The organism is Crocosphaera sp. UHCC 0190, from assembly GCF_034932065.1.
Taxonomy (GTDB): domain Bacteria; phylum Cyanobacteriota; class Cyanobacteriia; order Cyanobacteriales; family Microcystaceae; genus UHCC-0190.
Genome location: NZ_JAYGHP010000002.1, coordinates 346,030 through 403,700, shown reverse-complemented (window position 1 = coordinate 403,700; position 57,671 = coordinate 346,030). Strand labels below are relative to the sequence as shown.

General features: G+C 39.7%; 56 protein-coding genes and 1 pseudogene (2 of these 57 only partly in view). 22 read left to right on the top strand and 35 right to left on the bottom strand.

Annotated elements, in window-relative coordinates:
- On the top strand, positions 1 to 1,570 hold the 3' portion of the coding sequence (locus VB715_RS05035) for a flavin-dependent dehydrogenase (protein ID WP_323300096.1). The gene continues 341 nt to the left of window position 1, outside the view; 1,570 of the gene's 1,911 nt are visible here — the last part of the coding sequence; the start codon falls outside the window, past its left edge; its stop codon occupies positions 1,568 to 1,570.
- 5 nt (positions 1,571 to 1,575) lie between these two features.
- Here the strand turns inward: VB715_RS05035 and VB715_RS05030 are convergent, their stop codons facing one another.
- Entirely contained in the window at positions 1,576 to 1,794 is a 219-nt protein-coding gene (locus tag VB715_RS05030) for a hypothetical protein (RefSeq protein WP_323300095.1), read from the bottom strand.
- 116 nt (positions 1,795 to 1,910) lie between these two features.
- Between VB715_RS05030 and VB715_RS05025 the strand changes: the two genes are divergently transcribed.
- On the top strand, positions 1,911 to 2,885 hold the full coding sequence (locus VB715_RS05025) for a cysteine synthase A (RefSeq protein ID WP_323300094.1): 975 nt from the start codon (positions 1,911 to 1,913) through the stop codon (positions 2,883 to 2,885).
- Positions 2,886 to 2,947: 62 nt separating this feature from the next.
- Here the strand turns inward: VB715_RS05025 and VB715_RS05020 are convergent, their stop codons facing one another.
- From VB715_RS05020 to VB715_RS04975, 10 genes are all read right to left on the bottom strand, one after another.
- Positions 2,948 to 4,267: a TAXI family TRAP transporter solute-binding subunit gene (locus tag VB715_RS05020; protein WP_323300093.1), complete on the bottom strand. Its 1,320-nt coding sequence runs from the start codon at positions 4,265 to 4,267 to the stop codon at positions 2,948 to 2,950.
- A gap of 377 nt (positions 4,268 to 4,644) precedes the next feature.
- Positions 4,645 to 5,514, bottom strand: coding sequence for a Tab2/Atab2 family RNA-binding protein (locus tag VB715_RS05015; RefSeq protein WP_323300092.1), 870 nt, complete (start codon positions 5,512 to 5,514; stop codon positions 4,645 to 4,647).
- A gap of 2 nt (positions 5,515 to 5,516) precedes the next feature.
- The gene (locus tag VB715_RS05010) at positions 5,517 to 6,521 is read right to left on the bottom strand and encodes a glycosyltransferase family 2 protein (protein ID WP_323300091.1); all 1,005 of its coding nucleotides are present in this window, start codon (positions 6,519 to 6,521) and stop codon (positions 5,517 to 5,519) included.
- A 74-nt stretch (positions 6,522 to 6,595) separates the two neighbouring features.
- The gene (locus VB715_RS05005; protein WP_323300090.1) at positions 6,596 to 7,585 is read right to left on the bottom strand and encodes a glycosyltransferase family 2 protein; all 990 of its coding nucleotides are present in this window, start codon (positions 7,583 to 7,585) and stop codon (positions 6,596 to 6,598) included.
- 17 nt (positions 7,586 to 7,602) lie between these two features.
- A complete protein-coding gene (locus VB715_RS05000; protein WP_323300089.1) occupies positions 7,603 to 8,835 on the bottom strand; it encodes a hypothetical protein in 1,233 nt (410 codons plus the stop codon).
- A gap of 18 nt (positions 8,836 to 8,853) precedes the next feature.
- Positions 8,854 to 10,365 (bottom strand): MBOAT family O-acyltransferase, encoded by a 1,512-nt coding sequence (locus tag VB715_RS04995; RefSeq protein ID WP_323300088.1) that lies wholly within the window; start codon positions 10,363 to 10,365, stop codon positions 8,854 to 8,856.
- Between the two features lie 127 nt (positions 10,366 to 10,492).
- The gene (locus VB715_RS04990) at positions 10,493 to 11,194 is read right to left on the bottom strand and encodes a phosphate ABC transporter permease (RefSeq protein WP_323300087.1); all 702 of its coding nucleotides are present in this window, start codon (positions 11,192 to 11,194) and stop codon (positions 10,493 to 10,495) included.
- A 101-nt stretch (positions 11,195 to 11,295) separates the two neighbouring features.
- Positions 11,296 to 12,021: a RadC family protein gene (radC, locus tag VB715_RS04985; protein WP_323300086.1), complete on the bottom strand. Its 726-nt coding sequence runs from the start codon at positions 12,019 to 12,021 to the stop codon at positions 11,296 to 11,298.
- A gap of 119 nt (positions 12,022 to 12,140) precedes the next feature.
- The gene (gene bioU / locus VB715_RS04980; RefSeq protein WP_323300085.1) at positions 12,141 to 13,133 is read right to left on the bottom strand and encodes a (S)-8-amino-7-oxononanoate synthase BioU; all 993 of its coding nucleotides are present in this window, start codon (positions 13,131 to 13,133) and stop codon (positions 12,141 to 12,143) included.
- A gap of 150 nt (positions 13,134 to 13,283) precedes the next feature.
- Positions 13,284 to 15,179: an NAD(P)H-quinone oxidoreductase subunit F gene (locus VB715_RS04975; protein ID WP_323300084.1), complete on the bottom strand. Its 1,896-nt coding sequence runs from the start codon at positions 15,177 to 15,179 to the stop codon at positions 13,284 to 13,286.
- 878 nt (positions 15,180 to 16,057) lie between these two features.
- Between VB715_RS04975 and VB715_RS04970 the strand changes: the two genes are divergently transcribed.
- From VB715_RS04970 to VB715_RS04915, 12 genes are all read left to right on the top strand, one after another.
- Positions 16,058 to 16,369, top strand: a complete 312-nt coding sequence (locus tag VB715_RS04970) for a carbon dioxide-concentrating mechanism protein CcmK (protein WP_323293061.1) — start codon at positions 16,058 to 16,060, stop codon at positions 16,367 to 16,369.
- A gap of 60 nt (positions 16,370 to 16,429) precedes the next feature.
- On the top strand, positions 16,430 to 16,765 hold the full coding sequence (locus VB715_RS04965; protein ID WP_323300083.1) for a BMC domain-containing protein: 336 nt from the start codon (positions 16,430 to 16,432) through the stop codon (positions 16,763 to 16,765).
- Between the two features lie 19 nt (positions 16,766 to 16,784).
- Complete coding sequence (locus VB715_RS04960; protein WP_323300082.1) at positions 16,785 to 17,084, top strand: EutN/CcmL family microcompartment protein; 300 nt, start codon at positions 16,785 to 16,787, stop codon at positions 17,082 to 17,084.
- A 105-nt stretch (positions 17,085 to 17,189) separates the two neighbouring features.
- Complete coding sequence (locus VB715_RS04955; RefSeq protein WP_323300081.1) at positions 17,190 to 19,172, top strand: ribulose bisphosphate carboxylase small subunit; 1,983 nt, start codon at positions 17,190 to 17,192, stop codon at positions 19,170 to 19,172.
- 55 nt (positions 19,173 to 19,227) lie between these two features.
- A complete protein-coding gene (locus VB715_RS04950; protein ID WP_323300080.1) occupies positions 19,228 to 19,941 on the top strand; it encodes a transferase in 714 nt (237 codons plus the stop codon).
- Positions 19,942 to 20,120: 179 nt separating this feature from the next.
- Entirely contained in the window at positions 20,121 to 20,375 is a 255-nt protein-coding gene (locus VB715_RS04945) for a Uma2 family endonuclease (protein WP_323300079.1), read from the top strand.
- A 398-nt stretch (positions 20,376 to 20,773) separates the two neighbouring features.
- The gene (locus VB715_RS04940; RefSeq protein WP_323293070.1) at positions 20,774 to 22,192 is read left to right on the top strand and encodes a form I ribulose bisphosphate carboxylase large subunit; all 1,419 of its coding nucleotides are present in this window, start codon (positions 20,774 to 20,776) and stop codon (positions 22,190 to 22,192) included.
- A gap of 82 nt (positions 22,193 to 22,274) precedes the next feature.
- On the top strand, positions 22,275 to 22,670 hold the full coding sequence (locus VB715_RS04935; RefSeq protein WP_323300078.1) for a chaperonin family protein RbcX: 396 nt from the start codon (positions 22,275 to 22,277) through the stop codon (positions 22,668 to 22,670).
- Between the two features lie 32 nt (positions 22,671 to 22,702).
- Positions 22,703 to 23,038 (top strand): ribulose bisphosphate carboxylase small subunit, encoded by a 336-nt coding sequence (locus VB715_RS04930; RefSeq protein WP_323300077.1) that lies wholly within the window; start codon positions 22,703 to 22,705, stop codon positions 23,036 to 23,038.
- Positions 23,039 to 23,209: 171 nt separating this feature from the next.
- Complete coding sequence (locus VB715_RS04925; protein WP_323300076.1) at positions 23,210 to 23,503, top strand: 2Fe-2S iron-sulfur cluster-binding protein; 294 nt, start codon at positions 23,210 to 23,212, stop codon at positions 23,501 to 23,503.
- Positions 23,504 to 23,574: 71 nt separating this feature from the next.
- Positions 23,575 to 23,682, top strand: coding sequence for a photosystem II reaction center protein PsbM (psbM, locus tag VB715_RS04920; RefSeq protein WP_323300075.1), 108 nt, complete (start codon positions 23,575 to 23,577; stop codon positions 23,680 to 23,682).
- A gap of 206 nt (positions 23,683 to 23,888) precedes the next feature.
- Positions 23,889 to 25,382 carry a UDP-N-acetylmuramoyl-L-alanyl-D-glutamate--2,6-diaminopimelate ligase gene (locus tag VB715_RS04915; RefSeq protein WP_323300074.1) on the top strand — a complete coding sequence of 498 codons (1,494 nt, stop codon included), beginning with the start codon at positions 23,889 to 23,891 and terminating at the stop codon, positions 25,380 to 25,382.
- A 150-nt stretch (positions 25,383 to 25,532) separates the two neighbouring features.
- Here VB715_RS04915 and VB715_RS04910 read toward each other — a convergent pair whose 3' ends face one another.
- On the bottom strand, positions 25,533 to 26,453 hold the full coding sequence (locus tag VB715_RS04910; protein ID WP_323300073.1) for a c-type heme family protein: 921 nt from the start codon (positions 26,451 to 26,453) through the stop codon (positions 25,533 to 25,535).
- Between the two features lie 317 nt (positions 26,454 to 26,770).
- Between VB715_RS04910 and VB715_RS04905 the strand changes: the two genes are divergently transcribed.
- The gene (locus VB715_RS04905; RefSeq protein WP_323300072.1) at positions 26,771 to 27,616 is read left to right on the top strand and encodes a phosphate/phosphite/phosphonate ABC transporter substrate-binding protein; all 846 of its coding nucleotides are present in this window, start codon (positions 26,771 to 26,773) and stop codon (positions 27,614 to 27,616) included.
- Positions 27,617 to 27,656: 40 nt separating this feature from the next.
- Here VB715_RS04905 and hisD read toward each other — a convergent pair whose 3' ends face one another.
- Positions 27,657 to 28,955: a histidinol dehydrogenase gene (gene hisD, locus VB715_RS04900; protein ID WP_323300071.1), complete on the bottom strand. Its 1,299-nt coding sequence runs from the start codon at positions 28,953 to 28,955 to the stop codon at positions 27,657 to 27,659.
- Between the two features lie 212 nt (positions 28,956 to 29,167).
- Here hisD and VB715_RS04895 point away from each other — a divergent pair, with 212 nt between their 5' ends.
- Positions 29,168 to 30,208: a hypothetical protein gene (locus tag VB715_RS04895; protein WP_323300070.1), complete on the top strand. Its 1,041-nt coding sequence runs from the start codon at positions 29,168 to 29,170 to the stop codon at positions 30,206 to 30,208.
- On the opposite strand, the gene rnc is transcribed toward VB715_RS04895, so the two are convergent.
- From rnc to VB715_RS04870, 5 genes and pseudogenes are all read right to left on the bottom strand, one after another.
- Positions 30,209 to 30,919 (bottom strand): ribonuclease III, encoded by a 711-nt coding sequence (gene rnc / locus VB715_RS04890; RefSeq protein WP_323300069.1) that lies wholly within the window; start codon positions 30,917 to 30,919, stop codon positions 30,209 to 30,211. It lies immediately after the preceding gene.
- Positions 30,920 to 30,978: 59 nt separating this feature from the next.
- Positions 30,979 to 32,248, bottom strand: a pseudogene (gene dcm, locus VB715_RS04885) (DNA (cytosine-5-)-methyltransferase).
- 62 nt (positions 32,249 to 32,310) lie between these two features.
- The gene (locus VB715_RS04880; protein ID WP_323300068.1) at positions 32,311 to 32,556 is read right to left on the bottom strand and encodes a hypothetical protein; all 246 of its coding nucleotides are present in this window, start codon (positions 32,554 to 32,556) and stop codon (positions 32,311 to 32,313) included.
- A 188-nt stretch (positions 32,557 to 32,744) separates the two neighbouring features.
- A complete protein-coding gene (locus tag VB715_RS04875; RefSeq protein ID WP_323300067.1) occupies positions 32,745 to 33,221 on the bottom strand; it encodes a DUF29 domain-containing protein in 477 nt (158 codons plus the stop codon).
- 68 nt (positions 33,222 to 33,289) lie between these two features.
- Positions 33,290 to 34,759, bottom strand: coding sequence for a TldD/PmbA family protein (locus VB715_RS04870; RefSeq protein WP_323300066.1), 1,470 nt, complete (start codon positions 34,757 to 34,759; stop codon positions 33,290 to 33,292).
- 278 nt (positions 34,760 to 35,037) lie between these two features.
- Here VB715_RS04870 and VB715_RS04865 point away from each other — a divergent pair, with 278 nt between their 5' ends.
- Positions 35,038 to 35,640, top strand: a complete 603-nt coding sequence (locus tag VB715_RS04865) for a Uma2 family endonuclease (RefSeq protein ID WP_323300065.1) — start codon at positions 35,038 to 35,040, stop codon at positions 35,638 to 35,640.
- Between the two features lie 131 nt (positions 35,641 to 35,771).
- Here VB715_RS04865 and VB715_RS04860 read toward each other — a convergent pair whose 3' ends face one another.
- From VB715_RS04860 to VB715_RS04845, 4 genes are all read right to left on the bottom strand, one after another.
- Entirely contained in the window at positions 35,772 to 37,178 is a 1,407-nt protein-coding gene (locus VB715_RS04860) for a serine/threonine-protein kinase (RefSeq protein WP_323300064.1), read from the bottom strand.
- A 119-nt stretch (positions 37,179 to 37,297) separates the two neighbouring features.
- Entirely contained in the window at positions 37,298 to 37,555 is a 258-nt protein-coding gene (locus tag VB715_RS04855) for a Txe/YoeB family addiction module toxin (protein ID WP_323300063.1), read from the bottom strand.
- Positions 37,552 to 37,791 carry a hypothetical protein gene (locus tag VB715_RS04850; protein WP_323300062.1) on the bottom strand — a complete coding sequence of 80 codons (240 nt, stop codon included), beginning with the start codon at positions 37,789 to 37,791 and terminating at the stop codon, positions 37,552 to 37,554. Before VB715_RS04850 ends, VB715_RS04855 begins: the two co-directional genes overlap by 4 nt.
- Before the next feature lie 99 nt (positions 37,792 to 37,890).
- On the bottom strand, positions 37,891 to 39,237 hold the full coding sequence (locus tag VB715_RS04845) for a protein kinase domain-containing protein (RefSeq protein WP_323300061.1): 1,347 nt from the start codon (positions 39,235 to 39,237) through the stop codon (positions 37,891 to 37,893).
- A gap of 174 nt (positions 39,238 to 39,411) precedes the next feature.
- On the opposite strand from VB715_RS04845, the gene VB715_RS04840 reads away from it, so the two are divergent.
- Positions 39,412 to 39,720: a BMC domain-containing protein gene (locus VB715_RS04840; RefSeq protein ID WP_323300060.1), complete on the top strand. Its 309-nt coding sequence runs from the start codon at positions 39,412 to 39,414 to the stop codon at positions 39,718 to 39,720.
- A 79-nt stretch (positions 39,721 to 39,799) separates the two neighbouring features.
- The gene (locus VB715_RS04835) at positions 39,800 to 40,156 is read left to right on the top strand and encodes a BMC domain-containing protein (RefSeq protein ID WP_323300059.1); all 357 of its coding nucleotides are present in this window, start codon (positions 39,800 to 39,802) and stop codon (positions 40,154 to 40,156) included.
- An 18-nt stretch (positions 40,157 to 40,174) separates the two neighbouring features.
- Here the strand turns inward: VB715_RS04835 and VB715_RS04830 are convergent, their stop codons facing one another.
- Positions 40,175 to 41,353, bottom strand: coding sequence for a CIA30 family protein (locus VB715_RS04830; RefSeq protein WP_323300058.1), 1,179 nt, complete (start codon positions 41,351 to 41,353; stop codon positions 40,175 to 40,177).
- Between the two features lie 147 nt (positions 41,354 to 41,500).
- Between VB715_RS04830 and VB715_RS04825 the strand changes: the two genes are divergently transcribed.
- On the top strand, positions 41,501 to 43,402 hold the full coding sequence (locus tag VB715_RS04825) for a diguanylate cyclase (protein ID WP_323300057.1): 1,902 nt from the start codon (positions 41,501 to 41,503) through the stop codon (positions 43,400 to 43,402).
- 20 nt (positions 43,403 to 43,422) lie between these two features.
- On the opposite strand, the gene VB715_RS04820 is transcribed toward VB715_RS04825, so the two are convergent.
- Together VB715_RS04820 and VB715_RS04815 are read right to left on the bottom strand one after the other, a co-directional pair.
- Positions 43,423 to 43,761, bottom strand: coding sequence for a thioredoxin family protein (locus VB715_RS04820; protein WP_323300056.1), 339 nt, complete (start codon positions 43,759 to 43,761; stop codon positions 43,423 to 43,425).
- 156 nt (positions 43,762 to 43,917) lie between these two features.
- Positions 43,918 to 44,634, bottom strand: a complete 717-nt coding sequence (locus tag VB715_RS04815; protein ID WP_323300055.1) for an NnrU family protein — start codon at positions 44,632 to 44,634, stop codon at positions 43,918 to 43,920.
- Between the two features lie 280 nt (positions 44,635 to 44,914).
- Between VB715_RS04815 and VB715_RS04810 the strand changes: the two genes are divergently transcribed.
- On the top strand, positions 44,915 to 45,916 hold the full coding sequence (locus tag VB715_RS04810) for a LysR family transcriptional regulator (protein WP_323300054.1): 1,002 nt from the start codon (positions 44,915 to 44,917) through the stop codon (positions 45,914 to 45,916).
- A gap of 35 nt (positions 45,917 to 45,951) precedes the next feature.
- Here the strand turns inward: VB715_RS04810 and VB715_RS04805 are convergent, their stop codons facing one another.
- The 6 genes from VB715_RS04805 to gap form a co-directional block, all read right to left on the bottom strand.
- Entirely contained in the window at positions 45,952 to 47,169 is a 1,218-nt protein-coding gene (locus tag VB715_RS04805) for an ATP phosphoribosyltransferase regulatory subunit (RefSeq protein ID WP_323300053.1), read from the bottom strand.
- 89 nt (positions 47,170 to 47,258) lie between these two features.
- A complete protein-coding gene (locus tag VB715_RS04800; RefSeq protein WP_323300052.1) occupies positions 47,259 to 48,041 on the bottom strand; it encodes a biotin--[acetyl-CoA-carboxylase] ligase in 783 nt (260 codons plus the stop codon).
- A gap of 5 nt (positions 48,042 to 48,046) precedes the next feature.
- Positions 48,047 to 48,949 (bottom strand): hypothetical protein, encoded by a 903-nt coding sequence (locus tag VB715_RS04795; RefSeq protein WP_323300051.1) that lies wholly within the window; start codon positions 48,947 to 48,949, stop codon positions 48,047 to 48,049.
- Between the two features lie 146 nt (positions 48,950 to 49,095).
- Positions 49,096 to 50,364 carry a lipid-A-disaccharide synthase gene (locus VB715_RS04790; protein WP_323300050.1) on the bottom strand — a complete coding sequence of 423 codons (1,269 nt, stop codon included), beginning with the start codon at positions 50,362 to 50,364 and terminating at the stop codon, positions 49,096 to 49,098.
- 11 nt (positions 50,365 to 50,375) lie between these two features.
- Positions 50,376 to 50,861: a Bdr protein gene (locus VB715_RS04785; protein WP_323300049.1), complete on the bottom strand. Its 486-nt coding sequence runs from the start codon at positions 50,859 to 50,861 to the stop codon at positions 50,376 to 50,378.
- Positions 50,862 to 50,953: 92 nt separating this feature from the next.
- Positions 50,954 to 51,991 (bottom strand): type I glyceraldehyde-3-phosphate dehydrogenase, encoded by a 1,038-nt coding sequence (gap, locus tag VB715_RS04780; RefSeq protein ID WP_323300048.1) that lies wholly within the window; start codon positions 51,989 to 51,991, stop codon positions 50,954 to 50,956.
- 309 nt (positions 51,992 to 52,300) lie between these two features.
- Here gap and VB715_RS04775 point away from each other — a divergent pair, with 309 nt between their 5' ends.
- Positions 52,301 to 52,921, top strand: a complete 621-nt coding sequence (locus VB715_RS04775; protein ID WP_323300188.1) for a Uma2 family endonuclease — start codon at positions 52,301 to 52,303, stop codon at positions 52,919 to 52,921.
- 72 nt (positions 52,922 to 52,993) lie between these two features.
- Here VB715_RS04775 and VB715_RS04770 read toward each other — a convergent pair whose 3' ends face one another.
- The 4 genes from VB715_RS04770 to VB715_RS04755 form a co-directional block, all read right to left on the bottom strand.
- Entirely contained in the window at positions 52,994 to 53,524 is a 531-nt protein-coding gene (locus VB715_RS04770) for a tetratricopeptide repeat protein (RefSeq protein ID WP_323300047.1), read from the bottom strand.
- Positions 53,525 to 53,665: 141 nt separating this feature from the next.
- A complete protein-coding gene (locus VB715_RS04765) occupies positions 53,666 to 54,436 on the bottom strand; it encodes a transporter substrate-binding domain-containing protein (protein WP_323300046.1) in 771 nt (256 codons plus the stop codon).
- Entirely contained in the window at positions 54,433 to 55,422 is a 990-nt protein-coding gene (locus tag VB715_RS04760) for a diguanylate cyclase (protein ID WP_323300045.1), read from the bottom strand. Before VB715_RS04760 ends, VB715_RS04765 begins: the two co-directional genes overlap by 4 nt.
- Positions 55,423 to 55,496: 74 nt before the next feature.
- Positions 55,497 to 57,671: the 3' portion of an ATP-binding protein gene (locus tag VB715_RS04755; RefSeq protein ID WP_323300044.1), read on the bottom strand. The gene runs 1,419 nt beyond the window's last position; only the last 2,175 of its 3,594 coding nucleotides appear in the window; its start codon lies beyond the right edge, outside the window; it ends in the stop codon at positions 55,497 to 55,499.

Below are 57,671 nucleotides of genomic sequence, written 5' to 3'. Positions count from 1 at the left end.
AACATCAATTTTTGCAGCCTTAACCCCTTATTATCCTAAAACGGTGCATTTTTTCCGTAAAATGCCCCAAGGGGAGACAGACTTACAGCGAGTTTACTGGTGGGAAAAACGGTGGCGAGAAAATGTTAAGAACCCACAACAACCCAAACAGGTCATTTTTCAGCAAAAGAGCCTCGATGAAACAACTTTGACCAACTATGACCTAATTTATCTTGGGGGGGCATTGGGGGCGATTCATGCAGCCGTCATGGCACAATTGGGCTATCGGGTGTTATTGGTGGAACGGTTAGTCTTTGGACGCATGAACCGAGAATGGAATATTTCTCGGTCAGAATTTCAGAGTTTAATTGAGTTAGGTTTATTCACAAAAGATGAATTTGAATCGATTATTGCGCGAGAATATATCGATGGATTTAGTAAATTTTTTGATGGCAATAATCCTTCTCATCTGAAAGCCAATATTTTGCATACACCGACAGTTTTAAATATCGCCATTGATTCGACTAAATTTTTGGGATTATGTGGGGATAAATTAAGAAAAGCGGGAGGAGATATTTGGGAGAGAACAGAATTTATTAAAGCGAATATTGATCCTGATGGGGTAACAGTTAACTTAGTTGATTTGGAAACAACAGAAACCAAAAAAGTTAGATGCAGATTATTGATGGATGCGATGGGTACGACTTCACCTATTGCTTGGCAACTTAATGGTAAACGGACATTTGATAGTGTTTGTCCTACCGTTGGAGCAGTAATTGAAGGATTATCTGAGGAAGTTTGGGACGCAAGATATGGGGATGTATTAAATTCTCATGGGGATATTTCTCGCGGAAGACAGTTGATTTGGGAATTGTTTCCAGGGGAGGATAAAGAGTTAACCTTTTATCTATTTCATTATCATCAAGTTCATCCTGATAACCCTGGTTCGTTGTTGGAAATGTATGAAGATTTTTTCCATATTTTACCAGAATATCGTCGTTGTAACTTAGAAGAATTAACCTGGAAAAAACCCACTTTTGGCTATATTCCCGGTCATTTTACTGTTGGGAAAAGTGATCGCAAAGTAGCCTTTGATCGATTATTAGCCATTGGGGATTCTGCTTCCTTACAATCTCCCTTAATTTTTACAGGATTTGGTTCTTTAGTTCGCAACTTAGGCAGGTTAACTCGTCTATTAGAAAAGGCGTTAAAAAATGATAATTTAACCGCTAAAAATTTAAACCAAATTCGCGCTTATCAAAGTAATGTGGCGGTAACTTGGTTATTTTCTAAAGGGATGATGGTTCCCACCGGAAAAACCTTGCCTCCACAGCAAATTAATTCCATGTTAAATACCTTTTTTGGGTTATTAGCAGACTCTCCTTCTGATGTTTCTGAAACCTTTATTAAGGACAAAACGACTTGGTTAATGTTTACCCGACTCGCTTTAAAAGCAGCTAGAACGAATCCCACTTTATTACTTTGGATTTGGGAAATGGCAGGAACCCAAGATATATTAAGGTGGTTAGGATCTTATTTTGACTTTACGTTAGATGCTTTAAAGAATGTAGGAAAAAAAAATAGTGTTTAACGGGTTTAACTGATTCTTTTTACTTCTAAAAAACGAAAAGGAAGAGGATTTAACTTCTCTTCCTTGTCTCTAATTTGTTTCTTCCTATCTGAGTCAGATTTCAGCCTTTTGCGTAACATTTGTTGCTGTTTTCTGAGTTGTCGCTGTCTTGCGCTTCCTCCGCGTCCCTTATCATTACGTCCTTGACGACGGGGGGATTCCCATCGCTTTAATCGTTTTGCCATAAATTAACCGATTGATGATCATAGACTCTAATTGTAGCAAAAATTTCTGGGGTTGGTGTTGCCGTAAGCATCTGATACTATTGATCAATAGGGATTGTCGGACAATACAGAGGATTATGGATATTAAAGACGGCTTTATTGGTACAGTTGGCAATACACCCCTAATTCGACTCAACAGTTTTAGTGAAGAAACCGGATGCGAAATTTTAGGCAAAGCAGAATTTCTTAATCCTGGGGGTTCCGTTAAAGATAGGGCTGCCTTATATATTATTCAAGATGCAGAAAAAAAAGGCCTCCTCAAACCTGGGGGAACCGTCGTCGAAGGTACCGCAGGGAATACGGGTATCGGGTTAGCCCATATTTGTAATGCCAAAGGTTATAAATGCCTAATTATTATTCCAGATACCCAATCTCAAGAGAAAATTGACCTTTTGAGAACATTGGGGGCCGAAGTACGGACAGTTCCTGCTGTTCCCTACAAAGACCCGAATAATTATGTCAAAGTTTCGGGTAGAGTTGCCCAAGAATTAGATAACGCGATTTGGGCTAACCAATTTGATAATTTAGCCAACCGATTGGCCCATTATGAAACCACAGGCCCCGAAATTTGGCAGCAAACCGATGGGAAAGTTGATGCTTGGGTATCAGCGACCGGAACCGGGGGAACCTACGCAGGGGGGGCATTATTTTTTAAGGAGAAGAACTCTGAGATCAAATGTATTGTTGCTGATCCCATGGGCAGCGGACTCTACAGTTATGTGAAAACAGGGGAAATTAATCCTCAAGGCAGTTCTATTACTGAGGGTATTGGTAACAGTCGCATTACCGCTAATATGCAAGGGGTTCCTATTGATGATGCCATTCAAATTGATGACCATGAAGCTTTGAGAGTCATCTATCAGTTAATGTACCAAGAAGGCTTATTTATGGGCGGCTCTGTGGGGATTAATGTGGGGGCGGCGATCGCTTTAGCCAAAGCAATGGGGCCAGGCCATACCATCGTAACTGTGTTATGTGATGGTGGGGCCCGTTATCAGTCTCGGATTTATAACAAAGATTGGTTAGCTTCTAAAGGGTTATCGGTTCAATAGGGATACCCATGAAAACGATTTAAACTAGAAGATGTTTATTTGCTGTTTACCCCTAATCGGTTTTAATTTTCATCGACAATAATCATTTTTTGCTGTTGTTTTCTAATTAATAAAGTTTCCCTCTGATGGATACTGGATAAAGCCACCTGCCAAGGAAAGGTAAAGGATTGAAAAGACTCAGAACAAATAAGATCTTTATCTAAATCAATAATCACTTTCTCTAACATCTCTAATAATTGATATCGTATGGCGTTTAATTGGTTTACATCTTCAATAGTCTGAATTTTTGCAATAATTCCGAGTAATTGTAAATTATAAAGGTCAGCCCGATTTTTTTGCTTTCCTTTTAACCATAAACGTAATTGCCAAATTCCTGAAATAAACAAAACCGATACAGATACAAATAACCCAATCGGTTCAGCATATTCCACAATAAAACTGGGTTGACCTTGATTATAATAATCTAACGCCCCTGGATGAAACGAAAATCCTAAATTACGATAATTATTCGGTTCATTGATCATGGCTGCTTGGGGAAATTCCTTAACTAAATCATTTCTCGCTTCATATAAAATTCGGGTAATTTCAAAAATAATTTCCTGCTTAATTTCCTTACGAGTCACTAAAACTGCCCGCACTCCAACCCCTGGTAAATTTTGCTGTGGAATAGGAACAGAACCATTATAAGCCCCTTTGGGAATTGAAATTTCTTCTAAAGCTGGTAAATTTAATTTCAGGGCGGCACCTTGATCAATTGGAATTAATTCTAATTGGGGATTTTGTAATAATTCAATTACCGCAGGATTCCCCAAGGCAACTAAACGAAATAAAGCATCAACTTTTCCTTGATTTAATGCCTCATGTGCTTCTAATGGCATCATTGAATTTGTTTGCAGTCGGGTTTTATCTAATTGGTAATGCTCACTTAATACCCAAAACATGGTATAAGAACCACTCCCTTGCGGCATCAAAGCAATTCCCTTTCCTTCTAAGTCCTTGATTTCTTTAATTCCAGAATCTTTACGGGCAATCAGATGAAACATTTCCGGGAAAAGAAAGCTCACTGCCTTGGTTGAAGGACTGACATTGGTATCACTTTGAACAAAGGCTAATTGAACTTTATTGTCTTGGAGTAATTGAACGTTTTCGACTGCACCACTACTTTCTATTACTTTAATTTTCAGATGAGGGTTATGTCTGCTAACAACCTTTGATAAGGCTTGTCCAAAGGCATAATATTGACCACTCTTACTGCCTGTTGCTAGGGTTAAAGTATAAACATCATTTTGATCTCTAAACCAGGCTATGCCAAAAATAATGACCATAATAATACTGCCGATAGCAACGGGAATGGCAGATTTTCTAAAAATAGATTCTTGCATAATTTTTTGATTTTTATTGATAAATAAAACATTTTACCGAATAAATACCATCTAAACGATACCCTGTGATTGTTATTCGTTCAATTGAAATTTTATAATAAGCCTAACGTTACAAAAAATATGTAATACATTTGTATTTTTGATATATATTCTTCACCTCAAAACCGTATTCCTTGATACCAAATGCTCTTAAAATAGTTTACAGTGAACAATTATTTTAAGAATCTTTCTCATTAAATAACGAAAGAAAGGGGTTGACAAACCATACTACTTTTTTGTATACTATCGAATGATAGTAACGGTAGGATTGGGAATCTGTGTGCGCCTGTAAACTCCTTGTTTCCCGTCAAGATGTGCATTCAGGAAACAGGCAACGCCTATTCTTCTTTTAACAACCAAAACCCGGCAAAAGATTCTACATCAGGACTAGACTGAATAGCGAGAAAATGAACCCCTTGGGCCTTCTCCTTGGTAGCTTCAAACCCTTGACCTTCAGCGAAACTAGGGTCATCCGTCAAATTCACCAAAATCCAGCTATCACTTAAGCCCGTTTCCAAACGAATGAGGGGTCGGGGTAGTGCTTGCAACTTAAGGGAGACTAATTCCAGTCCTGACATCCAACCCGCCAGAGGGAGAGCGCGTTGTGAGAAGATAATTAGGCCAGGAATAGGGGTATCAGAAGATAATCCTGCCAAGGAAATGGGAAATCCTTCCCCAAAGCCAATATTCCACTCATTCATATCTTCGAGGGCAGCCGCTTCCAGGGTAACAAACGCCCACTTATCCATCTTATCTCCCCGCACGGCATCCGGTAGAGCAATAGCATCTAGGGGAGGATAGTTCACGGAAGCGGATTGAACGGCTTTTGGGTCATAACCAGGATAACTGGGATAAAACTCAGATTGACGTAATCTCAACCACTGATTAAGGGCATAAGTCCGACGACTCGGTGCTGCGGGGATACCTGCATCCTCACAAGCTTTGACGATCATATTATTCATCTGACGACGAAAAAAGCGAATCTTGCTAGGGGTTTCCCCCGCTTCTTTAATCGCTGCTTCTATCGCTTCTCTGAGCCAGAGAGAGTTAACCGTTGTCGGGGTACAAAACTGAGTATAGCGAAAACAACTATCCGGCGATCGCTTGGTATCGGTAGGAGTTTCACAAATCAAAACTTCCCATTGCTTCTTATTATTTTCATCTAAAATTGGTCGTGAATAAAAATCTAGTTCCCAAACCTTACCCATAATTAACCCTTTACTCTGTGACCAATGATTTCCCGAACCCGATAAATGGGGCGTTTTTGGGATTCATGGTAAGTCCGCATGACCAACTCAGCCAATAACCCAAAGCTTAACAATTGTACCCCAGTTAGGGTTAACAAGACTGCCAAAATTAAGAGAGGACGAGTGCCAATATTTTCCCCCAATAACTTGAGAACTGTTAAATAGCCACCAAAGAACATTCCCAAAGTCATTAAACCCAAGCCAAACAGACCAAAAACGTGCATGGGACGGGTCAAAAACCTTTTGATAAAGACAACAGTCAACAAGTCCATGATAACCCGAAAGGTGCGCCCCAAGCCATACTTACTCTTCCCAAAGCGACGGGGATGATGACCGACAGGTAACTCCGTAATTCTCGCCCCTTCAATATAAGCCAAGGCCGGCAAAAAGCGATGTAATTCCCCATAAAGATTCAGATCGGCCACTAATTCTGCGCGATAGGCTTTAAGAGAGCAACCATAATCATGAAGTTGTACCCCCGTTAGTTTAGCAATGAGCCAGTTGGCAATCTTCGAGGGAAGGAGACGAGTTAAAGCATCATCCTGACGATTTTGCCGCCAACCACTGACCAAATCATAGCCTTCATTGAGCTTAGCAATTAAGCGAGGAATATCAGCCGGATCATTTTGTAGATCTCCATCAAGGGTGACAATAATTTTCCCTTGAGCGTAGTTAAACCCGGCGGCCATAGCAGGAGTTTGACCATAATTTCGCCGTAGAATGATTGCTTTTAAATCAGTTCTTTGGTTCGCTAACTGGCGTAACTTTTCTGTTGAACCATCTTGGGAACCATCATCGATACAAATAATCTCATAGGAAAGGTGATGGTTTAAATAAGTAGCAATAGTATCGATTAAGTTTTCTAAGGTTTCTGCTTCATTAAAGATGGGAACAATAATAGAGATTTCAGGGTTAAAAGGAATAATTTCCTGAACTGTTGATACCTGAGAAATCAATAACTCTTTCATGATTCGCACTCACACCCTGCACTTTAAGTAATAACAACAAAATCAAATAAGTCACCGTCTAGCAAATCATGGTGTTAATAAGGGGGAGCAATTTTATTATTATCAGTTAAAGCATAGGAAAGATAAGTCATCCGTTTTGCTTCCCTTCGGCCACGAGCAACTGAGTCTAAAATTAGACCACAAGTAAAGCTTAAAAAAGCCAGTAACATGATCGTAGCAGCTAAAATAGCGGTGGGAAACCTGGGAACCAATCCTGTTTTTAAATAAGTCATAAAAATGGGAATGCCTAATAAAATAGAAATAGCTCCCAAGAGAATAGAGATGATACTAAAAAAGAGAAAAGGACGAACCTCTTTAAATAGTAATACTGCTGTTCCTAAGACTCGCCAACCATCGGTAAAAGTTTTCAATTTACTTTCTGAACCAGGGGGACGAGAACCATATAAAATATAATCTTCAGTAAAAGGAAGCTTTAATTCTAAGGTATGAACTGTTAATTCCGTTTCAATTTCAAACCCACTGGAAAGAGCAGGAAATGACTTGACAAAACGACGAGAAAAGATACGATATCCTGAGAGCATATCCTTAAGTTGTGCGCCAAATAATAGCTTAACAACCCCTGTGAGAAAAAGATTGCCACTGCGATGACCCAAACGATAAGCTTCCTTATTATTAGCCGCAGAACGACGGGCCCCAACCACCATATCTAACTGATTGTCTAAAAGTTGGGTAATCAGTGGCCGCACTGCTGCCACCTCATAGGTATTGTCTCCATCAACAAGAATGTAAACATCTGCATCAATATCAGCAAACATCCGTCGAACCACATTACCCTTCCCTGGTTGGGGTTCATAGCGAACAATGGCCCCGGCGGCTTGCGCTTGTACTGCGGTATCATCAGTTGAACGGTTATCATAGACGTAGATTTGCGCTTCTGGTAGTTCAGCGCGAAATTGCTTCACCACTCTAGCGATAGTTAACCCTTCATTGCGACAGGGAACTAAAACAGCTAAACGATGACGAATACGGGATAAAGTGACTGATTCTTGTTGATGATCTAACATTTTTCTCTAAAATTACCCTATTTTAATTGAGACTTTTGTGATTTATCAAAGTTCCGTTTCAGATTTTCTACTAACTCTACTTCATTTTGCTGAATTTTTGCCCATCGAGATCTATCTGACCGAATTTTAGCTAAGTGTGCATCGATATTCTCTGGTGTCATTAAAAAGCCAAAATCTTGAGGAACCTGGTTGACTTCATGAGATAAGATACGATTAAGCACTAAGTCACCTATTCCGGGCGTATAATGAGAGTTATCAACATAGTTAGTCATGACATCCTTAATGGGTTCGGTTGTTATGGAGTTATAGCCAGAAAAATCCCAGACAGGAGTAATTTCAACCATTTTTCGCTTCCATTTTTCAAAACTGTCCCATCTGTTTGTGACTCTTAACGCTTCCCATTGAGTGACGTGGGAAGGGGAAATAAAAACTATCAATTCGATATTGTTTTTTCGACAAAATTCGACTATTTTTTTGAAGTTATTGAGATGAGCTTCTGATAACTTATATTGTTTATGAAAACCAAAATATTGATTAATAGTGTTTGTAAATCTCCATTGAGTTTTACCATCATTTGGCTCACGGTGAGGGAAAAAACCATTGTCACCATAGGTTAAATCTTGGGTGTTTTTTGACAGACTTAAATTCTCTTGAATAGTATTTTTACTGGCAATTAAAGCGTCTTGAGAAAAGAGAGAATTTAGCAAATCTGTGGCCGTTATGTGAGTTTTTCCTAATCTATTTTCATCAAAAGAATCTTGGAGCTTGTAAAAATCATTAAACATATAATGATCAACGCCTAAAATAACTTTTTTTAAATTAGGTTGATTAGCATAACTATGCTCTAAATAACGTAATATTTCGTAAGTATTAGAGCCATCAATTCCTAAATTATAAACAGTTTTATCAGTGGGAAATCCTGGATGCTTAGGATTTAACCCTTGCTTAGCTCTTGATGAACCAAGAATGATCACTTCCGGTTTGATATTAATAATATCGATAGTTTTATATAAGCGATCATAATTCAATTTTTCAGGTTTAACTAACTTAGCTTCAAGGGGATTATGATATCGAAAAATATCATAGGGATCAACGATAAAATTAACCAGAGACACCCCCGTCAAGCTAAGCATTAATGTACTCAAAAAAAGTAGATTAAATTGAGAGTATGTATTCCAAGTCAAGGCTTTTCCTTTCTTTTGTTTAAGAGAGGTTTCTGAACGAGAAAAAATCAAACGAAAATTGCCCATAGCTTTTGTTTATAATAACTAGAATTGAAAATAAAGAAATTCGGAAACACGATTTAAGGACAGTAAACAGTAAGTCATCAATAGTCCTAATACTAATGCTGACCAAGACTTAAATTTTATTTTTTCCGTAATTTCTTGACTATTAGGAAGCTTGAGAACAGCTAAAACCAAGACAAATATTATCAAAATGCTCAAACTTTTCTGACCATAAAATTCAGGTAAGTAATTAAATTTACTCCAGGATTGAAGTTGAATTCCCAAAGAACTTAAAAATGAAAGTTTACCTTGAGCTTCTCCAGGAAGGGTAATACCGTTAATCCCTATCATCGTTTGAATTATCGTTAATCCATCGGATAAATTCTGAGCGCGAAAAATCACCCAACCCATAACCACTGCTAGAAATGTTATGCTCCAGGCTAAGTATTTAGGAAAAGAAATATTTAACTTTTTCCAACCATGATTAATGGATAAATACAAACCATGTAATCCTCCCCAAACCACAAAAGTCCATCCTGCACCATGCCATAAACCCCCTAATAACATAGTAACAATTAAATTAGTATAACGACGAAACTCTCCGCGACGACTTCCTCCTAATGGTATATATAAATAGTCTCTTAAGAAATTAGATAGGGTAATGTGCCAACGTCGCCAAAACTCAATTATTGAGAAAGATTTATAGGGAGAATCAAAATTAATTGGCAAAACAATATTAAACATTAAACCTAGACCAATGGCCATATCAGAATAGCCCGAAAAATCAAAATATAACTGAAAGGTATAACTCAATGCTCCCACCCAAGCTTCAATAAATGTGAGGGAATTAGCATGATCAAAAATCGTTCTTACCCAGGGAGATAAAGTATCGGCAATAATCACCTTTTTTGATAATCCAATACTAAAAAGTGTCAATCCTAGGGCAAGATTTTTAGAGGAAAAAATAAAATTTCTTAATCGACGAAATTGAGGAATTAATTCATCATGGCGCAAAATTGGACCAGCAATCAATTGGGGAAAGAAAAGAATAAATAAACCATAAGTAGGTAATTCATAATTCTCTTCCTTGATTTCTCCTCGATAAGCGTCAACCAAGTAAGCAATTTGAGTAAAGGTATAAAAAGAAATACCCAAAGGAAGAATTAACTGTCCCAAATTATAATTGCTGGCAAAAATATGATTAAAGGAACCCAGTAAAAAATTAGCATATTTATAATAAACAATCACCCCTAAATTGAGACAAGTTCCTAAAAACAACAACAATTTGGCTTTTTGACTAGACAATGGGGCAGATGCGATCGCTGATCCCAACTGATGATTAATTACAATTGAAAGAACAATTAAGATAATATATTGAATTGTTTGTCCTTGGCCAGCCGGAGCAAAAATATTCCAATAAGAATAAAAAAATAGGGAACTCATTAATAGCCAAATCATAACCCCTTGGGTTAAACGAAATTTGCTTAACAACCAAAATATCAATAATGTGACGGGTAAAAACCCTAAAATAAAAATTGAAGAATTAAATAACATATTGATGGGCAGTGTTAATGTTAATTTGAGGAAGAAGAAGGATTAACTAAAGACTTTACCATAAAAATCTTGAAGATGACAGTAATCTTTTTTAGGGCAACTACGGGGACATTCCCAAGACAAAATTTTAACGTCTACGTCGTCGAATTTCACGAGTTTTAACCCCCCTAGTCTGACCATCACGAACATTTCCCCCTAATTCTTCACTCACTTGTAAAAAGACATCTCGACGTAAATAAGGATAATCTCCCACCCATAAATTATGCTGAGGAAGATAAACATCTGTCACCTTATCAATACGGCTCAAATCCGGTTGTTTGGACAAAATTAACATTTCTGCTATTTGTCCTGGTTTAATGACCCTATAAAGACGACGTATGGGGGCTTGTACCGTTGCGCTGAACCCCTTTTGATCCCCCACTTCCACATTAATCCGTCTTTCTCGATTTTCAATTACCACTAATTCGCCCCACTTATTAACCGTCTGTTCTTCTGAGATCAATTCTTCCGTAATAAATACATCTAACACCTCTCCCCGCCAAAAACCACAATAAGGATAACGACGATATTTACCATTACGCACACTCGCCCACAAAACAGGCGACCATAGCCAGTATAGTCCGGCAATAATATCAAAAATTAGTTTAATGGCTTCTGCCCCTGCCCCGGCTAATGTACCCAATAACCAAGTTACCACTAGGACAATTAATGAAATAAATAATCGTCTTAATAAATCGGACAATTTCCCCCAATAAAAAGAATATTGGGCCCCCGTGGCAATGGGGGGAATGATTTTTTCAAACGCTTCACGAGTGAGAGGAACTAGCATTAATCACCAAAATATTAAAGTCGTCATTAAATGTATTATAAGATTTAGACTTCCATCGGAACAGAGACTAGGGAACAATCAGCCATTAAATTACCTTAAGCCTATTGGGGGTAATGCTGCCATAAATCTGTTATATCTCGTAAACTTTGATAATTGCCTTCTCCTAAAATTAAATGATCTAACACAGGAATATTTAAAGAGTCTGCCACTTTTAAAAGTTGTTCTGTTAACTCAATATCTTCTGGAGAAGGATCTAAATTACCGGATGGATGATTGTGAGCTACAATAATGCTAATGGCCCCTTGTTTAAGGGTTTCTCGAAAAATATCTGAGGGAGCAACTAAAGTTTCTGTTGCTGTACCAATCGTAATAACTTTAGTTCCGAGCAGTCGATTTTTCACATCCAGAAAAACCACCGCAAATCGTTCTTGAGTTTGCCACATTAAATCATGACTTAAAGCAGCGACAGCAGCAACAGGATTTTCAATAATAATTTTTTCCATTGGTCTGATTTGAAAGGTTCGTTTTCCTAATTCAACTGCGGCTAAAATGGTGGTTGCTTTGGCGGGTCCAATGCCATTAATAGCCATTAATTCTTGAGGACTAATATCTCTGAGAAGATCCAAGGGATCGCGGCGATGTTGACTTAATTCTTGGAGAATATACTGTCCTAATCCTACCGCAGAAAGTTTTCCTTTGCCTTGTCCTGTTCCTAAGAGAATGGCTAATAATTCAGCCGTTGCTAAATTATGGGCCCCAGAAGATAATAACCGTTCGCGGGGTCTTTCACTCAAGGGAATATCGGCAATTCTCAAACTATAGGTCATAATGTTGTCACAAGGGATTAATACACCTGTTTTTAGATATTTTTCCCTTATAACCTATGTTTTGCTATATGTCAGTGATCTGTTTTAAACTTGTCAGGTGGGCATTGCCCACCCTACTTTTACTTAACAAATTGGGGCATTACTTCTGCTGCGGTAAATAAGCCATAAATTCCCCGATTATGTAACGATAATCCTGCTTTGAGATAACCAAAAGCTGGCCCACAAACGTTGGCCGCCATGCTGGTTTCATCCCCTAAAGTAAAGGTATGGGTTGAAATTTTTCCCTCAAAGGTGCGTCCGGTAATCTGCACATTAGTACTTAAAGGTTTTTTTGGGTTACGGGTATCGACAACCCCACCAACAGTAACGCGATCGCGGGGACAAATTCCTGCCAACTCTAACATGATATCGTCAGCGTGTTCCATATTTTCTAAGGTAAGGATGCCATTAGTTTTGTCTAAAAACGCCTCAACTTCAGCATCACTCATCGCCCTAGCTTTTTCCACATCAAACCCTGGTAAATGAGCAATATCTTCGCGGATAGTGGCACGGTAAGCTTCCCAATTGGCAATACCCACCCCAAAGGTAATCTTAACACGGTGAATCTCGGTATAACTTTGGGCAGCAACGGCCGCCGCAGCAGTTAACAGTCCAGGAGTTGCCCCACAGCCTGTCATGTAGGTGATACCTGCGGCTTGTAACTCGTTTTGTAATTCTAGCAGTTGTTCAACGGCACTGGTACGCTTTAAGGCATCTACTAATACCCCTTTCCACCCAGAGGCAATAAATTGTCTAGCCACATCTGCCATAAACGTATTAGGAAGGTTAGGTAAAGCCAAGAAATAACCATCAACTGAGGCCGTTTCTAATAAATCCTGAATACTATTATTACTGAGGGTTCCATAGGGTTCCAGATAACCAATTGATCCCTGTTGATGATAGGTTGCGATCGCTTGATCTGGGTCTAATCCTGTCTCATCATAAGCATAACCTTTCAGGTCGGCCGCAGCAACCCAAAGCATTTCTTGTTTCGGGGTGAGAACTCTGGTTGCTGCTTGTCCAAGTCCCCCAAACCCTAATATCCCGACTTTCATAGTGTGATGACTACTCATTATTAATATCTTTTCTGACTGATTCTCTCTTTTTATTATCAATCAACAAGGGATTTTCAAAACACTTGTTTTTAGACAGGTGATTCTGAAACTGATGGGGTGAGGAGAAAATTTTGTTCTCACCTCCTCACTCAAAAATTGGCATAATTATTAAGGTAAAAAAGATGACCAAAAACTCGTAATGACTGACCATTGACCACTCAACACAAACCACATCAATAAACTCACACCGATCCAAATGGTCAATACATAGAACTGCGACTGTCCCGAAACATTATATTTAAGAGCATTGCCACTAAAAATTGTCACCAAACTGACTAAATTAACCGCCCCATCGACAATATAGCGATCAAACCAAGCAGTCAAGCGGGCAATTCCTGCCACCCCTGCTACCACAGTCACCTCATAAACCCTGTCTAAATAGAAGTCATAGGCAAATAAATCTTGGAAAAATCGCAGATATCGGTTCGTCAGTCTTTCCCAAACACGACTGACAGGCCGCAAAATACCCACTAAACAGCCAATTAAGCCAGAAACCATCAATAACGGTACTGCCCATTGAACGGCAAAGGAAGTATTTTCTAATAAAGGGGTTGTCGGCGATAACCATAATGGCCAACGAATGGGTGCTAAAGGTGCAATTAAGGTAAAAATTGTTAAAGTTACCATGGGTAACGCCATGGGCCAGGGAATTTCCGGGGCGCGACGGGTTTTCTTTTGCGGGGTTCCTAAAAAGACAGAACGGAAGACACGAGTTAAATTAAAGGCACATAAAGCATTAACAAACATCAATAAGCCTAATAACCAACTAGAAACCTCCCAAGAGCCATCAAACCAGCGTTGCCATGTCCAAAACATCCCCATGGGTAAAAAGGCAACTAAACCCGATGAACCCACCACAAAAGCGGTTGTGGTAGCTGGCATTCGTGACCATAACCCTCCCATCTCAGTGATATTTTGATCGCTGGTGGTGAGAATAATGGCCCCCGCACTCATAAATAGTAAGGCTTTGGCGATCGCATGGGTAAACAGCAATAAAAAGGCAATATCCACATGGCCTAAACCAACCGCAATAAACACCAACCCTAAATAAACACTGGTAGAATGACACAAAGCCCGTTTAATATCAATTTGGGCCATAGCGATCAAAGATGCACCGATGGCCGTTACTGTGCCTAAAATAATTAAAGCATCAGCAGACACCGGAGAGAGGGTAAATACAGGTTGCAGTTTAATTAAAACATAGGCTCCTGCTGATACCACAATGGAATTTCGCATGATACCTGCGGGGTTCGGCCCTTCCATGGCCTCATCTAACCATAAATTTAAGGGAAATTGGGCGCATTTACCCGTTGGCCCGGCAATTAAGGACAATCCTAATAAAGTCGCCGTGAGGGGAGCAACAGGGGAGGTATTAGCCCACGTTTCCAACTGAGAGAAGGTTAAGCCTTCCCCATAACTAGAAAGAGCAACTAACCCCATTAATAAAATGATATCCCCAACCCGCTTGGTTAAAAACGCATCTCTTGCTGCCGTTACCACTAAAGGTTGAGCATACCAAAAACCCACTAATAAATAAGTCGATAGGGTTAAAATTTCTAATAGTCCATAACTGAGTAACAAAGAGTCACTTAAGGCAATTCCCCCTAAAGCCGCTTCAAACACCCCCATTAAGCCATAAAATCGCCCTAAAGACCAATCTTTTTCCATATAGCCCAAGGCATAGATTTGGGCTAAAAGACTAATGGTTGTGACCACTGCTAAGGCCCCTAAACTGACGGGGGATAACTCCACGGTTAAGGATAATTCTAAATCAGCGACGGTCAACCATTGAAAGACTAATTGTTTTGTCTGTCCTTGCCAAATGAGATTAAAGGCAATTGAGCCATGAATAAAGGCAAAAATAGACATTAATAGGTTTAAATAGGCCGCTGGTCTTGGCCCCGTGCGGCGAATAATGCCTAATGACCAGGGTAAGGTTAATAAAGAACCAATTAAACCGTAAAAAGGAATAAACCAACTATTTTGTAGGAGAAAATCACTCATTTAAGTTAAGGGACTGTGAATGGACAATATTAGTTTGAAGCGGATTTTTTATCTAATTCATCTCTTTATCATGTTTAATGATTTTGGTCAATCAGAGAATCGACTTATGTCGATCATCAGATTCGGGTCTGATTTCTGGGAAAAAAAATCAGCCACTTTGCCTGACAACAGTTTATCAGTCATTGCCCCTGATGATTGTCAACTTTGTTGGAGTCGCTGTTACTCAGTTCGCTATTTTGTAGCCATTGCTTTTTTCAAGACTATTATCTCCAAAGTTGAGGGGTCTTTCAAGTATTATTACTTAGAGAATCTCCCCAAACCCTAGATAATGATTTCCCATAAGAGGGATAATAACCCAAAAACGAATCTTGTTTGAGTTCTGGCCCGTCAGTGGGTTTCGCGTTTTCAACAGTCATGATGAAAAAATTATAAAACAGTCTGACCCCTTCTTGGAAAGTCTCAGTCATTGATAGAGTAAGAACTTCAAGAGTCTTCTCCTGAACTATTAACTTTCATTAACCATCAGATTAGAAAATATCATCGTGATTTATATTGTCAAAGGGGCCAAGGTTCCCTATTCTTTATATATGTAGGTTGATAAGTTAGCTACCCCCGTCGGTTTTTTCCGGTGGGACTAGGTTTATGGCAGTCAGTCAAAACTAACAACCCAACCCCATAGACTTAGATCAAGTCTATGCCCTAAGAGCTTGTTGTAAGACAAGGATAGCAGACCGCCGACTGGCAACAAAGGATTGCGCTAGGGAACCCTATAAATAGGGATATTTAGCCTAAACAAGGCTAAAAAATCTCCTAACGAATGGTTAGGAGAAGATCTGTTCGTAAAGTTGTTTAGTTTGGCTCAAGCGAGGGAATACACTATGTCAATTGCTGTTGGAATGATTGAAACCTTGGGTTTTCCTGCCGTTGTTGAGGCAGCAGATGCCATGGTTAAGGCAGCCCGTGTTACCTTAGTCGGGTATGAAAAAATTGGCAGCGGTCGCGTTACCGTCATTGTGCGGGGCGATGTGTCAGAAGTGCAAGCCTCAGTCTCGGCTGGCGTTGATGCTGTCAAACGAGTTAATGGGGGAGAAGTTCTGTCTACCCACATTATTGCTCGTCCCCATGAAAATCTCGAATATGTCCTACCCATTCGCTACACCGAAGCCGTAGAAGCATTCCGGGCCTATTAAGCGTTTTTTGTCTTTAAACGGTCAAATAAATCAGAAAGTATCATCATAGGAGAAAAAATCATGTCAATTGCTGTTGGAATGTTGGAAACCCTGGGTTTTCCTGCCGTGGTTGAAGCTGCTGACGCGATGGTCAAAGCTGCCCGTGTTACCTTAGTTGGGTATGAAAAAATCGGTAGTGGTCGCGTCACCGTGATTGTGCGGGGCGATGTGTCAGAAGTGCAAGCCTCTGTGTCTGCTGGTATTGAGAATGCGGGACGAGTTAATGGGGGACAAGTGTTATCTACCCATATTATTGCCAGACCCCATGAAAACCTCGAATATGTTTTACCCATTCGTTACACCGAAGCTGTAGAACAGTTCCGTGAAAGTGTGAATCCCCCTATGAGACGGGTATAAATAGTCATTAGCAAGCATAATGCAAATTGCCAAAGTTCGAGGCACCGTTGTCAGTACCCACAAAACCCGCAGTTTAACCGGAACAAAGCTCTTGTTGCTCCAATTTATTGATGCTCAAGGGCAACCCCTTCCTAAGTATGAAGTGGCCGGAGATCTGGTTGGTGCAGGGTTTGATGAGTGGGTATTAGTATCAAGAGGGAGTGCTGCTCGCATCGAAAGTGGAATGGAACAACGCCCCATTGATGCGATGGTAGTGGGGATTATTGATACTATCACCGTAGAAAATCGTCAAATTTATAGCAAAAAAGACGATTATTAGACCGGAAGGTAGTCAAAAGTCTTCAGTTAGTCATCATTGCCGACTGATAAGTGACAACTGACAACCAAGAACTGATAACTGATAATTAGGAGGACTTAAATTGTCATGGTAGTCCGCACAGCAGCGGCCCCCCCGACACCTTGGTCAAAAACCCTAGCGGAACCCCGAATTGATGAAAGTGCCTATGTGCATTCTTTTTCTAACCTGATTGGAGACGTTCAAGTGGGTGCTAATGTTTTAATTGCCCCAGGAACATCCATCCGTGCCGACGAAGGAACCCCTTTTTGGATCGGAGAAAGCACCAATATTCAAGATGGTGTGGTCATTCATGGCTTAGAAAAAGGACGGGTTGTGGGGGATGACGGCCAAGAATATTCGGTTTGGATCGGGAAACAGGTCTGTATTACCCACATGGCCTTGATTCACGGGCCAGCCTATATTGGCGATGGCTGTTTTATTGGCTTTCGTTCAACGGTATTTAATGCCAGAGTGGGCCAGGGTTGCATTGTCATGATGCACGCCTTGATTCAAGATGTGGAAATACCCCCAGGAAAATACGTCCCCTCTGGTGCAGTTATCACAAACCAACAACAGGCGGATCGTCTCCCTGATGTAACAGAGGGCGATCGCGCCTTTGCCCACCATGTGGTAGAAATCAACGAAGCATTACGAGTTGGCTATCAATGTGCTGACAATTCAGCCTGTATTATGCCCATTCGTGAGCAGTTGGAAAAGTCTATAAATGACGTTAATCAGATTGATTATAGTAATTCGGTGACAAGTATGAGTTTAAGTCCAGAAATTGTAACCCAAGTCCGTTCCCTATTGTCCCAAGGGTATACCATTGGGGTAGAACACGCCAATCAACGACGTTTCCGTACCAAATCTTGGTTAACAGGTGGAAGTTTTAACGGCCGTGCTGACCAAGTTTTAGGGGAATTAGAAGGGTGTTTACAAGAACATCAGGGAGAATATGTCCGCTTGATCGGGGTTGATACCCACGCGAAAAAGCGTGTCCTAGAAGTGATTGTACAACGGCCTGAAGATACCCCTGGTGAACCCAGTCGCTTGACTACCACCAAAAATACCAGTAATGGCCACAACAAGACTGGCAGTAACGGCAATGGTGGCATGGATAGCGATATTACCTCCCAAGTTCGTGCCTTACTCCATCAAGGCTATAAAGTGGGAACTGAATATGCCAGTCAACGTCGCTTCCGTACCAGTTCTTGGTTAACCGGGCCGGCTATTGAAAGTCAGCGAGAATCTGATGTCATTCGGGAATTACAAACTGTTTTAGCCGAACATGATAACGAGTATGTCCGTTTGATTGGCATTGATTCCAGTGCTAAGCGACGGGTACTCGAAACCGTGATTCATCGTCCAGGAGAAGGGGGCAAAATTCAAAGTAATGGAACCGTTGGCTCTCCCAGAGTGAGCAAAGGCGGCACGTCTCAGTCTAGCAGCCGTGGGTTAAGTGCTGAAGCGATCGCCCAAGTTCGTTCCTTACTTTCTCAAGGGTATAAAATTGGGACAGAACACGCTGATCAGCGTCGTTTTCGTACTAAGTCTTGGCAAAGTTGTTCCCCCATCGATAGTAACCGTGAATCTGAGGTAATTTCTGCCTTAGAGGGCTGTTTAGCGGAACATCAAGGAGAATATGTTCGTTTAATTGGTATTGATAGCCAAGCAAAACGACGAGTCTTACAAACCATTATTCAACGGCCAGGTCAAGCATCCAGTGGTGGTGCTAGTAAAACAACCGCAACCGTTACCCCTGCAACCCGTAGCTATTCGAGCAATGGCAATGGCCATGTTGCTACCAGTAATTTAACGGCTGAAATCGTTACTCAAGTCCGTTCATTACTGTCTCAAGGACATAAAATTGGCACAGAACACGCAGATAAGCGGCGTTTCCGCACTAAGTCTTGGCAAAGTTGTTCTCCCATTGATAGTAACCGTGAATCCGACGTGATTGCAGCATTAGAAGGCTGTTTAGCGGAACATCAAGGGGAATACGTCCGTTTGATTGGTATTGATAGTCAAGCAAAACGGCGTGTCTTAGAAACGATTATCCAACGTCCTTAATGATGTACAGAAGGGGTAAGACAATCTTGCCCCTTCTGACTACTTAGTAATAGTAATGCCCTTACCCCTTATTCATCCACCGACTCAGTTAGATATTTGCGTGATTGGTGACGTTACCATTCATGAGGGTGCAGTTGTGGCACCAGGCACCATCCTGCAAGCTGCGCCTAATAGTCGTATTGTGATACGAGAAGGGGCTTGCATTGGTATGGGAACCCTGATTAATGCTTATCAGGGAGACATTTATATTGAATCTGGTGCTATGTTAGGGGCCGGGGTGTTGGTGGTTGGTCAGGGTAAAATTGGTCAAAATGCCTGTATTGGCTCTTCTGCTACAATTATTAATACTTCGATTGAAGCAGGAACAACCATCGAAGCGGGATCATTAATTGGTGATATGTCTCGCGGGTTTACTTCAGAAAAAGCTGAAACTTCCCAAGAAACAAAATCAGAAAATAATGGTTCTCCTCCTGATAGTAACGGTTCTCTTTCTGATAGTAATGGTTCTCTTCCTAAACCAGAAATAACGGAAGATAAACAACCCGCATTTATAGAAGAAATGGAAGATTTATGGTTAGAAGCAGAGACAACAGTGCCTGAAATGCCAGAAATTCCGACACCACCTAAACCTTCTCCTGAAACTAAAAATGCTCCTGTGGTGGGTCAGATTTATATTAATCAACTTTTATGCACATTGTTTCCTGAACGTCAAGCTTTTAACCGTTTTCAAAACAATTCTTCATCAGATGATTCTACTAAAAACGATTAATTTTTGACTTTGTTGCGATCACCTTATTTTTCATTTTCAAACGCTTCGTAACCCCAAACGCCCATAATGTTACTTTCCTGACTTAAATAGTGATCAAAAGTCGTACTGATGACAAGTTCGGTAGAACCAAAATTGTTAAACTAAAGTTAGCACAATTTGGGGAGTTGAGGACAAATCAGATGACAGTTGTTACAGAAAAACAGATTTATACCCCAGAAGAATATTTAGAATTAAAAGAAGAATCTACCGATAAGCATGAATATCGTGATGGAGAAATTGTACTTATGACTGGGGGAACAACTAATCATAACCGTCTTGTTGTAGATTTTTGTACTTACTTAAATCTTGCTTTAATGGAACAAGAGGGCGAATTGTTTGTCGGAGATGTTCGTTTATGGATTCCTCGTTTATGTATTGATGGGACAAACGATTAATTTAACAGAAACACTAAGCAATAATACTCATCATACTTAGGAAAACAATGTAAATATTTATAAACTTTTTAGGATAAATGATCCAATATCTGATATGGGAGAAAACCGAATGAACTACGATAAATCCGGTATTAGGGAATGATTAGTTAAATTAATCAGACTGTCTACAAATTGTAATAGAAAAATACAAAATTAGCCGTAAAGAGAATGTTAAAACGATCAACCCTCATGGTATGATTAGGACTCGAAAAGCAGATAAGTGAATTAACGGTTAGCAGAGCAGACTTCTTGCAACCGAATAACTTTCTAATATTTTTCTCTATTGCGAGTGAGTTGAGGCTGACTCGCGCGCTGATAAACGAGAAATTAACGATGCCCATTCATGGAGGAATGACTAAATGGCACAAGCTACAGCTAAATCAGGGTTCAAGGCGGGCGTACAAGATTACCGCCTGACCTATTACACCCCCGACTACACCCCCAAAGATACCGACCTTCTGGCGTGCTTCCGCATGACCCCCCAACCGGGTGTTCCTCCTGAAGAAGCAGGTGCAGCAGTAGCAGCAGAATCTTCCACCGGAACCTGGACAACAGTTTGGACAGATAACTTAACCGACTTAGATCGTTATAAAGGTCGTTGTTATGATATCGAACCCGTTGCTAACGAAGATAACCAGTATTTCTGCTTCATTGCTTATCCTTTAGATTTGTTTGAAGAAGGATCTGTCACCAACGTTCTCACCTCTTTAGTCGGTAACGTTTTTGGGTTCAAAGCATTACGGGCATTACGTTTAGAAGATATTCGTTTTCCTGTTGCTTTAATCAAAACCTTCCCTGGCCCTCCCCACGGTATCACCGTTGAACGGGATAAATTAAACAAATATGGTCGTCCCTTATTAGGTTGTACCATTAAGCCCAAACTTGGTCTGTCTGCTAAAAACTACGGACGCGCTGTTTATGAGTGCTTACGGGGTGGTTTAGACTTCACCAAAGACGACGAAAATATTAACTCTCAGCCCTTCATGCGTTGGCGCGATCGCTTCTTGTTTGTACAAGATGCTATCGAAAAAGCTCAAGCAGAAACCAACGAAGTTAAAGGTCACTACCTCAACGTAACCGCCGGAACCTGCGAAGAAATGATGAAGCGGGCCGAGTTCGCCAAAGAAATTGGCACTCCCATCATCATGCACGACTTCTTAACGGGTGGTTTCACAGCCAACACCAGTTTATCGAAGTATTGTCGTGATAATGGCTTATTACTGCACATTCACCGTGCTATGCACGCAGTAATTGACCGTCAGAAAAATCATGGTATTCACTTCCGCGTTTTAGCCAAGTGTTTACGTTTATCTGGTGGTGATCACCTCCACTCTGGAACCGTTGTCGGTAAATTAGAAGGGGAAAAAGGCATCACGATGGGGTTTGTTGACCTCATGCGTGAAGACTACGTTGAAGAAGACCGCGCTCGTGGTATCTTCTTTACCCAAGACTATGCTTCTATGCCTGGAACCATGCCTGTTGCTTCTGGTGGTATCCACGTTTGGCATATGCCCGCCTTAGTAGAAATCTTTGGTGATGACTCCTGCTTACAGTTTGGTGGTGGAACCCTCGGACACCCCTGGGGTAATGCTCCTGGTGCAACCGCTAACCGTGTGGCTCTTGAAGCTTGTATCCAAGCTCGTAACGAAGGTCGTTCCCTCGCTCGTGAAGGTAATGATGTTATTCGTGAAGCTTGTCGCTGGAGTCCTGAATTAGCCGCAGCTTGCGAACTGTGGAAAGAAATTAAATTTGAGTTTGAGGCAATGGATACACTCTAATTTAGGGTTAGTTGTTAGTTTTTAGGGAATATCAAACACGATTAACTAACAACAGTGTCCTAGGAAGGACAGGTAGGTACTCATGTATCCCAAGAAAATTGCTAATGACACAGCAGAGGTTTTGCAAAGTTACCTGACTTATCAAGCGGTTCGCGTTATCATCGACCAATTATCTGAAACTAACCCTAACCAAGCAATTTGGCTAAGGCAATATGTGTCCTCCCATAATATTCAACAGGGAGAACCATTTATTGAAGAGTTAATGACAGAAGATAAGGCGTTAGTCTTGCGAATTCTGAAAGTGCGGGAATATCTAGCATCGGAAGTGCTGGAATTCATTCCCCAGATGGTACGTCATCGCATTAGTCAGGCCAATGTAGAACACCGTCGTCAGCTATTGGAGAGGCTTACCAGTTCTTCCTCTGTCTCCTCATCCTCTCATCCTGAGTCGGAGAGTGATGACTCAAACTGTCTTTAACTGTGATTAACTGAGATAGGAATCAACCAACAATGAAAACATTACCTAAAGAGCGTCGTTACGAAACCCTCTCCTATTTACCCCCTTTAACTGATCAACAAATCGTTAAGCAGATTCAATATTTGTTGGATGAAGGTATGATTCCTGGGGTTGAATTTGAAGAAGCCCCCGAACCCACTACCTACTTCTGGACAATGTGGAAGTTACCTTTATTTAGTGCGTCTTCTCCTCAAGAAGTCTTGGCTGAAGTGCGGGAATGCCGTTCTGAGTATCCTAATGCTTATATTCGTGTGATTGGTTTTGACAACATCAAACAGTGTCAAACTACCAGCTTTATCGTTCATAAGCCTAATACTCGTGCATTCTAAGAAGTTTTAGAAAGCTTCGAGACGAAATTTTACCGCCTACCTACGCTAGTTTTTAGGTAGGCTTTTTTCTATCTTTTTTCTTCAGATATCGATCATTTCGCAAAATATCTTATAATTTCTTAATATTAAGGAAGTAAGTTTAGTTTAACACTGACAGTGACAGGAGGGCAGATGACGATTAATTTTGTCAAAGAGAATAAAGAGGTAGTATTTGCACAGGGTTCCAACCTACGGGAAAAAGCTCTGCAAAATAAAGTCGATATCTATACCTTTAAAGGCAAATTGACCAACTGCGGGGGTTATGGACAGTGTGGTACTTGTATTGTTGAAATTGTAGAAGGGATGGAAAATCTATCGCCTCGTACCGACTTTGAACAGCGTGTCCTCAAGAAAAAGCCCGATAGCTATCGTTTAGCCTGTCAAACCATCGTTAATGGCCCGGTGACAGTGAAAACTAAACCCTAACTAGAATTGGCCTTTGTAATGATATTCTAAGAGTTGTTGTTTTTATTTGATGACGAAGAGGAAGAAAATCCATGCAAGTTAACGATCTTGGTTTTATTGCTAGTATCCTTTTTGTGCTAGTTCCTACCGTGTTTCTGCTGATTTTATTCATTCAAACTCGCAAAGAAACCGAATCTTAAGTAATTTTTTACTAATGCTTAATCTTGGAAAATGGAGTAACTAGAAATATCTAGTTTACTCCATTTTTTTGAGAATTATGAGGGACTTCCATCAACGAACAAAAATTAGGCTAAGCTCCCCATAATCAACGGTAGTTTGTACAATATGAGGAACCTAGAAGAATGTTTAATAATCTATTCCTAAAAACCCTCTGCCAACAATAATTATGATGAAACTCCGTGAATTATTAACTAAAGTTCCCACCCTTGGGCAAATTCCTGACCATGCAGCCTTAGAACGGGAGATTAAAGGGATTTCTACCAATTCCCACGCTTGTCAACTGGGAGACTTATTTATCGGAATGCCAGGAACCCGTGTAGATGGGGGTGAATTTTGGCAAAGTGCCATAGAAGTTGGAGCAGTGGCCGCCATTATTAGTCCCCAAGCCGCCGCGAAATTTCCCCCAAACCCTAATGATTGTGTCATCATTGCCGAAGATTTGACCACCGTAGCGGCTGATTTGGCAGCTGCATTCTATAATTATCCCGCCCAACAATTAAACATGATTGGAGTAACAGGAACCAATGGCAAAACAACTATTACCCATTTAATTGAATATTTCCTGGCTCAATGTCAATATCCGACGGCGTTATTAGGGACTTTATATACCCGTTGGCCAGGGTTTCAACAAACGGCAGTTCACACTACACCCTTTGCGACAGAATTACAAGAACAACTGGCCCAAGCAGTCGCCGCTAAGAATCAATATTGTGTCATGGAAGTGAGTTCCCATGCCTTGGCCCAAGGGCGGGTTAAAAAGTGTCCTTTTGCTGTCAGCGTGTTTACCAATTTGACTCAAGATCACTTAGATTTTCATAAAAATATGGAAGATTATTTTGGGGCAAAACAGTTATTATTTACCCCTGAATATTTACAGGGACGGGCAATTATTAATTTAGATGATTCCTATGGAAAACGACTCATTGAAACTTTAGATTCAGAGTCAGTTTGGAGTTATAGTGTCAATGATACAAAGGCTGATTTTTATACCAGCGATCTCAATTATCAAGCAACGGGAGTAGGGGGAACATTACACACCCCAAAAGGCAGCATAGCCTTTAATTCTCCCTTGGTGGGACAATTTAACTTATCCAATCTATTGGCCGCCGTGGCTACTGTCTTAAATTTTGGGCTAGATTTAAAGACAATTATCGAAAAATTGCCCCAGTTTTTAGGGGTTCCCGGACGGATGGAACGGATACAAATTAGTGAGAAACAAGATATTAGTGTGATTGTTGATTATGCCCATACCCCTGATAGTTTAGAAAATTTACTTAAGGCTGCTCGTCCTTTTATTAGGGGTAAAATAATCTGTGTCTTTGGTTGTGGTGGTGATCGTGACCGTACTAAACGCCCTTTAATGGGGAAAATATCTGCCGAATTAGCAGATATTTCGGTAGTAACATCTGATAACCCTCGCACGGAAGATCCCCAAGTAATTTTAGCGGATATCTTAACAGGAATTACTCAATCAGCAGAGCCGTTAGTTATTAGCGATCGCGCGGAGGCAATTGATACCGCTATTCAACAAGCGAAACCAGGAGATGGGGTTTTAATTGCCGGAAAAGGTCATGAAGATTATCAAATTTTAGGCACTGAAAAGATTCATTTTGATGATCGTGAAGAAGCGAGAAAAGCCTTGGAATTACGATTAGGATAGTTAATATAAGTGGTGAACAGTGGATACTATAGCAATTCCTATTTCAGTTGTGAGAAAATATCTCAGGATAGGTTTTAGGGAGTCTTACCAATCATTTAGGATTGCTATAGATAGAGATTGTTTATCTATTTACTATTCTCTAGTTTCCTGTTATTCTGCCTCGGAATTTAACATATCCATCGCAATTTCTAAACTGACTTTCATCCGGTTCAGAGAAGCGGCTAACATTCCCATTTCATCATCAAACGGGTGTTCAAATTCTTGGCTCAAATCTCCTGTACTAATTCTTTGGGCTAACTGAGCCATTTTCTTCAATGGCGTGGTGACAGTAAACTTCAGAAAGAAGTTGATTAAGATAATAGCAAACAACAAACAAACGACAAGAATACTCGTGACAGAAATCTGAAGTTTTTTGGCAGTTTCTAAGATCTTATTAGCGGGAACTAAAATCATTTGTATGCCGACAACTTCATGGAGTTTCCAGCCAAACCCATTATCTTTGCCATAGGTGACTAGCAAGCTTTTTGGGGCAACATCTGGGGTACTATGACAGCGCAAACAGCTTTCTTTAGAAACATTAATTGGCCGAGCAATATAAAAAATATCGCCACTATTAAATGACCGGAAACCTGAAGTTTGTTTTAAGTTAGAATCCTTGCGAAATGTTTCGACAATTTCAGTTTCAAATTGATCGGCTTTGTCTCTTAAATTCGTTGGGTTTAAGGTCGCTTCCTTGTAGAAGAAATCTTTATAACCCCCTTGTTCTCTAAAATATTCAAACACTTCACGGGCTGAATAGGCTGGCACAGTTTGGGGTAAAAATTGATTATCCGTCTCTAATCGAGAAGCTAATTCAGGATTAACTTTTGTGCTAGTATAATTACGGACAGCACTCATGGTTTCCATTAACACTAAAGCTTTGTCTGTGACCACTTTTTCAGCATTATGGGAGAGAATCAACGATAAAAATCCCCCACTGAGCAAGACAATGATAACCGAGATGGCTATCAGCAAAATATTAAGTTTTGTCGCAATCTTAAGATTTTTTAACAGTTGATTATCTTTGAGCATTGTTTCATTCCTGAAAAGCCATGAAGGAATCCTTGAAAACACTAAGAGTTAAGACTTTAGCTACTAAAAATTGTAAACTAAGATGAGAACAGCTAGTTTAAAGTTTGTTTACAATCAGTTAACATGAAAAGCCATCTCCCTCAAAAAAATGGGTAAGAGAGAAGTAATCATGATGACATTAGTAGTTGCTAGGGTCATAATCTAGTATGCCCGTAGATCCCTGAGAAGTTTACTTCCCTAATCAACAAAATTTAATAAAGCTGATGAATTGTAAAAAATCGATGATTTTGTCCGTTGGCTCTTAAAAATAATTATTCATGATGTTATCCCGCACTTTATTACTGATTTCGGTTCTGATTACCCTGTTTGGCTGTCAATCAAGACAACCGTTTCCAGAGCGCATTACCCTAGGGGTAGTGAGTTTTGGTGACAGTGAAAAACTAGAGAAAAATTATGGAGAACTCAAAACGTATTTAGAGAATGAACTCAATAGCATTATTGAGTTAGAACCTACCTACAATGAGCGTCAAGCGATTAATCAGATTAACGACAACGCCTGGGAGATCGTTGTTGCTTCTCCCGGTCTAGCAGCGGTCGCCGTATCCAAGGGAAATTATCTCCCCATTTTACCCTTAGAAGGGGGATTAAACAGCCGTTCGGTCTTTGTTGTCCGCCAAGACAGTCCCATCAAAAGTTTAAAGCAATTAAATGGGAAAGCTGTGGCCTTAGGACAACCAGGCTCAGCGACAGGATATTATTTTGCCTTGTATAATCTCTATGGACTAACCCTGTCAGAAGTTCGATTAGCCTCCACCCCCAAACAAGCATTAGAATGGGTGGCCAGTGGGGAAATGACCGCCGCCGCCATGTCTTTAGAGCAATATAATACCTATCGGGCGCAAGTCTCTCAAAAGGGCTTTCGGATATTGTTTCAAGACCAGCACCAGGTTCCCAATGGAGCCATCTTAGTTTCGGAAAAACTGTCTCAAATTGAGCAAGAAGCCTTATATCGAGCTTTAAGCAACGCTCCTCCTATGATTCCTTCTTCAGCAGGCTATGTGGCCAATGGCCCTATTCCCGATTATCAATATTTGATGGGAATTATTAAACAAATAACTCCCATCACCTCAAATCTACAAAAAAAACCGACCCACTTATATTGAGACATCCCCGTAGTGAGGGCGTGAAGAGAAAAATTGCCGATCACCCCTCATCAGTTTCCCCTTGTAACCGAAGTCGAATTGCTTCAGCACTAGCCGGAAAGCCCTCAGCTAAAGCTAAAAGTTCTAAAGTGCGGGCCATTTTTTTCAGTGCCAGAGGGGAATATTGAATTAAATTAGATGGCTTTAAAAACGTATCCACCCCCACTGTGGTAGCATAACGAATCAATCCAGCCGGGGGTAAAATCACCCCAGAACTTCCCAAATAATCACCAAGGGCTTTCGGGGTAGTTGCCCCCATCAAAACAGTGCCAACGGCGCGAATTTGTTCGACAAAATCCCAAGGTTCAGCCATGGCTAAGATCAGAGATTGAGGGGCAAACTGATTCGTAATGGCGATCGCCTGTCCGATAGAATCCACCACCCCAATTAACCCATAGTGAGCGATCGCCTTGGACGCAAGAATCCCATGGGCATTATCTTGTAACTGTTCCTGAACCTTTTGTTGAACCATTTGGGCCAGGGGTAGATCAGGGGTGAGGAGGATCACGGCTGTACTAGGATCTTGTTCTACCTGAGCCAACAAATCCGCCGCAATTTGGCTGGGATTGGCCTTGCGATCGGCAATAATGAATAACTCTGAGGCATCCAGGGGCCGATCAAGGGCTACAGTGCCATAGACCATTTTTTTGGCCAAGGTGACATCCAAACCACCCGTTCCCGTAATCACCTCAACTTTTGGTAGGGTTGGGGTGCCATAGGCCAAAGCCCCGATCGCGGCGGCCCCTCCTAGGCGATAAATTTCATTAATCCCTGTAATCTGAGCCGCGACTAAAATATCAGGATGAATTTTTCCCTGAGCATCTGGGGGAGTCACCAAAACAATCTGAGGCACTTGAGCCACTTTAGCAGGAATCCCTTGCATTAGTACCCGACTGAGGCGAGAAGCTTGATCCCCTGCGACATAAAGCCCGGCCCGTTTAACGGGAGTGTAGCGTCGGCCGAGGACGACATCATCCTCCTCAAATTTTACCCAAGATTTAGGAAGTTGTTGGCGATGAAACTGCTCTAATTGTTGACCCACAAGGGAAATGGCATCCAGTAACTCTTTGGGGATCTGTTGATAAGCTGCATCTAACTCCGAACCACTAACCCGTAACTGTTTTGGGTTCAATGGTCGCTGCCATGGGTCAAGTAGACCTAAATCGCCGTGATGTTTAATTCTTTCAAGAATTTCTCCCACAGCAATTTCTTTGCCCTGAATCTCATCGCTGTAAGGGCGATCGCGGATTCTTTCTAGTTCCGTTTGTACCTCAGCTAACTGGGTGATAATTCGCAGCATGGAGTTAAAATACCCCTCTTGGCTACTACCAACTATGAGTCTAGTCGCTCACTTATCTAGCTTAGCTTGGATTTCTCTTAGGTTGGGATTCCTGTTCAGACATAAGTGAGATTTTGTGAGTTTTGCTGATCCTAAGAAAGTCAAAGTTGGGGGCCACGATTGAAAAATCTAGGATAGACTTAAAAGAGCAAGACCAGACCTTTGTCCGTCCTATGAGTCAGCCTAAACCATCTTCCTCTTCATTTCGTTATTTTGTCGCGGGACTTAAGCCCCTAGGCCGTGTTAATGTATGGGTTCCCCTCGGTATTGTTGCCTTGGTTGCTTTAAGTTTATGGCAATATTCCCGTCACCCAGAATGGTTAATTGATAATGCCTCTGATAACTTCGGGGAAACAGGCGATGAGGTCGGCAATAACCTGGATATTGGGGTGAACCTGCAAAACCTCCCGGCAACAACTGATCAGATCCCTCTTAATCCTAATTCCCTGAATGCCGATACCCCTCAACCTCCTGGGGAATTGCCCTTAAATAACCCATTAGGTGTTCCTAACCTTCAGAATTCCTTGCTCCCCAATGGGTCAGTTGATCCCCTCAACCCACAACCCTCCGCTCAAACCGCCCCAGAGAATTCCCAGAGGAAACAGTCACCGCAATTTCAACCTCTGATTCCTAATTTTAAGGATCTCGGCTCTTTGTTTCCTTCCATGTCTCCTTCAAAAAGTTCGAGTCAACCGATCAAACTTCCCGACCTCGAACCCCTTAAGATCGGTACGAATCAAGATAATCCCTTGAAGAATGCCTTGGACGATGTCTTTTCTCAAGAATCTCCCGCCTTAGAGTCAAATCCATCTCCTGGCTCCGTTGGTGAGTCTATCCCGACCTTACCGAGACAACCACAACGAACCTTTCAAACTCCCTCAAACGTCAGAAGATCAAGCCCTACCCCTGCACCCCAACCCTACACCAATTCTCCGGCACCCTCTTATAATTCCCCCTACTCTAACCCTCAGAGTCAACCTTATCAGTCACCCTACAATAACCCTTACTCCTCTTCCCCCCCACAACCCTACAGCAACCCCTACGGCAATGGCATGGCACCGGCCCCAATTCCTGCCTATCCTCAACCTTCCCAGTCTGGCAATGGCTACAATCAGCCTAATTACCCAGTCCAACCCTATCAAGCCCCTCAACAAAATCAGTACGGAATGCAGGCCCCTCAAGTTGATGAGTATGAGGGCAGTTATTCCTACTAATTATTGATGCACGACGGCAAAAAAGGCTTCTTTAGCGGCCGCTTGCTCTGCTAATTTTTTGGAACGGCCCTGACCTGTGCCTAATTTACGGTCTTTTAGCCAAACTTCGGCCAGAAAGCGTGCCTCCATGTCACCGCTCAAGGGTTGTTCTGTGACCCGATAGTCTGGCAGCATTTTGTATTGGGCTTGTGTCCATTCCTGTAGGGCATCTTTATAGTTTTGCAGGGCGGGATCTTGACGAATTTCAACCGCTTTGGCAATTAAAAGGGGGTCTAACCAAGGACGCACCAAATTCATGGTGTGGGTGCTTAAATAAAGCGCGCCTAATACTCCTTCAAAGGCATCTGCTAACCAAGATACACGGCCAATTTTATCCTGGGCCGCACTTTCTGAGATGAGGAGATAGCGATCTAACCCGTAACTCTCTGCAAACTCCGCTAAGGCGCGATCGCTGACCAACATGGAACGAATGGCGGCAAATTCTCCAACCAGTGCGTTAGGATAGTTTTCTAATAGTACCTCAGCCGCAACTAATCTGACCACGGAATCCCCGACAAATTCTAGTTGTTGATAATTTTTATCTCTGGAAATTGTGGGATGAGTTAAGGCTAAATCGAGTAATTCCCAGTCGACTGAAATGGTATCAGATAAACCGAGTTTTTGGATGAAATTTCGTAGTTGTTTGTCTCGTCGAGGGTCTAAGAAAGCCATTATTTAGATCGGAAGTTGTCAAGGATAATAATCTCTATTAATATCATATCCTAATGATACTAAAGATTTAATCCAGGAATTGATAATTGTTTAACTTGATTTTTGGGGCTTTTAATGCTTTCTATAATTGTCTTTTTATCTAGTTTCTCGGTTAGCATTTTAATAAGACATCTTCCTACATGATAAGCCATATTCACAGGAACAGCATTACCAATTTGTCGATATTGTGAGGTTATAGAACCGCTAAATTGCCAGTTATCAGGAAAGGTTTGAACTCTTGCATATTCTCTAATAGTTAGGGGTCTAGTTTGGTCAGGATGACATCTTTCTGTTTGGGTTTGTGCGGGACTACAAGTAATAGTTAAACAAGGTTCATCCCAGGATAAACGTTTGGCAAACCCTGTTCTTCCTCCTTCTTTATAAAAGCTATTTTTCATGTATGCTTTTTGAATTTCTAGGGGTAAACTTTTCCAGTTTCCACCGGGGGGGGACTAATTCCATGATGGATTTTTTACGAGAATTATATTCAACACCTAGGGAGTTTGGACAGTCTTTTAAGGCTTCTCTTAAAGCAATAGTATAATTCTTGTTTTTAGGAAAAATCGGAATAAGATTTAAGTCTTGACGACAAGCAATAATAATTAGTCTATCCCGCTTTTGGGGAACATCTAAAAATTGTGCGCTGACAATTTCATAGTAGGGATTATATCCTAATTTTTGTAAGCATTCTAAGATAATTGAGAGGGTTTTTCCTTTTTCATGACTCAGTAAACCTCTCACATTTTCTGCGATCGCCATTTTGGGTTTGACTTCTGACAAACAACGGGCAAATTCAAAAAACAAGGTTCCTCTTGTATCTTCAAATCCTTTTCCTTTTCCTGCATAACTAAAGGCTTGACAAGGAAAACCACCCGATACAATATCTATTTTACCATAATAGGGTCTAAAGTCTATCTTGCTAATATCTTCTTGTATTATTTGCCAATTAGGACGATTTATTTGTAAGGTATCAACGCAATCTTTGGATACTTCTACCAATAATTCGTGATTGAGTCCTGCATTTTCTAAACCTAGTGCCATTCCTCCACAACCCGCAAATAATTCAATGGTCTTTAAGTCAGTTTTTTTTGAAGATTTTAAAATTCCAAACCCGACTTCTTGGGATTTGCCCATTAAATTATTATGAACTAATTTAATGAGTTCTAAGTCAAAAAATCGAGTATTATTATTATTTTTTCCTTGAATTAGTTTTTTCTTTTCCCAAGTCCGAAGTGAATTAGGAGAAATCCCTAAAATTTCTGAAGCTTGTTCTAGGGTGACTTTTTTCATTAGCTTATTTTATATAACTTTTTCTCTGTTTTAATTATACTTTAGATTCTCATTAAAATCAACTATACATTTCTGCTTAAGTTGGCAATTTCTTCAAATTTATGTCCCAATTTTTCTGATATAAATCGAGTATATATATTCGATAAATACAAGTTCTCACTTTTAGAAAACTCAAATATGTTTTTAAATCTTTTCCTTTCTTCTGTACTTACTTTCCTAAACTTTTGTTTTTCTTTGCCTAAAGTTTCTAAGACTTCTTTTTTAAACTTAAATAAGATCTGATCGATTTTACCATTTATATCTGACATAGATAGAGACTGATAATTTATCTTAAAATGATCTTCGAGAAACTCATCTATTATTCTACAAGTTTGATAAATTTCCGTTAAGTCTTTAGGAATATATTCAGGTATTCGTATATTATTTTTTCTTTCTAATATTTCTGTACTAACTCTTCTTTGTTATCATAATAATCATAGAGTCTATTCATACATTTTTAGGTAATACTTCTTAAAGACAATGATGGCAGCCATTCCTGACTAAGTAGCTGATCAAGAGAGTAGGGACATTCTAAAGGAAATTTTACTGTATTTTGGGTCTTGATTTTCACAAAACCTAACGCATCTTCATAAATTTCATTTAATTCTGATTCTAAATAATTATGCAAATTTGTGGTCAGTTTTCGTCTTAATTGAACTCTAAATGTGTAAATTTCTCCTTGCCAATGAACTAAATTATATTCTCTTTCTTCTGTCCAATATTGCAGTAATAATAAATGACGAATCACCTGTTCCAATAAACTAGCAACAGCATTTTTCTTTTCTTTTCCCAAGTCCTCTAACTCCTCTATTAAATTTTCTAAATCTAACTTATTAAATTGCTTGTTTTTGAGTAACTTAACCGTTTCTTCAAGCCATTGAAAATCATCAAAATCGTAGAGTTGTTTTAAATTTGTAACCGTATAATTTATCATTTAACTTAATATTAAACTCAAAAGTGCCATAGGGACAATTCATGAATTGTCCCTACAAATTGTGGATATTATCGACCGCCAACGGTGATTTTATCTACTTTTAAATGAGGCTGACCAACAGTAACATAAATGCTACCACTGACAGATCCACAGAACCCTGGAGCAAGTCCTAAATCTTGGGAACACATAGATATTTCATTCATAATATCTTTAGCAGTTCCGATTAAAGTTGCTCCTTTTAAGGGTTTAGTTACCTGGCCATTTTCAATCAAATAAGCTTCAGAAACAGAGAAATTAAATTCACCCGTTGCACCAACACTTCCCCCTCCCATTTGTTTACAATAAATACCCTTATCTACCGAAGAAAAGATATCATCAATAGAATAATTTCCAGGGGCAATATAAGTATTTCGCATCCGAGAAGCCGCAGCATAGGCATAACTTTGACGACGACCGCTACCCGTGCGAGGATGACCTGTACGCAGCGATCCGGTGCGATCTGCTAAAAAGTTCTTGAGGATGCCGTTTTCAATTAATAGGGTGCGTTGAGTGGGCATTCCTTCATCATCCATATCCACTGTACCAAAGGCTTTATCAGAACGCCCTTCATCCCAAGCGGTTAAATTTTCATGGGCAATTTTTTCGCCTTTTTTCTCCATAAAAGGCGTCGTTTTATGTTCAATTTGTGTTGTTTCTAAGAGATGTCCACAAGCTTCGTGAAAAATTACCCCACCAAATTCATTGGCCATAACAATAGGATAATTTCCTGACTCGACAAAATCAGCATAAAGCATTTTTCCGGCTGATTCTGCGACACTTTCTGCGGCGGTTTCATAGTCCCATTGTCGCAAGAAATAAGGATCACTGGTATCCCCAAACCGTTTACTCATGGAAGCGCGGTGAGTTCCATCTGCACAGAATAAGGAATAACCAACTGATTGAGTAAGACGGATATCTCTGGCAAAGGTGCCATCACTTGCAGCGACTAAAATTTCTTGCCAGTCTCGAAAATACATGGCACGACGGGACTGAATATGAGAGGCTTTTTGCGCTAATTTATGGTTAGCATCTAATAAAACTTTGCCTGTTTCTTCGATGGAACTACAGTTCGGCAACCAAAGTTCTTTATCTTTCGTGGCAGCATAATCTCGTAATAATTCTAAGTTGATTTCTGGGATATAAGCATTAGGAGATGGTAAGCTTAAACCTAATATTGATAACCCTTTTTCTAGGGCGGTTTTTAACCCGATAAAAGAGACATCATTGGTACTTACATAACAGTCTGCTTTGCCTTTAAATATTCGGATTCCTGCCCCAGTAGAAAGACGGGGAGAAATGCTAGTAATGGCATCTTCTTCGGCTAAAGAACTGATATAATTAACCCGTTCTAGGAAGATTTCTAAAAAATCTGCCCCCGCAGCCCTTCCTAATCCTAATAAGGTTGATAGGGGTTCTTGCCAGCTATTGTCAAAGCGATCGCGGCTAGATTGATAGGTTAATTGAGGAAGTTCTTTAGATATTAACAGGGTGGGTGACATAGATGGTTTCCTTAGTTGGGTTTTGACAATAAACTCTGGGGGTTTTATTGTTTTTTTGAGTCATTAAAGTCTAATTATAACAAACCCGTAGAGGTTTAACACTGTTAAACCCAAACCCCTTAATATTTAAAATGTCGCAGTTTTTGAGTTCATTGTCAAACTTATCAAAGATGGATTGATTAGAAGTTTTTTAGAATAGCTTATAATAGAATTGAAGGGTGATGGGTTCAGAATGATATTAAGTTATTAATAAATTCAATTCTTGGGTAGAGGTAAAAATGACGACATTACTTGTACAAGCGACTCCGGCTTCTATGATGATTGATATTCCTTGGATTATGCCGATGACGGAGGAGCAATTTTATGAATTTTGTTTAGCGAATCGAGATTTACGTATTGAACGTAATTCGAGTGGAGAAGTAATCGTTATGGCTCCTGCTTTTTCGGATACGGGTAATCGGAATTTTAATATTGCTGCCCAACTTTGGAACTGGTCAGAACTCGATGGGACAGGGCTTGGGTTTGATTCTAGTGCGGGCTTTACTCTGCCCAATGGTGCAACTCGTTCTCCCGATGCTGCTTGGATTAAATTGGAACGCTGGAATGCTTTAACAGAAAAACAGAAAGCGTCTTTTGCCCCTATTTGTCCCGATTTTGTTATTGAATTACGTTCTGCCAGTGATACAGTGTCCAGTTTGCAGAAAAAGATGGAGGAATATATTGCTAATGGTACTTTATTGGGCTGGTTAATTGATCGCCAAAACCGCACAGTGTATATCTATCGTCCTAATCAAGAATCAGAAATTTTGAACGATCCCCAAACTGTGAGCGGTGAGCCTGAATTGTTAGGGTTTGAGTTGGTGATGGCTAAGATCTGGTAAACAGTAGCCTCTGCATCCTGTTTAGCTGTTCCCAAGGCAGGAATACCGAAAACCCGCAACCCGCATGATTTCGAGCAAAAATACTGATTAATAATTCTTAAAAATTTTCTACAAGCCTGATATGTTACAGTTTACAAGTCTCGACGCGAGAGAAGAGACCACAATCCGCAGTATTCCATCCGCATCCATCCCATCCCAAAGACACACCAACAACATCTGAGGTATACAGGGAGGTGTCCCACACCACCTGATGTATTAAATGTAATATCTTTGTAAGATAACCAACTACCTCCTTTACGCCATCCGACCTGATCGCCGAAAGCTTGCCAGACCTTCTGATTATAATATCTTGTGCCTCCTAAACGTTGGTAAATTTCCTTTTGGACACTAAAGCCAAATTTACCCTCACTATAGTCTAACCAAAGCTGATTTATGGTGCGTAAATCGGTGCAGGGGAAGTTATCTATATCGTCCTCTCTTAACCATCCATTCTCGCTGGGGTTTGCTGCTTGAAGCATTACCTTAGCTGTTTCTTTGTCTGCTTCTTGCCATTTTCCTGCTTTTAAGAAGTCCCTTAATCTACCATAATCTACATTTCTATCTGATGATAAATCCTCCCTTTTTTGTTGGGGTGTGGGGACATTATTAACAGGTGTAGAGACGTTATATATAACGTCTCTACGGGGTTTTTGTACAGGTTTATCCCCCCTTTGTCCCCCCTTATTAATGGGGGATAATAATGATAAAAATTCTTGAATAGTTTGTGGACGGTTTGCGGGTTTTAATTCCATCCCTTTTAGGATAGCATTATTAACGCGATCGCTAATTTTATTATTAAACTGTTGAGGAGGAGGTAAAGCAGCATAACTGCGATACTGTGCGGGAATAGGAACCTGATCAGTTAAGATATTATACAAGGTAGCAGCTAAGGCATAAACATCTGTATAAGTGTCCCTTTTTGCCTTTTCTTCGTATTGTTCAGGAGGTGCATAGCCTTCCGTTAAATAACCAGTATGGGTACGGGTTTCACCTGCGGTAAACTCTCTTGCTATACCAAAATCAATTAACTTTGCTTCTAAAGTATTAGGAGGTAATAAAATATTATGGGGTTTAATATCTCGATGTAAAAAACCTTGAGAATGAACATAAATTAAAGCTTCTCCGATTTTTTGAATAATAGTTAAACCATCATTTTCTTTTAAGATACCTTTTTGTTGTAAATAGACAGATAAATCATAACCTTTGATATATTCCATGACCATATACCAAAGTCCATCTTCATTAAAAACATTATGAACGGTAACAACATGAGGATGACTACATTTAGCTAATAAAAATGCTTCTTTAATAAACTGATTTTGTAAATCACTAAAATTAGGTTTACCTTGTACGGTAGCATTTAAAGTTTTGATAGCGAGTTGAGTTCCTGATAGGTTTTCTATTGCGAGATAAGTAATACCAAAACCACCAGCACCTAAGATACTATTGATAGTGTAACGTCCATTTTGGAGAGTTTCGCCAGGGTTGAGATGTCTCATTAACACGGCAGCTATGGGTTAAAATTTATGGATTTTTCGATTATACAATACAACGGACATATAGATAATCAATAAAATAACGGACATAACAGTGTTAAACCCAACACCCTTAATTATAATTAGTAATGAAATCGACAGGAAACAATGACAATATCTTCATCAGTAACACTATAAACCAAGCGATGTTCATCTGTAATACGTCGTGACCATAAACCTGATAAATCATATTTTAAGGCTTCTGGTTTTCCTAAACCAGAAAAGGGATCTCGTTGAATATCTTTGATCAGGGTAATAATTTTGGCGTAAATTTTCTTATCTTCTACTGCCCATTTGTTAAACTCATCAAAACCTCGCAGTAAAAAGGCAATTTTTCTCATAAGTTTGCAGGATCAACATAAATATAGTTCTGAGGTTCTTTTAGTTCATCTAATGCTTCCATTAGATGACGACGATTGGCTTCTGTTGACAGTAAATATTCTGTTTCATCTACTTCTTTTTGTGGTTGTTCATTAACTAATAAGATTGCTTCGACAATAGTTCCTTCAGGTAAATCTAAGGTAGGCAAATCAAGTTTACCGTTTTTAATTGTTAGTTTGTATTTAAAAGCATTCATGATTTGAGTTAACAGTTACGGATTTTTCTATTATACAACATTTCTGTAGGGGTTTAACCGTGTTAAACCCAATACCGTTCAATCCAAATTAAAAACTTTTTAAACCACATCTAATAGGGCTTTTTTAAAAGCAATCGCCTCTTTGAAATGGAGTTGAGGATTATCTTGTAAAGCGAGATCAATAATATCAGCTAAACCTTGAGGAATATTAACATTACGTTGACGAATAGGAATAGGTAAATCTTGTAAAATAGCCAGAAAAGGATCTTTATTATCTAAGTCACGGGGATAACATCCTGTCAACATATTATAGAGGGTTGCTGCCACTGCCCAAATATCAACTTCTGGTTGTACATATTTGAAATTTAACACCTGTTGACGGGGCATAAAATAGGGAGTACCTGCTTTAGTTCCCGTCATGGTTTGACCGCTTAATCCAGCTAAATCAAAGGCTTTTGATAAGCCATAATCTGCCAATTTTACTGTAATTTTACCTTGACTTTCTACTAAAAATATGTTAGCTGGTTTAATATCCCGATGCACTAAACCTTTGCCTTTTGCAATAGTTCCGTTAGCTTGTTTTAAGTTAGAAATTTCTACATTATGGGCATAAATTAAAGCATCTAAAACTTGATAGATAATCTCTAAAGATTCCTCAAGAGAAAGTTTACCTCCTTGTTGCTGCATTAAATCTTCAACTGTTCCCCCATTACAATATTCTAGGGTAAAGAAAAAGGTTTGATCTAGATAACCTGTGTCCCTTAATTTAACAATATTAGGATGATTTAAAGCTTGGGTATTTTGTGCTTCTCTTAAGAATAATTCTACTGCATAAGGATTAGCCGCGACTTGAGGTAACATCATTTTTAAAGCCACATTTTCCCCCGTAATTTTATTATGGGCTAAAAATACCTCACTAAAGCCTCCCTCTCCTAGCTTTTTAATGATTTCATAGTCTTTAAAATTACTAAGGTTTTCTTCTCCTGTTTGTGCGCGTTTGAGGAGGTTTTTGAGTAAGTTTAGAAAATTATTTTTAGGTTGATTAGGTATTTCTTCAACCTTTAATGTTGGGGCAACTTCCCGCTTAGTTTCAATGGCAACTTGAAAGATAGTTTGACTTAGTTTAAGTTCATCCCCTGACTTTAAATCATATTCAGGAAAGGTAATTTTTGCCCCTTCTTCTGGAGTTTGAGTTGCTTCTCTTTGTCCAATTTTTTTATCGTTAACATAAGTACCATTTTTACTACCAAAATCTCTAACCCGAATCTCAGGGGGATTAATATCTAATAGACAATGATAACGAGAAATTGTGTTATGATCTAGGTCATCAGAAAGTCTGGGGTAACAGTCAGGATGACGACCCATAATACAGGTGTTTCTCTCAATAAATTCAAATTTTTGTCCTTTAAGTTTTCCTGCAATAATTGTTAGAATGACTTTATCCATTTTGGCTTAACCAAATATCAGAATTGTTAGAGATTTACCAATTTATTTTATAAAATACAACGTTTCTTGGACTCATGAGGCACACCTTAATTTATTCCCTGTTCCCTTTTTTGTTTACCACCTCATGATATGATCAACCCTTGGAATTAAACTGCGTCCCCCAAGAGAGCTACTATGCCCCAAGCCGTCGGTGTCATTCAAACCATAGGATTTCCTGCCGTTTTAGCCGCTGCTGATGCTATGGTTAAAGGTGGGAGAGTCACCATTGTCTATTTTGATAAAGCGGAACGGGGGGAATTTTTAGTCGCTATTCGTGGCCCCGTTTCCGAAGTAAAAAGATCGATGGAAGCAGGGAAAGAAGCCGCTGCACAATCCTATGGTGGTGAAGTCGTTAGTCATTATATTGTTCCTAACCCCCCGGAAAATCTCCTCGCTGTTTTACCCGTAGATTACAGTGAAGAAGTCGAACAATTCCGCGTTTGACCAGGATGCGTCACCATTTCGTCATAGAATTAAATTTATTGTTAATTACGCAATCATCTAGAATATAGGAGATACATTTATGCCATCCCAACCTGCTGTTGGATCGATTGAATCAAAAGGCTTTCCAGGTATTTTAGCTGCGGCTGATGCGATGGTCAAGGCGGCCCGGATCACAATTGTGGGTTATATTAGAGCCGGAAGTGCGCGGTTTACCCTCAATGTTCGCGGTGATGTGCAAGAGGTTAAAACGGCGATGGCAGCAGGAATTGAAGCCATTGAACGGACAGAAGGGGCAACCCTAGAAACTTGGGTCATTATTGCTCGTCCCCATGATAACGTTGTCGGTGTGTTACCGATTGATTATAGTGAAGCTGTAGAACCCTTCAGAGCATCTGCTGAGGGTATTGTCCTGCCCGGTTTGGGTTCTAACTCATAATTAATATTAATGGGACTGTTAGGATAGGTTAGAAACCTGTCCTAGATCGCCAAAGGTTTTTTGACAAGCGGCGGGAGATTTTAACACTTGTAGACAAAAATCGGCGATCGCCTCTAAACTTCCCCTCGGCGCAATAATACTATAATTCAGTCCACTGTTACGCACTAATTCTTCTCCAATAGAACCGATTAGAATAAAATCAGGGGTGTTAGCTTTCGCACCATAAGCTTTAATTGTCTTCAAATCTAAGCGAAATAAACCAGGAGAAAATCTCGGATTTAAACCCCCGTCATATTCAAACTTGCTTTGCATTAATTGCATTGAATAGACACAACTGGAATCAAATTTTCCCATCTCTGGGACAGTTTTGGCCCGAAAAACAGGGATGAGATCTTTAAAGGGAATGCGTACAATAGTGGGACAATTATAAAAGGTATCAAAGGAATAACAATAACCCACCCCATCCCATTTTCCCTCACAACGGGTAATAAATTTATAACGCTTCCCATCTCCTTCTACTTGTAATTCTATCCCTTCATAATTCGATAAATCCAAAGGGGGTTGTAAATTACGGGTTCTCACAGAAGCAAACCCCCCATTATTAGCTGTAGAAACATTACCAAAAAAGACGGCCCGATTTTGTTCTAAACGGATATTACTCTCACTAACACCTCCCATGACAACATCATCAATGGCCCCCCAAGTATTTTTTAAGTCTTCATTCGGGTTAGTAAAATCAAATAATAATTTTTCACCAGATCTGAGATATTTTTTCACGACTGGGAGCAAATTTTTCATTCCTCCATCTTCTGGGAAATTATCAGTATTTTTCCCACAATAAATCACTGCTGAAACATTTTCCAACAGCTTCGGGGTGAGGGTTTCGGGACAGTTAATATCCCCTTGAATGAGATCGACTCCTGGGGCCAAGGAAATTTTGGCAGTTTCTTGATCTCTTACTAAAGCACGAACCCGATAATTATTACCCAACAAACGACGTACAACCGTTTGTCCTACTTTTTCTGTGGCCCCAACAATTAAAATCAAGCTCATGGTGTTATTCTCTAGGTTAGGTGAAGTGCGATCGCCGGGATTAAACAGTTTTTGCAGATCGCTGAAGAAGGGAATGAGATCAAAATAGTTTATTGTGGCGAAAAAACGCCCTAAGTCCCAGGTTTCACGTTTATTATTACTCATACTATTATCCTTGCTCTTTCAATAATATTATTACTGTAACTGTAACGAAACGACATAACTTCGGCAGACTTTCTCTAATCTTAAGAGAAATATAAGCTAAAATTAAGGACTGATAGAAAAAAGACTCGAAATTCTCTCAACAAGCTAATGTGTCCATTTTCTTTTGATCCATCCAGACAAGTCAAGGAAAACATTTCACCAGAGCAAGATCATGAAGTTCATCAAGTCAACTCTGCTGCTGAACAATTACCCATGGTTTTTTATCAAATTACTTGGCAGTTTCCCCAAGAAATTAGGGTTAATTTTATTAGCTTTCATGCTGCAATAATTCTAGGTATTTCTTCTCAAGAAATTATAGCGAATCCCCAAAAATTAATCAGGGGAATTTATCCTGAAGACTATCAGCAACTTAAACAAAAATTAACCTCATTTTCTGACTCTCCTGGGACGGATAATTTTCAATTTCGTTTTCTCACCCCAACTCACTCACTCAAATATTTATCTACCCAGTTTTACCCCTCAGTCATTAATGAAGAAAGCATTGTTTTTGAAGGAACGTTAAAAGAGAGCAACTCCTTAGATAAATTGACAATTACAAAAGAAAAAAACATTCAAAATATACAAACAAATATCTTAGATAGTTTGCCTAATTTTATTTATATTTATGATTTGACACAACAAACTTATGTTTATGTCAATCAAGGATTAACTAGGGTTTTAGGAAAGTCTAACAATGTACAATATTCTTCCTGTCAATGGGAGCAATTAATCCATCCTGATGATCGTCATCGTCTTCGCAGTTGCTATCAACAATGTTGTCGTTTATCTCCTCAGGATTTAATAACCTTACAATATCGAATTCAGGATAATCAAGGACAATGGAAATGGTTAAATAATACCCTAAAAGTCTTTATTTGTAGAGATGACAATGTTCCTATCCAAATTCTGGGAACGGCCTATGATGTCACCCCTTATAAACAAATGAAAAGTATCTTAAGAAAGCAAAAAGGAGGAGAAAAATTAATTAATGCCATTAGTAGACGCATTCATAAATCGGTAAAATTAGATAAGATTTTAACGGTTTCTATGGCAGAAATGCGAAAATTCTTACAAGTAGATCGGGTTTTTATTTATCGGTTTAAACCCGATTGGAGTGGGATAGTTGCCTTTGAATCCGTAGCCGAACCTTGGCGATCACTGTTAGGCAGTATTTTAGTGGATCAGGAATTTATTGAACATTATCTCTTAACTTATCAACAGGGCAGAATTCAAGCAACTGATAATATTTATGAAGATGGTTTAAGTCAATGTCATATTGAGTGGTTAGCTCAATTACAAGTACAAGCCAATTTAGTGATACCGATTTTACAAGGGGAAGAATTATGGGGATTACTGGTGGCGCAAAATTGTCGGAGTCCCAGGTTTTGGCAAGAATGGGAAATTGAATGTCTTAAGCAACTTTCTATTCATATTGGCATTGCCTTAGAACAAGAACAACTCTATCGACAATTACAATTATCTCATCAAGAATTACAGAAATTAGTGTTTATTGATGGCTTAACTGGAGTGGCGAACCGTCGTCATTTTGATGAGCGTTTTCAGCAAGAATGGAAACGCATGGCCCGCATTCAACAACCCCTCTGTCTGATTTTCTGTGATGTGGATTTTTTTAAACAATATAATGATAGTTATGGCCATCCTGCCGGAGATAACTGCTTACAACAAATTGCCCAATTAATGCAGCAAAGTCTAAAGCGTTCCTCAGATTTAGTGGCCCGCTACGGTGGCGAAGAATTTGCGATTATTTTGCCTAATACAGATATTATTGGCGGTGTTCATATTGCCGGGGAAATTCGTTCTCGACTAAGATCTTTGAAATTAGAACATCGAGGATCGTTAATCGGACAACAAGTGACTCTGAGCTTTGGTATTGCCTGTTGTAGCCCCATTTCTGGCACGACCAATCATACCTTGCTCAAACAAGCAGATCAAGCTCTTTATCAGGCAAAACAAGAAGGACGCGATCGCATGGTGATCGCCTCCTCATGAGAAACAAACATTTAACTAATTTATGCTGATTGCGCTAAGGCATTCAAACTTACTCGACGAAGGGTTTGTATCAGTTCATCTCTTCCCTGAAATCCTTCTATTCGATGAATGATGTGTCCTTGGTTAAAAAGAATCAGAGTGGGAAGATTTTTTAGCTGATAAGTATTGGCTAGTTTAAAATTCTCATCAGCATTCACACTTACCACCTGTAACTGGCCCTCCCATTCTGTCTGGACTTTCGAGAGTAAAGGGTTAATTAACAAGCATAACCCACACCAAGGGGCCCAAAAGTGGACAAGGACAGGGTTAGGGGATTCTAAAACAGTTTGGGAAAAGGTTTGATTATTAACTGATAACATGAGCAATCAGGCTGAGTTTATCTACTTTTTGTAAAAGACTTTGGATTATGCTACATCCATTTGGGATCGTCTGACAAAAAGAATTTGACCACTGGGATCAAATTTTTCTAGTCATGATAATCACTTTTTTAAAATTTTGGCAAGAAACTAAAGTAATCACCAAGACACTCTAGCTGTCATTTGCATCAACCAAGGATGACCCCACCACAGTAAAGCGATAAATCCCATAATACCTAAGTAGGAGGGACGGATAAATTCTTGCCAGTCGAGGGTTTGACGACCCTGTAAGATGGCTAAAAAGGGAATTATAGAAGTTCGTTCCTTAACCTTGAGAAATGCGTCTCCATAGCGTTTTTTGAGGCGATAATCACCATGCCACACCGCAAAGAGATGATGAGCAATTAAACCTAAAGAAGTGACTAGAGTAAAGGTGGTTCCAAGCCAAAGGGTATGGGCAATACACCAGATCACTTGTCCCACCATTTGCGGATGACGACAAATCCGCAAAATTCCTGTTTCGTAGAGATGGACTTGAGGTTTGGCAATGGCCGCAATTTCTAAAAGATTAAAAGTAGCAGGATAGAGGAAAAAGAAAGAAACCGCCGAAAGTCCCCAGACAAGGGGTTTTATCCCCGGAACCCCTTGCACTTGCCATAAACTGAGGCCATCGTAACGATGATTAAAAAAATAAATAATTAAACACACTGCGAGGGGAATACTTACCAAGGCAAAAACCACCCGATAGAGTCTCGCCCCGATTTTACTTTCTCCCCAAAAACGGAGGGCCGCCAGTCCACTGTGGGCGATCGCAAACCCTAATAATAGCCCTAACATAATCCCATGACTAGGGGTTAGCCAGGTAGATATTCCCATGATGTTGATGTTTCCTCTAAAATGAAGTGCAGTGTTTTTCTGCATTTACCATCCTAGAGTAAATTGATCCCCTGTTGTGCTAATGTCATCTTCAGTAGGGATCGCTGTCCCGTTAAGATTATTCCCCATCATCCCTTATTCTTGTCCTGTTATAGCGTTTCTCAGATGGATGAGGTACAGTGCATTAGTTTCAAAGCCTTATTTCACAAGGGTTTTACTTATGACTGCTGCTATAGGGTTGCCTTCTTATTAACTCCTTACATACTTTTTTGATTGACCTATGTCAGATATTCCTTTTACTTTAGATCAATTGCGTATCCTCAAAGCGATCGCTGCTGAGGGGAGTTTTAAGCGGGCCGCCGATACTTTATATGTGTCGCAACCTGCGGTAAGTCTCCAAGTTCAAAATTTAGAAAAACAGCTAAATGTACCATTATTTGATCGGGGGGGACGTAAGGCACAATTAACGGAAGCTGGACACTTATTGTTGTCTTATGGGGAAAAAATTATTACTCTGTGTCAAGAAACTTGTCGGGCCCTGGAAGATTTACAAAATCTGCAAGGGGGAACTTTAATTGTTGGGGCCTCTCAAACCACAGGCACTTATTTATTACCCCGCATGATTGGTTTATTTCGACACAAATATCCTGATGTGGCGGTTCAATTACAGGTTCATTCTACCAGACGTACCTCTTGGGGAGTGGCCAATGGACAGGTTGATTTAGCAATTATTGGGGGAGAAGTTCCCGCAGAATTACAAGACATCTTAAGAATTATTCCCTATGCTGAGGATGAATTGGCTTTAATTTTACCGATAGATCATCCTTTAGCCAAAGCTTCGACAATTCAAAAAGATGATTTATATCGCCTCAATTTTATTAGTCTAGATTCTCAATCAACTATTCGTAAGGTGATTGATAAGGTTTTAACTCGCTGTGAAATTGATACAAAACGGCTCAAAATTGAGATGGAACTTAATTCAATTGAAGCGATTAAAAATGCGGTTCAAGCTGGTTTAGGGGCGGCGTTTGTTTCGATTACAGCCATTGAAAAAGAGTTACAACTGGGAGGAATTTATGTGGCTAGTATTAAAGAAATAGAGGTCAGAAGAACTTTATCGGTAATTATTAATCCGAATCGTTATCGCTCTAAAGCTGCTGAAGCTTTTATTCAAGAGATTTTACCGGAGTTTTCAACCTACCCTGAATTATTAACCTTAGAACATTTTTCAACGGCGGCTAATGAGTTGGGTGAGGTTGTTAGTAGTATGGCTAAAACTTAATGATTTTCTTTTAGCCATATTTTCCGGGTAACTTTTCACAACTTTTCAATGATTGGTTCTTGATTTTCTTGGATCCAAACTAGGTTTTTGATACCATTTTGTTGAGCATAATCTCGAATTTCTTGGGATGATCTTTCCCCTAAATCAATAGCCACTCGTTGTTTTTCTTGCGCTTTGCGTAGTCCTTGAGCATAATTTAAGGTTGCTGCTTGATCTTGAGGGTTTTTAGCAATGACCAACCAATCAATTAAGGGCGGGGTTTGGGGTAAAATAGAGGTGGGTAATAGACAGGCATATAACTCTTCTAAATTCAGAGAAAATCCAATCCCTGGCGCAGATTTTTGTTGAGGATGATAAACCCCTAATAATTGATCGTAACGTCCCCCTTGCCCTAAAATTCGCAGTTGATTGTCTGTTTGTCCAATGGCTTTAAAAACAATGCCTGTATAATAATCAAAGGTTTGAATTAAACTTAAATCTAAGGTCAAAGATAAAGAACTAGAACAACTTTCATTAACCAATTCCATCAAAGATTTTAGATTATTAAGACTCTCTTTCCCCTCCTCATCTAAGGCTAAATCAACAACCTTTGATAACACTTCTTGGGGCTTTCCTCGTAAATTAAATAACAGTTTAGCCCGTTGTTGTAATTCTGAGTCAGGATAATCTAAATTTTCTAAGGTAACATAGTCTAATTGGGCAAGACAATGACGTACCTGTTGTCTGAGAGGAAGGGGAAACGGAGAAAGCAGCGATCGCGTTAATCCCGCTTCTCCCAGAATAATTTGCCCCTGGGGAATTTGTAACTGGCCAAGACAGTCAGCGACTAAAAGAAGAATTTCGGCATCTGCTAAAACCCCTCCCGCAAAGAGCAATTCTACACCAGCTTGATAAAATTCTAACTGTCGTCCATGATGTCCCGTCGGTGGGTGGCGAAATACATTGGCCCGATAACAAAGCCGTTGAGGATAGCTAGTCTCCGTCATACGAGTAACGGCGGCCCGAGCAATGGAGGCGGTTAATTCAGGCCGCAGTCCCAATTGTCCACTGGCGTTATTCTGGAGTTGAATAACGGTAGAATGTTCAATCGCCCCTCCGGCCATTAAGGTGTCTAACCACTCAATGGTAGAGGTGACGATGCGTTGATAGCCCCATTGTCCAAAAACGGCTTGTAACCTATCATTAATCCAAGCTTTTTGGACGACTTCTAAAGGCAGTAAATCTCTAGCTCCTGCGGGCGGTTGATGAATCATAAAGTTAATAATAATTACCCCTCATCTATCTTAAATGCAAAGTGTTGATTAACATTCATTTAAGTTGTAGGGTGGGCAATGCCCACCGATTAATCATACCCCAAGGAAATACTGCCTGGCGGTAAGTGAATTTCTGTTTTTGCCCCTGGTGCTTTTAAAGAGACTTTTAATTCCCCAAGAGGAGTCACCCCTGTAATAATGCCTCTTGCCCCTTCAATCGTCACTGTACGCCCCAAACTCTCTAACATGGTTAAATAATCCTTCAGTAACCACTCAATTCCCTGAGAACAATAATATTGATAACCCTCAAACACGCCTTGAATCGTCAGGGCAGCTAAGGCTTCTAAAGATGAAATAGTAGAATTGTTTTGGGTTTTAAAGAAGGATTGTAAATTAATTCCGGTTTCTGGTACGGGATTATCCCAATTAATACCAATGCCAATAATTCCTTGATAAATTATCCCTTGTTGAATCCGAGTTTCACTTTTAATGCCCCCTAATTTTCGTCCTTCCAGAATTAAATCATTGGGCCATTTTAACTTGAGGGGTAAATTATGCTTGTGTAAGGCCTTGGCAATGCCCCAAGCACTCAATAAGGTTAGATGAGGGGCGTTATGGGCGAGAAGATTGAAAGGAAGGGCCAGGGATAAATAAAGTCCTCCTGGGGGTGAATACCAAGAGCGGCCCCATTGCCCTCTGCCAGCAGTTTGTTGGGCGGCGATCGCCACCAAAGGCGGTTTTTTTCCTGCGTCGAGTAACTCCCACAATATTTGATTGGTGGAAGTAACTGTCTCAAAGACATGAATTACCAGAGAGTCTAAAGGCACAGGGGGCGAAAGATTGGTTGCAATTAGCTGTTGATTAAGCATCATCAGGCTTACAGATTTCCTTGCCAAGTACCAGAAGGAAGACGATTTTCAGGAAATATGTCCGATGGCATCAAGCGGAATTGAGTATCAACGGTTAGATCGAGAGCTTTTTCTATTTGTTCAACCATCTCCGTGGGATTTGTCCGATAGATGGTTCTCATAAACGTATCGACATCAGCAATTTGCGATTGGGGGAGAGAAGCAAAGAAAACGTCTACCTCTCCATCCCCCCAATTTGCCGTTCTCACGGGGGTAGCTGAGGGGACACTAGCTTGACGCAAGGGGGTAGCAAAACTCTCTAATGGCTTGCCAATTATTTGAATTGGCCCCCCAAACCGAGGTAGGGATGAATCAGTTACCCTGGGGCCAGAAATCCCAGGATTACTAGGGCCAGCCGTCCTGACAATTCTATTGACAGGGGCCACATTAGGGAGTGGGGGTAAAATGCCTGTACTGACGGGATTACTGAGTTCCTGGGCTGAAGTAGCCCCAAAATCATAAATCTCTTTGTAAACATCTGCTGCATCGACTTGGGGTAAAACGGGAACCTCTGGAATGGGTTCATCCCCTCTGGTCGCGTTTAAGTTGACTTCCCTCAAGGAAGACATAATCCAGTCAAAGGAGAGGGTAGATTGACCTGAAACGGTTTGAGCAATTAAGTTATAGTTGATATTGCTCTCGGACACATTCGGGGCGGGTTCTTGGGCAACCAGAAATTCATAATATAAATTATTACTGACAAAATTTTCAGGACTGACTATGGGCAAAGCGGCGTTTTTTTCCACAAAGTCGTTTTTAAACATCCGAAAGGTCGCTCCATTGGCTGTTTGACTTAACTCATGAGCAAAACCTAATATAACGACCATGGTTAACGCTGTTTTTACTGAGGGAAGAAAGTGTTGATTGATCATAAGGGGCTACTGTAAATACGGGTCAGTCCAAAGGCGAAAGGAGACTGGAATACATCTTGGTTACTTGATTTGACCAACAGCCTATGGCCAGGGAAAAAATATATTTCTTAAATCGCTTATTTTTATTATTAATTTTAAGGTAAATTTCAGTAATTTCTCCTAAAATTTAATTGTTCCTGAACAATTATGGCTATTTTGTTGGCGGCTCCAGCTTTTCCTCTGACTTGTAACAGACGGTCACGAATTTGATTAAGCTTAGCCGGATGCTCTAACCAATTTAACACTAATTGCCCTATTTTGTCAGCCTCTAATTCCCCTACTAATTCGGGGACAATTTCTTCCTTGGCCCAAATATTTGGCCAAGCAAATAATCGGCCTTGTTTGACGATTCTGGCATTAATTAATTTGGCTAAGTTACTACCAATAATGGGTAAGTTTGCTAAAACCCCAGGAATGCCATCCCAAGTCCTCATGGCATCTAATTGTTGTGTGGGTAATAAAACTATCATAGGAAGGCCTAAAGCCCCTAATTCAGCCGTATTTGCTCCCACAGTGGTCAAAGCGAGGCAACATTGCCGTAGATAATCATGGGCCGGAAATTGAGTAATTAAATCTATCTGTAAGCCTTTGGCTGTTTCTAAATAAGGATATTGATGGCTATCATCAGGGGGAATCATCAGTTTTGCACTGACCCCTCCCAGTTTCATCACAAAGGGATTTTGTTGGGGATCGGCAAAACGGGCCAGGGTTGAGAGATCAATGGTTGGAGCGACAGGAAGCAGAAAACGAGTCTGGGGTTTCTGTTCATAAATATGTTCTGCGATCGCCAAACATAAGGGGACACCCTGAGTCAATTTGCCAGATTTCGATCCGGGTAAAAGGCCAATAACGGGGGCTGTAGAGAGAGCTTGAAAATCTGAATTAGTCGGGGCCACATCGGCCATTAAATCGCCGACAATGGTTAATTTATCGTGATAGGGTTGAGGAATGGGACTTTTAACGGATTGATTCATGACCCCAAAATGATCGATCCAACGATACCAACGGGCTTCCCATTCGGCATAAATCACGGTGCGATAACCTAGGCGTTTCCCCAAAATCAGGGGATAAAATTGATCGCCCCCCAAAAATAAGACGACTCCTTGCTCTCGCCAGTCCCAATTATCGGCGGTTTTTCCCCATAATAGAAAAGGGAAAAAATTTTCGCTAGACTGTACCCGATCTACTTCAGGATAACGACGGGCGATCGCCGCTTCTTGGCCGGTGCCATGAGGACAAGGGGACAACATCACAGAAATTCTCACCAATGAGCGATCGTCACCCAAAAGTTCACGCAAGGATTTAACCACGGGACGAACCCAAGTCGTAATTTCCCCTGGGCCATTGGCAAGAATGAGAATATCAACGGGTTTCATCTATTTTAATTTTAATAAGGGGGAATATAAGGAAAATATAACTTAATTACCCCGGCTACTAGCACTAAAACTAAGCCCGCTACCATTGAAAGGTTAATATATTCTTGAGAGTCTAACCGTTTAGCGATCGCCTTGATTTCTGTTTCTAGGATTTTGATTTCTCCTGTGACTTCTGCTTCGAGGGTATCGACTCTTCCGGTTAACTTGGTTTGCACTTTATCTGCTTTCGTCGTTAATTCGGTTTCTAGCTTATCTACTTTTAAGGTTAACTCGGTTTCTAACCTCTCCATCTTCACGGTTAACTCGGTTTCGAGTCTCTCCATTTTTAGGGTTAACTCGGTTTCGAGTCTCTCCATTTTCCCCATTAACTCAGCTTCAAGTCTCACTTGAGAGACTTTAACCTCTGTCACCTCTTTTTGTAAGAGATCCAATTTCTGATTAATTTGCCCTAACATTTCTTCTAGGGAATAAGTCACTGTCATGGGGTTTTGACTCATAGGTTAAACTTTCATTAAAAGTTTAGATCATTTTAGAGTTTGCTTGTGTAGAGACGTTTCATGAAACGTCTCTAGGAATATCTAGGGATAAGTTAAACCGTTGCCATGACTTCAGCTTCTTTCCCTTGCATTACTTTCATCAGATCTAACATCCGACAAGAATAACCCCATTCATTGTCATACCAAGAAACAACTTTAAAGAAGTTAGAATTTAATTCTATACCTGCTTTGGCATCAAAAATACTTGAATGAGCATCCCCTTGAAAGTCCATGGAGACGACATCTTCGTCAGTGTAGCCTAAAATGCCCTTCATTTCTGCTGCGGCGGCGGCTTTCATCACGTCACAAATTTCTTGATAACTGGTTGCTTTGGTGGTTTTAAAGGTCAGATCAACCACGGAAACATCAGGAGTAGGAACCCGTAAAGCCATTCCGGTCAATTTTCCTTTTAATTCAGGAATCACTAAGGTAACGGCTTTTGCTGCCCCTGTAGAGGCGGGAATGATGTTTTGGGCTGCACCCCGTCCCCCACGAAAATCTTTCTTACTAGGCCCATCTACGGTGGGCTGAGTGGCTGTCATGGCGTGTACTGTGGTCATTAACCCTTCTGCTAGGCCAAAGTTATCATGAATCACTTTAGCAATGGGAGCGAGACAGTTAGTCGTGCAACTGGCATTAGAGACAATGTGATCTTTAGCGGGGTCATAGTCATTATGATTTACTCCAACCACAAAAGTCCGAACCTTTTCAGGATCTTGGGTAGGGGCGGAAATAACGACTCGTTTGGCCCCGGCTTGGATGTGTTTGCTGGCGGTGTCATAGGTGGTAAATAACCCTGTGGACTCGACAACATAGTCCACACCCCGCTCTCCCCAAGGTAATTCTTCCGGGTTACGAATGGAAAAGCAAGGGATAAATTTTCCGTTGACCACAATACCATTTTCTTTGGCTTCTACTGTGCCATTAAAACGTCCGTGAGTGGAATCATATTTGAGCAAATAGGCGATATTTTCAGGGGCAACTACATCATTAATTCCCAAAAACTCAAAGTCAGGGTTATTAATACCTGCCCGAAATACTAATCTTCCAATGCGGCCAAAACCGTTAATACCAACTTTTACCGTTGCCATGAGAGAAACTCCTTACAATGAACAATTATGAATTTGAGGGGAAAGAAAAAATGGCTTTTGTTTATACCATACTGTATCTTCGATCACCAATGCTATTGGGGGAAGATTAATTATTTACATCCTAGGATTGTTTCTCAAAATTCTCTCAATATCAACAAAGTTTTTAGATTGTTTAACTTATATTTTACTCTCAAAATTCTTTCAATTATACAACAAAATAATAACCCGAAAATTAAAATAATATTAATTTTTTCAGACCTTGGTAATTGAAAGGATTATAATAGGTTTAATAATCTTTAATTTTAATCTATTATGTCTTTAATATTATTACCACAATTAGCTAATTGGCAAGCCTCCCTTGACGACAGGGAAGAAAGATTAATTCTCACGGGAATTACTTGGGAACAGTATGACAAATTATTGCAAGCATTTGGGGATAGTGCAACTTATCGAATTATCTATCTGGAAGGAATTTTAGAAATTATGTCTCCGAGTCGCCGTCATGAAATTAGTAAAAAAAATATTGGAAGACTACTTGATCTTTATTTAGAAGAAGCTGAAATTGATTTTTGGGGACTGGGTTCTACAACTTTTCGCGTGGAAGAAGGAGAAGCAGGAAAAGAACCTGATGAATGTTATTGTTTTGAAACAGAAAAAGAATTTCCTGATCTAGCCATTGAAGTTATTGTTACCAGTGGTAGTATTAAGATTCTCGAAGTTTATCAACGGTTAGGGGTTAAGGAAGTTTGGTTGTGGAAAAATGAGCAATTAAACATTTATTCCCTTGAAAATAATCAATATTCTCTGCAAGAAAAAAGTAAGCTGTTACCTGAGCTTGATCTTAACTTACTTTGTGAATTTATTAACCACCCTAACCCTCGTTTAGCCATGAAAGAATTTAGACAACAATTACAGGCAAAAGATAGGTAAACAAGAATAATAATTCTTATAGGGGTTTAACCTTGTTAAACCCTCAGACATTAGCAATTTCTCAAGATTATGTCAATTAGATTTAACTAAACGCTTGCGTAAAGATTCAATGCGATTTTTAGCGGTTTTATTGTCCGGTTCATATTTCAAGCTTTCTTCATAAGTTTCGATCGCTTGAGGAATCATTTGTTTACGTTCATAAGCATTGGCTAAATTATTGAGAGCAATCACATAATCAGGATAGAGTTTAATGGCATCTTTATAGTGCCGAATTGCCACATCTAATTGCTCTTGAGAAAAATAAGCAAACCCTAGAGCATTACACATTAAAGCTTTGTTTTCAGGCTCAATTTTTCCCCCGGTTTTGAAGCCTTTTTGTAACAATCCAACGGCCTGTACATACATTTTTTTATCAAGATATAAACTGCCTAATTCATAATAATCTTTTGCCGTGCCTTTCTCCTTTTGTAACTTCTTCTGAAGTTTATAAAAACGATTTTCAATGCGACGAGTTTTAATAATTTGGAAAAGGAGAAAAATTCCTAATCCTCCGAGAAAAATGACAATACCGGATAAATAAATAATAGGAAGGGTTTCATTCATAGTGGTTAACATCTCAAGTTGTGATTTCTAAGAATTTGTTGTGCATTTAAACTGGGTATTGATCAAATTCAATAAAAAAGATGTATCCCAGTTCCCTTTTGCCTTTTGCCTTGCTAATAGGCATTTTAAATGCCTATTAGCTTACCAGGGCAGTCCCCAATATTCTGCGCGTTCTGCCAGCCATCCAGAGCGTTTCCAGCGAGTAATGGCTTGATTAACGCGACCCCGTAGACTAGCATACTGCAAACCCTTGGGCATCACCACCCCTAATCCTTCTCCTGATAGACGCAGGGGTAATTGATAATATTGGGGATATTCCTGGCCCCATCCCGCTAAAATACTATTATCCGCAGCAAAAGCATCAACTTTTCTGGTTTCTAACAAAGTCAAGGCTTCTTGATAAGAATTAACCCCAATGAGTTGCGCTTGGGGAAGTTCACTCCTAATAATAGCAATGGTACTAGAGACATTAAGAACAGCAATTTTAGCACGAGATAAATGGGATAAGGAACGAATTTGATAATTATTGGTAATAATTCCGGTGCCATCAAGATAATAATAGGGGCTAAAATTAACTAAGCGAGCGCGAGAATCATTAATTGTTATTCTGGCGATCGCTAAATCCACCTCACCATCAATCACTTTTTGTAATCTTTCTTGGTTGCTCACGGGTTGTAAAATAATTGCTTGAGGATCGCCTAATATTTCTTGAGCTAATTGTCGAGCGAGATCTATTTCTAATCCTTGTAACTTGTTATTTTCATCAACAAATCCCAAGGGACGAACATTATCTTTAACGGCGACAATTAATTTACCTCGCTTCTGAATTTCCTCTAAATTAGCAGCGATAACTGTTGAGTTTTTTACCCCTAGGAGTAAGCTAATTATTAGCAGCGAGAGAAATTTTCTCATTGATTGTGCATAATAGCGACTTGATTACGACCTTTTTCTTTGGCCTCATAAAGAGCTAAATCAGCCCGTTTAAGGACATCATCAATTCTAATATCATTGTGACTAAAAGTAGACACCCCAATACTCACTGTAATTTTAACGGTTTTATCCTGAATTTGCAAACCTTGCTGAGAAACCGCATGACAAACTCGCTTAGCGGCTAATGTTGCTCCTTCTAGGGGGGTTTCTGGTAGAATCACCACAAATTCTTCCCCACCGAGTCTGCCTAAGTGTCCCAATTTTTCTGAGGGTTCCTGTTGCGTTTCTAGCCTACCTAAATGATCGACTTTACGCAAACATTGTAAGGTAGTATTGACTACCATTTTCAGGGCTTCATCCCCAATATCATGACCATAAGTATCATTGATTATTTTAAAATAATCAATGTCAATCATTAGTAAAGAAAAATGAGCATTATACCTTTGACTACGTTCAAATTCCTGTTGTCCAATGTTAAAAATAGTCCGACGGTTAGCAATGCCTGTTAACTCATCGGTAGAGGCGATTATTTTCATTTCTTCATAGGCTTTTTTTAATTCATCTTTGGTGCGTTTTAATTCTAAATGTATTTTAACCCTTGCTAAAAGTTCCGGGGACTTAAAGGGTTTTATTACATAATCTACCGCCCCAGATTCAAAGGCTTGTAACAGATGATTATCTTCATTGCTCGCTGTCAGGAAAATAATCGGAATATCTTGGGTTATTTCATCGCTTTTAAGGATTTTACACACTTCTAATCCGTTCATTTCTGGCATCATTAAATCTAATAAAATTAAATCCGGCTTAGCTATTTTTACTCGTTCTAAAGCTTGAGTACCCGTCAAAGCAAAGGTAGTTCCATAACCAAATTTATCGAGAATTTCGATTAATAATTGTAAATTTTTACGCAGATCATCAACCGCCAGGATTAAAAAGTCTTCAGGTTGAAAAGGCTTAAGATGTTTCATGATTTTTGATAGGAGGTAAGGGAAACAATAGATAATCAAACAGCAGGTAAGTTCATTGATTTAAGTGAAGTTAATTAAAGCGATCGCCACATTTGAGGGAAGCTTTCTACAGTATTAGATAAATTCTCGCCATCAAATTCAAGAATTTGCATTTCGAGACGGGTAGCATAGTCTATGAGAGAGAGACATTGATACTCCTCTCCCCATTGTCGCAAACGTTGAGCAAATTGACGTAAATCTTTCATAATCATAGTCTGATGGAGTTTATTCCAAATAGTTTCTTCTTCTTGACGTAGCTTTTCTAATAATTCCGGGGGTGCGGGTTTATTTTTTAATCGTAAAGGTTCCGATTTCTCTACTAATAAAGTGGTCATTGGTTGATCGGGATCAGGGGGTAAAATTTTCTCCATAGCAGATAATAATTGAGCGCGACTAATGGGTTTAGATAAAAAATCTTGACATAAAGTCTCTAACATTTCTTGTTCTTTTTTTTCAGAAGAAGCCGTTAAAATCATAATAGGAATAGCTTGAGTAGTGGGATCATCTTTGAGAATTTTAGTCGCTTCATATCCATCCATATTAGGCATTCGTAAGTCCATTAAAATCAAATCAGGATGATATTGACGGGCTTTCTCAAGAGCTTCTTGTCCATCATTTGCCAGTAAAATTGTATGATGGGTTTCTTGGAAATACCCGATAATTAAGTCTCGGTTAGAAGCTACATCATCAACGGCTAAAATTATCGCGGGTAATAATTGATTAAAATTGACATTGACTTGCTCTTTAACCGGACAAATATCTCTTATTTCTCCTAGGGAAACTTGAGGAAAAATCAGGGTAAATATACTACCTTTTCCTAATTCACTTTTTAATTCAATTCTTCCTCCTAAAATTTTGGTTAAGCGTCTGGTAATAGTTAATCCTAGCCCCGTCCCTCCGTATTTTCTGGTACTTTGTCCTTCGCTTTGGGTAAAGACATCAAACACCAGTTCTTGTTGTTCTGAAGCGATGCCAATTCCGGTATCTTCTATGGCAATTTTTAACAAAAAATAATTAGGATTAGTGGTTTGATCGCTGCCTAATGATTCGCCTGTTACCTCAATTTTAACATAACCTTTTTCAGTAAATTTCAAAGCATTGCCAACCACATTACAAAGAATTTGTCGCAGTCTCACTTCATCAAAAATAATAACATCAGGAACCTGACTATCAATACTGACATAAAAATTCAAGTTTTTCTGGGCAGCAGTCTCTGAAAAAATTTGCTGTATTTCTGTAATTAATCCTCGTAAATCAATGGGTTCGTTATTAATTTTTAATTTTCCAGCTTCAATTTTAGAAAGATCAAGGATATCATTAATTAAGGCGAGTAAAACTTTGCCACTTGAGGCAATAGAATCAAGATAAGAACGAGGGCGTGGCTCAGTAATTATCCCCATAAGTAGGTCGCAAAAGCCGAGAATTGCGTTCATAGGAGTGCGAATTTCATGACTCATATTCGCTAAAAATTCACTCTTGGCTTGATTAGCAATTTCTGCAGTTTCCTTGGCTGCTTTTAGTTCTTCTTCTGCTTGTTTTTTCTCAGTAATATTGGTAATTGTTCCCACTAAACGGTAAGGCATTCCCTGTTGATCTCGTAGACATTTTCCCTTGGCTTCTATCCAAAGATACTGACCATCTTTATGGCGAAGACGATGAATGTTTTCATACACTTCTGTTTGTCCTTCTAAATGATTGCTAATATTTTGATAAGTACGATCAAGATCATCAGGATGTACCTGATCTGACCAAGTAGATAAAAGATGGGCTAAGGGTTGATTTTCATGGCCTAAAATTTTCATCCAAACCGGAGAATAATAAACAGTATTATTACGCAAATCCCAATCCCAAATGCCATCATTTGTGCCAGAAACTGCTAAATCATAGCGTCTTTCATTTTCTCTCAATTCTTCTTCAATTAGTTGTTTTTCAACGATTTTTAAGGCAAGATTTTCATTGAGTTTCTGCAATTCTTTTGTCCTTTCTTCAACCTTTATTTCTAAGGTTTCTTTGGCGGCTTTAATCTCATAAAACTGTTGTCTTAAAACTTTAGTTATTACTTGAAAATTATCAGCAATAAGCGTTAATTCAGATATTCTTGTCTTAATATAATTCTCATCTTGTATTTCAAGAAAATCATCATCTTCTGACTGAATTAAAATCTTTTTAGGTAAATTACTGGTTGTTTGAGCCAAGGTTAAAAGTGGCGA

Bases quoted from the DNA above. Each gene is read 5' to 3' on its own strand.
- VB715_RS05030 (WP_323300095.1), bottom strand. From the start codon at position 1,794: ATGGCAAAACGATTAAAGCGATGGGAATCCCCCCGTCGTCAAGGACGT.
- VB715_RS05025 (WP_323300094.1), top strand. From the start codon at position 1,911: ATGGATATTAAAGACGGCTTTATTGGTACAGTTGGCAATACACCCCTA.
- VB715_RS05020 (WP_323300093.1), bottom strand. From the start codon at position 4,267: ATGCAAGAATCTATTTTTAGAAAATCTGCCATTCCCGTTGCTATCGGC.
- VB715_RS05015 (WP_323300092.1), bottom strand. From the start codon at position 5,514: ATGGGTAAGGTTTGGGAACTAGATTTTTATTCACGACCAATTTTAGAT.
- VB715_RS05010 (WP_323300091.1), bottom strand. From the start codon at position 6,521: ATGAAAGAGTTATTGATTTCTCAGGTATCAACAGTTCAGGAAATTATT.
- VB715_RS05005 (WP_323300090.1), bottom strand. From the start codon at position 7,585: ATGTTAGATCATCAACAAGAATCAGTCACTTTATCCCGTATTCGTCAT.
- VB715_RS05000 (WP_323300089.1), bottom strand. From the start codon at position 8,835: ATGGGCAATTTTCGTTTGATTTTTTCTCGTTCAGAAACCTCTCTTAAA.
- VB715_RS04995 (WP_323300088.1), bottom strand. From the start codon at position 10,365: ATGTTATTTAATTCTTCAATTTTTATTTTAGGGTTTTTACCCGTCACA.
- VB715_RS04990 (WP_323300087.1), bottom strand. From the start codon at position 11,194: ATGCTAGTTCCTCTCACTCGTGAAGCGTTTGAAAAAATCATTCCCCCC.
- radC (WP_323300086.1), bottom strand. From the start codon at position 12,021: ATGACCTATAGTTTGAGAATTGCCGATATTCCCTTGAGTGAAAGACCC.
- bioU (WP_323300085.1), bottom strand. From the start codon at position 13,133: ATGAGTAGTCATCACACTATGAAAGTCGGGATATTAGGGTTTGGGGGA.
- VB715_RS04975 (WP_323300084.1), bottom strand. From the start codon at position 15,179: ATGAGTGATTTTCTCCTACAAAATAGTTGGTTTATTCCTTTTTACGGT.
- VB715_RS04970 (WP_323293061.1), top strand. From the start codon at position 16,058: ATGTCAATTGCTGTTGGAATGATTGAAACCTTGGGTTTTCCTGCCGTT.
- VB715_RS04965 (WP_323300083.1), top strand. From the start codon at position 16,430: ATGTCAATTGCTGTTGGAATGTTGGAAACCCTGGGTTTTCCTGCCGTG.
- VB715_RS04960 (WP_323300082.1), top strand. From the start codon at position 16,785: ATGCAAATTGCCAAAGTTCGAGGCACCGTTGTCAGTACCCACAAAACC.
- VB715_RS04955 (WP_323300081.1), top strand. From the start codon at position 17,190: ATGGTAGTCCGCACAGCAGCGGCCCCCCCGACACCTTGGTCAAAAACC.
- VB715_RS04950 (WP_323300080.1), top strand. From the start codon at position 19,228: ATGCCCTTACCCCTTATTCATCCACCGACTCAGTTAGATATTTGCGTG.
- VB715_RS04945 (WP_323300079.1), top strand. From the start codon at position 20,121: ATGACAGTTGTTACAGAAAAACAGATTTATACCCCAGAAGAATATTTA.
- VB715_RS04940 (WP_323293070.1), top strand. From the start codon at position 20,774: ATGGCACAAGCTACAGCTAAATCAGGGTTCAAGGCGGGCGTACAAGAT.
- VB715_RS04935 (WP_323300078.1), top strand. From the start codon at position 22,275: ATGTATCCCAAGAAAATTGCTAATGACACAGCAGAGGTTTTGCAAAGT.
- VB715_RS04930 (WP_323300077.1), top strand. From the start codon at position 22,703: ATGAAAACATTACCTAAAGAGCGTCGTTACGAAACCCTCTCCTATTTA.
- VB715_RS04925 (WP_323300076.1), top strand. From the start codon at position 23,210: ATGACGATTAATTTTGTCAAAGAGAATAAAGAGGTAGTATTTGCACAG.
- psbM (WP_323300075.1), top strand. From the start codon at position 23,575: ATGCAAGTTAACGATCTTGGTTTTATTGCTAGTATCCTTTTTGTGCTA.
- VB715_RS04915 (WP_323300074.1), top strand. From the start codon at position 23,889: ATGATGAAACTCCGTGAATTATTAACTAAAGTTCCCACCCTTGGGCAA.
- VB715_RS04910 (WP_323300073.1), bottom strand. From the start codon at position 26,453: ATGCTCAAAGATAATCAACTGTTAAAAAATCTTAAGATTGCGACAAAA.
- VB715_RS04905 (WP_323300072.1), top strand. From the start codon at position 26,771: ATGATGTTATCCCGCACTTTATTACTGATTTCGGTTCTGATTACCCTG.
- hisD (WP_323300071.1), bottom strand. From the start codon at position 28,955: ATGCTGCGAATTATCACCCAGTTAGCTGAGGTACAAACGGAACTAGAA.
- VB715_RS04895 (WP_323300070.1), top strand. From the start codon at position 29,168: ATGAGTCAGCCTAAACCATCTTCCTCTTCATTTCGTTATTTTGTCGCG.
- rnc (WP_323300069.1), bottom strand. From the start codon at position 30,919: ATGGCTTTCTTAGACCCTCGACGAGACAAACAACTACGAAATTTCATC.
- VB715_RS04880 (WP_323300068.1), bottom strand. From the start codon at position 32,556: ATGTCAGATATAAATGGTAAAATCGATCAGATCTTATTTAAGTTTAAA.
- VB715_RS04875 (WP_323300067.1), bottom strand. From the start codon at position 33,221: ATGATAAATTATACGGTTACAAATTTAAAACAACTCTACGATTTTGAT.
- VB715_RS04870 (WP_323300066.1), bottom strand. From the start codon at position 34,759: ATGTCACCCACCCTGTTAATATCTAAAGAACTTCCTCAATTAACCTAT.
- VB715_RS04865 (WP_323300065.1), top strand. From the start codon at position 35,038: ATGACGACATTACTTGTACAAGCGACTCCGGCTTCTATGATGATTGAT.
- VB715_RS04860 (WP_323300064.1), bottom strand. From the start codon at position 37,178: ATGAGACATCTCAACCCTGGCGAAACTCTCCAAAATGGACGTTACACT.
- VB715_RS04855 (WP_323300063.1), bottom strand. From the start codon at position 37,555: ATGAGAAAAATTGCCTTTTTACTGCGAGGTTTTGATGAGTTTAACAAA.
- VB715_RS04850 (WP_323300062.1), bottom strand. From the start codon at position 37,791: ATGAATGCTTTTAAATACAAACTAACAATTAAAAACGGTAAACTTGAT.
- VB715_RS04845 (WP_323300061.1), bottom strand. From the start codon at position 39,237: ATGGATAAAGTCATTCTAACAATTATTGCAGGAAAACTTAAAGGACAA.
- VB715_RS04840 (WP_323300060.1), top strand. From the start codon at position 39,412: ATGCCCCAAGCCGTCGGTGTCATTCAAACCATAGGATTTCCTGCCGTT.
- VB715_RS04835 (WP_323300059.1), top strand. From the start codon at position 39,800: ATGCCATCCCAACCTGCTGTTGGATCGATTGAATCAAAAGGCTTTCCA.
- VB715_RS04830 (WP_323300058.1), bottom strand. From the start codon at position 41,353: ATGAGTAATAATAAACGTGAAACCTGGGACTTAGGGCGTTTTTTCGCC.
- VB715_RS04825 (WP_323300057.1), top strand. From the start codon at position 41,501: ATGTGTCCATTTTCTTTTGATCCATCCAGACAAGTCAAGGAAAACATT.
- VB715_RS04820 (WP_323300056.1), bottom strand. From the start codon at position 43,761: ATGTTATCAGTTAATAATCAAACCTTTTCCCAAACTGTTTTAGAATCC.
- VB715_RS04815 (WP_323300055.1), bottom strand. From the start codon at position 44,634: ATGGGAATATCTACCTGGCTAACCCCTAGTCATGGGATTATGTTAGGG.
- VB715_RS04810 (WP_323300054.1), top strand. From the start codon at position 44,915: ATGTCAGATATTCCTTTTACTTTAGATCAATTGCGTATCCTCAAAGCG.
- VB715_RS04805 (WP_323300053.1), bottom strand. From the start codon at position 47,169: ATGATTCATCAACCGCCCGCAGGAGCTAGAGATTTACTGCCTTTAGAA.
- VB715_RS04800 (WP_323300052.1), bottom strand. From the start codon at position 48,041: ATGATGCTTAATCAACAGCTAATTGCAACCAATCTTTCGCCCCCTGTG.
- VB715_RS04795 (WP_323300051.1), bottom strand. From the start codon at position 48,949: ATGATCAATCAACACTTTCTTCCCTCAGTAAAAACAGCGTTAACCATG.
- VB715_RS04790 (WP_323300050.1), bottom strand. From the start codon at position 50,364: ATGAAACCCGTTGATATTCTCATTCTTGCCAATGGCCCAGGGGAAATT.
- VB715_RS04785 (WP_323300049.1), bottom strand. From the start codon at position 50,861: ATGAGTCAAAACCCCATGACAGTGACTTATTCCCTAGAAGAAATGTTA.
- gap (WP_323300048.1), bottom strand. From the start codon at position 51,991: ATGGCAACGGTAAAAGTTGGTATTAACGGTTTTGGCCGCATTGGAAGA.
- VB715_RS04770 (WP_323300047.1), bottom strand. From the start codon at position 53,524: ATGAATGAAACCCTTCCTATTATTTATTTATCCGGTATTGTCATTTTT.
- VB715_RS04765 (WP_323300046.1), bottom strand. From the start codon at position 54,436: ATGAGAAAATTTCTCTCGCTGCTAATAATTAGCTTACTCCTAGGGGTA.
- VB715_RS04760 (WP_323300045.1), bottom strand. From the start codon at position 55,422: ATGAAACATCTTAAGCCTTTTCAACCTGAAGACTTTTTAATCCTGGCG.